The 57,214-nt window shown below is 71.6% G+C and carries 51 protein-coding genes (2 of these 51 running past the window's edge); 40 read left to right on the top strand and 11 right to left on the bottom strand.

The features are described from left to right. A protein-coding gene (locus tag C8K30_RS25420; protein ID WP_108495683.1) for a long-chain fatty acid--CoA ligase crosses the window boundary here: on the top strand, window positions 1-695 show its 3' portion. It extends 1,138 nt beyond the left edge of the window; only the last 695 of its 1,833 coding nucleotides appear in the window; its start codon lies beyond the left edge, outside the window; its stop codon occupies window positions 693-695. A gap of 204 nt (window positions 696-899) precedes the next feature. Here C8K30_RS25420 and C8K30_RS25415 read toward each other — a convergent pair whose 3' ends face one another. Continuing rightward, the gene (locus tag C8K30_RS25415; protein ID WP_108495682.1) at window positions 900-1,436 is read right to left on the bottom strand and encodes a GNAT family N-acetyltransferase; all 537 of its coding nucleotides are present in this window, start codon (window positions 1,434-1,436) and stop codon (window positions 900-902) included. Between the two features lie 202 nt (window positions 1,437-1,638). On the opposite strand from C8K30_RS25415, the gene C8K30_RS25410 reads away from it, so the two are divergent. After that, window positions 1,639-2,865 (top strand): pyrophosphate--fructose-6-phosphate 1-phosphotransferase, encoded by a 1,227-nt coding sequence (locus C8K30_RS25410; protein ID WP_108495681.1) that lies wholly within the window; start codon window positions 1,639-1,641, stop codon window positions 2,863-2,865. A gap of 58 nt (window positions 2,866-2,923) precedes the next feature. Next, the gene (locus C8K30_RS25405; RefSeq protein ID WP_108495680.1) at window positions 2,924-4,285 is read left to right on the top strand and encodes a class II 3-deoxy-7-phosphoheptulonate synthase; all 1,362 of its coding nucleotides are present in this window, start codon (window positions 2,924-2,926) and stop codon (window positions 4,283-4,285) included. 9 nt (window positions 4,286-4,294) lie between these two features. Here C8K30_RS25405 and C8K30_RS25400 read toward each other — a convergent pair whose 3' ends face one another. Continuing rightward, on the bottom strand, window positions 4,295-4,660 hold the full coding sequence (locus C8K30_RS25400; RefSeq protein ID WP_233257442.1) for an Rv2175c family DNA-binding protein: 366 nt from the start codon (window positions 4,658-4,660) through the stop codon (window positions 4,295-4,297). 118 nt (window positions 4,661-4,778) lie between these two features. Between C8K30_RS25400 and pknB the strand changes: the two genes are divergently transcribed. Then, a complete protein-coding gene (gene pknB / locus C8K30_RS25395; protein ID WP_158281126.1) occupies window positions 4,779-6,674 on the top strand; it encodes a Stk1 family PASTA domain-containing Ser/Thr kinase in 1,896 nt (631 codons plus the stop codon). A gap of 70 nt (window positions 6,675-6,744) precedes the next feature. On the opposite strand, the gene C8K30_RS25390 is transcribed toward pknB, so the two are convergent. Together C8K30_RS25390 and C8K30_RS25385 are read right to left on the bottom strand one after the other, a co-directional pair. Next, window positions 6,745-7,893 carry a polyprenyl synthetase family protein gene (locus tag C8K30_RS25390; RefSeq protein WP_108495677.1) on the bottom strand — a complete coding sequence of 383 codons (1,149 nt, stop codon included), beginning with the start codon at window positions 7,891-7,893 and terminating at the stop codon, window positions 6,745-6,747. Between the two features lie 9 nt (window positions 7,894-7,902). After that, complete coding sequence (locus C8K30_RS25385) at window positions 7,903-8,472, bottom strand: hypothetical protein (RefSeq protein ID WP_108495676.1); 570 nt, start codon at window positions 8,470-8,472, stop codon at window positions 7,903-7,905. Between the two features lie 130 nt (window positions 8,473-8,602). Here C8K30_RS25385 and C8K30_RS25380 point away from each other — a divergent pair, with 130 nt between their 5' ends. The 5 genes from C8K30_RS25380 to C8K30_RS25360 all read left to right on the top strand — a co-directional run bounded on the left by C8K30_RS25380 (window position 8,603) and on the right by C8K30_RS25360 (window position 15,625). Further along, entirely contained in the window at window positions 8,603-9,985 is a 1,383-nt protein-coding gene (locus C8K30_RS25380) for a DUF4192 domain-containing protein (RefSeq protein WP_146197596.1), read from the top strand. A 40-nt stretch (window positions 9,986-10,025) separates the two neighbouring features. Then, on the top strand, window positions 10,026-10,391 hold the full coding sequence (locus tag C8K30_RS25375; RefSeq protein ID WP_108495674.1) for a universal stress protein: 366 nt from the start codon (window positions 10,026-10,028) through the stop codon (window positions 10,389-10,391). Window positions 10,392-10,699: 308 nt separating this feature from the next. Beyond that, on the top strand, window positions 10,700-12,373 hold the full coding sequence (locus C8K30_RS25370; protein WP_369941197.1) for an RNA polymerase sigma factor: 1,674 nt from the start codon (window positions 10,700-10,702) through the stop codon (window positions 12,371-12,373). Between the two features lie 170 nt (window positions 12,374-12,543). Next, window positions 12,544-14,079, top strand: a complete 1,536-nt coding sequence (locus tag C8K30_RS25365) for a SpoIID/LytB domain-containing protein (protein WP_108495672.1) — start codon at window positions 12,544-12,546, stop codon at window positions 14,077-14,079. 16 nt (window positions 14,080-14,095) lie between these two features. Further along, on the top strand, window positions 14,096-15,625 hold the full coding sequence (locus C8K30_RS25360; protein ID WP_233257441.1) for a LamG domain-containing protein: 1,530 nt from the start codon (window positions 14,096-14,098) through the stop codon (window positions 15,623-15,625). A gap of 119 nt (window positions 15,626-15,744) precedes the next feature. Here C8K30_RS25360 and C8K30_RS25355 read toward each other — a convergent pair whose 3' ends face one another. Further along, window positions 15,745-15,951 (bottom strand): hypothetical protein, encoded by a 207-nt coding sequence (locus C8K30_RS25355; protein ID WP_020014335.1) that lies wholly within the window; start codon window positions 15,949-15,951, stop codon window positions 15,745-15,747. A 223-nt stretch (window positions 15,952-16,174) separates the two neighbouring features. Between C8K30_RS25355 and C8K30_RS25350 the strand changes: the two genes are divergently transcribed. The 18 genes from C8K30_RS25350 (at window position 16,175) to C8K30_RS25265 (ending at window position 38,304) form a co-directional block, all read left to right on the top strand. Beyond that, on the top strand, window positions 16,175-18,298 hold the full coding sequence (locus C8K30_RS25350; protein WP_108495671.1) for a type IIA DNA topoisomerase subunit B: 2,124 nt from the start codon (window positions 16,175-16,177) through the stop codon (window positions 18,296-18,298). A gap of 242 nt (window positions 18,299-18,540) precedes the next feature. Continuing rightward, on the top strand, window positions 18,541-18,981 hold the full coding sequence (locus C8K30_RS25345) for a DUF4430 domain-containing protein (RefSeq protein WP_108495670.1): 441 nt from the start codon (window positions 18,541-18,543) through the stop codon (window positions 18,979-18,981). After that, on the top strand, window positions 18,960-19,574 hold the full coding sequence (locus tag C8K30_RS25340) for a DUF6580 family putative transport protein (RefSeq protein ID WP_233257440.1): 615 nt from the start codon (window positions 18,960-18,962) through the stop codon (window positions 19,572-19,574). Before C8K30_RS25345 ends, C8K30_RS25340 begins: the two co-directional genes overlap by 22 nt. 352 nt (window positions 19,575-19,926) lie before the next feature. Continuing rightward, the gene (locus C8K30_RS25335; protein ID WP_199230694.1) at window positions 19,927-21,363 is read left to right on the top strand and encodes a lipase family protein; all 1,437 of its coding nucleotides are present in this window, start codon (window positions 19,927-19,929) and stop codon (window positions 21,361-21,363) included. Between the two features lie 254 nt (window positions 21,364-21,617). Beyond that, the gene (locus tag C8K30_RS25330; protein WP_108495666.1) at window positions 21,618-21,914 is read left to right on the top strand and encodes a WXG100 family type VII secretion target; all 297 of its coding nucleotides are present in this window, start codon (window positions 21,618-21,620) and stop codon (window positions 21,912-21,914) included. 5 nt (window positions 21,915-21,919) lie between these two features. Continuing rightward, window positions 21,920-22,201, top strand: a complete 282-nt coding sequence (locus C8K30_RS25325; protein ID WP_108495669.1) for a hypothetical protein — start codon at window positions 21,920-21,922, stop codon at window positions 22,199-22,201. Between the two features lie 62 nt (window positions 22,202-22,263). Beyond that, on the top strand, window positions 22,264-23,667 hold the full coding sequence (locus tag C8K30_RS25320) for a hypothetical protein (protein ID WP_108495668.1): 1,404 nt from the start codon (window positions 22,264-22,266) through the stop codon (window positions 23,665-23,667). Further along, complete coding sequence (locus C8K30_RS25315) at window positions 23,667-24,311, top strand: hypothetical protein (RefSeq protein ID WP_108495667.1); 645 nt, start codon at window positions 23,667-23,669, stop codon at window positions 24,309-24,311. The genes C8K30_RS25320 and C8K30_RS25315 overlap by 1 nt, the downstream gene beginning before the upstream one ends. Continuing rightward, window positions 24,308-25,081 carry a hypothetical protein gene (locus C8K30_RS25310; protein WP_233257439.1) on the top strand — a complete coding sequence of 258 codons (774 nt, stop codon included), beginning with the start codon at window positions 24,308-24,310 and terminating at the stop codon, window positions 25,079-25,081. The genes C8K30_RS25315 and C8K30_RS25310 overlap by 4 nt, the downstream gene beginning before the upstream one ends. A 249-nt stretch (window positions 25,082-25,330) precedes the next feature. Beyond that, the gene (locus tag C8K30_RS25305) at window positions 25,331-25,627 is read left to right on the top strand and encodes a WXG100 family type VII secretion target (RefSeq protein ID WP_108495666.1); all 297 of its coding nucleotides are present in this window, start codon (window positions 25,331-25,333) and stop codon (window positions 25,625-25,627) included. 4 nt (window positions 25,628-25,631) lie between these two features. Beyond that, window positions 25,632-25,913, top strand: a complete 282-nt coding sequence (locus tag C8K30_RS25300) for a hypothetical protein (RefSeq protein WP_108495665.1) — start codon at window positions 25,632-25,634, stop codon at window positions 25,911-25,913. A gap of 80 nt (window positions 25,914-25,993) precedes the next feature. After that, window positions 25,994-27,409, top strand: a complete 1,416-nt coding sequence (locus C8K30_RS25295; protein ID WP_108495664.1) for a hypothetical protein — start codon at window positions 25,994-25,996, stop codon at window positions 27,407-27,409. Next, a complete protein-coding gene (locus C8K30_RS25290; RefSeq protein ID WP_108495663.1) occupies window positions 27,406-28,059 on the top strand; it encodes a hypothetical protein in 654 nt (217 codons plus the stop codon). The genes C8K30_RS25295 and C8K30_RS25290 overlap by 4 nt, the downstream gene beginning before the upstream one ends. Then, on the top strand, window positions 28,056-28,766 hold the full coding sequence (locus tag C8K30_RS25285; protein WP_108495662.1) for a hypothetical protein: 711 nt from the start codon (window positions 28,056-28,058) through the stop codon (window positions 28,764-28,766). The genes C8K30_RS25290 and C8K30_RS25285 overlap by 4 nt, the downstream gene beginning before the upstream one ends. Before the next feature lie 59 nt (window positions 28,767-28,825). Next, window positions 28,826-30,487: a LysM peptidoglycan-binding domain-containing protein gene (locus C8K30_RS25280; protein WP_108495661.1), complete on the top strand. Its 1,662-nt coding sequence runs from the start codon at window positions 28,826-28,828 to the stop codon at window positions 30,485-30,487. After that, complete coding sequence (locus C8K30_RS25275; RefSeq protein WP_233257438.1) at window positions 30,480-32,315, top strand: discoidin domain-containing protein; 1,836 nt, start codon at window positions 30,480-30,482, stop codon at window positions 32,313-32,315. Before C8K30_RS25280 ends, C8K30_RS25275 begins: the two co-directional genes overlap by 8 nt. Before the next feature lies 1 nt (window position 32,316). Beyond that, complete coding sequence (locus tag C8K30_RS25270; RefSeq protein WP_108495659.1) at window positions 32,317-36,783, top strand: FtsK/SpoIIIE domain-containing protein; 4,467 nt, start codon at window positions 32,317-32,319, stop codon at window positions 36,781-36,783. 396 nt (window positions 36,784-37,179) lie between these two features. After that, window positions 37,180-38,304 (top strand): LacI family DNA-binding transcriptional regulator, encoded by a 1,125-nt coding sequence (locus C8K30_RS25265; protein ID WP_108495658.1) that lies wholly within the window; start codon window positions 37,180-37,182, stop codon window positions 38,302-38,304. Window positions 38,305-38,370: 66 nt separating this feature from the next. Here the strand turns inward: C8K30_RS25265 and C8K30_RS25260 are convergent, their stop codons facing one another. Next, entirely contained in the window at window positions 38,371-39,843 is a 1,473-nt protein-coding gene (locus C8K30_RS25260) for a lipase maturation factor family protein (RefSeq protein WP_108495657.1), read from the bottom strand. Between the two features lie 63 nt (window positions 39,844-39,906). Continuing rightward, complete coding sequence (locus C8K30_RS25255; protein WP_108495656.1) at window positions 39,907-40,923, bottom strand: YafY family protein; 1,017 nt, start codon at window positions 40,921-40,923, stop codon at window positions 39,907-39,909. A gap of 105 nt (window positions 40,924-41,028) precedes the next feature. On the opposite strand from C8K30_RS25255, the gene C8K30_RS25250 reads away from it, so the two are divergent. The 6 genes from C8K30_RS25250 to C8K30_RS25225 all read left to right on the top strand — a co-directional run bounded on the left by C8K30_RS25250 (window position 41,029) and on the right by C8K30_RS25225 (window position 47,675). After that, entirely contained in the window at window positions 41,029-41,454 is a 426-nt protein-coding gene (locus tag C8K30_RS25250; protein WP_108495655.1) for a VOC family protein, read from the top strand. A 111-nt stretch (window positions 41,455-41,565) separates the two neighbouring features. After that, window positions 41,566-42,216, top strand: a complete 651-nt coding sequence (locus C8K30_RS25245) for a cytochrome b (RefSeq protein WP_108495654.1) — start codon at window positions 41,566-41,568, stop codon at window positions 42,214-42,216. 392 nt (window positions 42,217-42,608) lie between these two features. After that, window positions 42,609-43,085: a hypothetical protein gene (locus C8K30_RS25240; protein WP_146197595.1), complete on the top strand. Its 477-nt coding sequence runs from the start codon at window positions 42,609-42,611 to the stop codon at window positions 43,083-43,085. A 135-nt stretch (window positions 43,086-43,220) separates the two neighbouring features. After that, a complete protein-coding gene (locus tag C8K30_RS25235; RefSeq protein WP_108495652.1) occupies window positions 43,221-45,500 on the top strand; it encodes an ice-binding family protein in 2,280 nt (759 codons plus the stop codon). After that, complete coding sequence (locus tag C8K30_RS25230; protein WP_108495651.1) at window positions 45,497-46,069, top strand: LPXTG cell wall anchor domain-containing protein; 573 nt, start codon at window positions 45,497-45,499, stop codon at window positions 46,067-46,069. Before C8K30_RS25235 ends, C8K30_RS25230 begins: the two co-directional genes overlap by 4 nt. Before the next feature lie 64 nt (window positions 46,070-46,133). Further along, the gene (locus C8K30_RS25225) at window positions 46,134-47,675 is read left to right on the top strand and encodes a peptide MFS transporter (protein WP_108495650.1); all 1,542 of its coding nucleotides are present in this window, start codon (window positions 46,134-46,136) and stop codon (window positions 47,673-47,675) included. A 1-nt stretch (window position 47,676) separates the two neighbouring features. Here the strand turns inward: C8K30_RS25225 and C8K30_RS25220 are convergent, their stop codons facing one another. The 3 genes from C8K30_RS25220 to C8K30_RS25210 all read right to left on the bottom strand — a co-directional run bounded on the left by C8K30_RS25220 (window position 47,677) and on the right by C8K30_RS25210 (window position 50,463). Next, window positions 47,677-48,147 (bottom strand): hypothetical protein, encoded by a 471-nt coding sequence (locus C8K30_RS25220; protein WP_146197594.1) that lies wholly within the window; start codon window positions 48,145-48,147, stop codon window positions 47,677-47,679. Between the two features lie 363 nt (window positions 48,148-48,510). Next, window positions 48,511-49,713, bottom strand: a complete 1,203-nt coding sequence (locus tag C8K30_RS25215) for an MFS transporter (protein WP_108495648.1) — start codon at window positions 49,711-49,713, stop codon at window positions 48,511-48,513. 123 nt (window positions 49,714-49,836) lie between these two features. Beyond that, window positions 49,837-50,463 carry a hypothetical protein gene (locus tag C8K30_RS25210; protein WP_108495647.1) on the bottom strand — a complete coding sequence of 209 codons (627 nt, stop codon included), beginning with the start codon at window positions 50,461-50,463 and terminating at the stop codon, window positions 49,837-49,839. Window positions 50,464-50,611: 148 nt separating this feature from the next. Between C8K30_RS25210 and C8K30_RS25205 the strand changes: the two genes are divergently transcribed. After that, window positions 50,612-51,280: a response regulator transcription factor gene (locus C8K30_RS25205; protein WP_233257437.1), complete on the top strand. Its 669-nt coding sequence runs from the start codon at window positions 50,612-50,614 to the stop codon at window positions 51,278-51,280. Then, entirely contained in the window at window positions 51,277-52,557 is a 1,281-nt protein-coding gene (locus C8K30_RS25200) for a HAMP domain-containing sensor histidine kinase (protein ID WP_108495645.1), read from the top strand. Before C8K30_RS25205 ends, C8K30_RS25200 begins: the two co-directional genes overlap by 4 nt. Here the strand turns inward: C8K30_RS25200 and C8K30_RS25195 are convergent. Next, window positions 52,520-53,047, bottom strand: a complete 528-nt coding sequence (locus C8K30_RS25195) for an SgcJ/EcaC family oxidoreductase (protein WP_108495644.1) — start codon at window positions 53,045-53,047, stop codon at window positions 52,520-52,522. The genes C8K30_RS25200 and C8K30_RS25195 overlap by 38 nt on opposite strands. 293 nt (window positions 53,048-53,340) lie before the next feature. Between C8K30_RS25195 and C8K30_RS25190 the strand changes: the two genes are divergently transcribed. The 5 genes in view from C8K30_RS25190 to C8K30_RS25170 are tightly spaced (at most 36 nt apart) and all read left to right on the top strand, a layout consistent with a single transcriptional unit that may run on beyond the window. Continuing rightward, entirely contained in the window at window positions 53,341-54,261 is a 921-nt protein-coding gene (locus C8K30_RS25190; RefSeq protein ID WP_233257436.1) for an amidohydrolase, read from the top strand. Next, complete coding sequence (locus C8K30_RS25185) at window positions 54,258-55,121, top strand: SDR family NAD(P)-dependent oxidoreductase (protein ID WP_108495642.1); 864 nt, start codon at window positions 54,258-54,260, stop codon at window positions 55,119-55,121. Before C8K30_RS25190 ends, C8K30_RS25185 begins: the two co-directional genes overlap by 4 nt. A gap of 25 nt (window positions 55,122-55,146) precedes the next feature. Then, window positions 55,147-56,238, top strand: coding sequence for an aldo/keto reductase (locus C8K30_RS25180; protein ID WP_108495641.1), 1,092 nt, complete (start codon window positions 55,147-55,149; stop codon window positions 56,236-56,238). Further along, window positions 56,238-57,086, top strand: a complete 849-nt coding sequence (locus C8K30_RS25175; protein ID WP_108495640.1) for a fumarylacetoacetate hydrolase family protein — start codon at window positions 56,238-56,240, stop codon at window positions 57,084-57,086. Before C8K30_RS25180 ends, C8K30_RS25175 begins: the two co-directional genes overlap by 1 nt. Before the next feature lie 36 nt (window positions 57,087-57,122). Next, window positions 57,123-57,214: the start of an RbsD/FucU domain-containing protein gene (locus C8K30_RS25170; RefSeq protein WP_108495639.1), read on the top strand. The gene runs 364 nt beyond the window's last position; only the first 92 of its 456 coding nucleotides appear in the window; the start codon lies at window positions 57,123-57,125; its stop codon lies beyond the right edge, outside the window.

Raw genomic sequence — 57,214 nt, 5'->3', positions numbered from 1 at the left:
AGTCCACGGCCCCGACCAGCGTGAACCGCCCGACGGCGACGAAGATCGGCTCGGTCGGCCTGCAGCTTCCGGGCTGCGCCGCCAAGATCGCGGAGGACGGCGAGATCCTGCTCAAGGGTCACCACATCTTCCGGGCGTACCACAAGAACGAGGCCGCCACGGCGGAGTCGTTCACCGAGGACGGCTGGTTCCGCACCGGCGACCTGGGCGTGCTGGACGGCGACGGGTTCCTCACGATCACCGGCCGCAAGAAGGAGATCATCGTCACGGCGGGCGGCAAGAACGTGGCGCCGTCGAACCTCGAGGACCGCATCCGGGCGCACGCGCTGGTCAGCCAGTGCGTCGTCGTCGGCGACAACAAGCCGTTCATCGGGGCGCTCATCACGCTCGACGCCGAGGGCCTGCCCGGCTGGCTGAAGATGCACGGCAAGCCCGCGCTGTCCGTGGACGAGGCCAGGAAGGACCCGGACGTCCTGGCGGCCCTGGACGGCGCGGTGCAGCGCGCCAACAAGGCGGTCTCGAAGGCCGAGTCGATCCGCAAGTACACCGTGCTGGCGGGCGACCTGACGATCGAGAACGGGTACCTCACGCCGAAGCAGAGCGTGAAGCGGGCGGTGTTCCTGAAGGACTTCGACGCCGACGTCGAGCGCCTGTACGCGGACAAGAACAAGGAGAGCCTGCACCTCATCGGCTGAGCCGTCGGCCGGCGGGGCTCCAGGTTCGGTCGGTTGGCGGGGCTCCGACTTCGGTCGGTTGCTGGGTGAGGTGGTGTGACATCGGTCGGTTGCCTTGAGATCGGTCCAACGGCGGACCGATCTCAAGGCAACCGACCGATCTCATGTCCGGACCGGGTGCACCTGACCGATCTCGTTCGGCTGAGCGGTCGCGCCTTGCCCCTGTTACTCAGTCGTGAGCGTGATCCAGGTGTCCGGCGGCACGTCCGGCAGCCCCGGCACGGCGCGGTGCTCCTCGGTCCACGCCTGCCCGACGGCGTCCGTGGCCACCGCCCGCCAGAAGCGCACCGCCGGCGGGTTGGCGTCCTGGAACGCGACCTCCCACCGGCCGGGGAAGCTCGCCAGCACGTGCGCCGCGAGCTCGCGCCCGACGCCGGTCCGCCGGGCCCCGCGCACCACGAAGAACGAGCTGAGCACGCGGGTCGGGCCGTCGAGCCCGCGCACCAGCGCGAACCCGACGGGCGACGGCGGGGCGCCGTCGGCGGGCTCCAGGTGCGCGAGGACACCACGCCAGGCCGGGTCGGTGAACGCCGCGTCCAGCCGTTCGCGCCGGAACTGTCCGCTCGGGTCGGGGAGCGCGCCCGAGACCTCGGACATGTCGTGCCGGAACAGGAGCCAGAGCCGCTCCAGGACGGGGCGGTCGGCGGGTGTCGTGGGCCGGATCGTCAGCCGTGCGGTGGGGAAACCGTGAGAGTTCGTCATAACAGAAAGCCTCCCGGGCCACTAGGCGCCGGGAGGCTCGCCGACATTCTCGCACGAGTCGGGCACGGTCCGACAGGGTGCTCATTCACCGGACGTGCCGGGCAGTGTCGCCGGCCGTCAGTAGGATGACGACGAAGGGTGCCACGCGGGCGATCGCCGGCCGTGGCGCCGCGAAATTTCCCTGATGAGAGGTGCTCCTCCGATGGCTGTTCGTCGTGTGGCCCTGCTGACCGCCGGCGGCTTCGCGCCCTGCCTGTCGTCGTCGGTCGGCGGTCTGATCGAGCGTTACACCGAGCTCGACCCCGAGATCGAGATCATTGCCTACCTGCACGGCTACCACGGCCTGCTGACGGGCAACAAGATCGAGATCGACGACGAGGCTCGCAAGCAGGCTCACGTCCTGCACAAGTTCGGCGGCTCGCCGATCGGCAACTCGCGCGTGAAGCTGACCAACGTCAAGGACGCGGTCAAGCGCGGCCTCGTGCAGGAGGGTCAGGACCCGCTGCACGTCGCCGCGGAGCAGCTCAAGGCCGACGGCGTGGACGTGCTGCACACCATCGGTGGTGACGACACCAACACGACGGCCGCCGACCTCGCCGCCTACCTGCACGAGAACGGCTACGAGCTGACCGTCGTGGGCCTGCCCAAGACGATCGACAACGACGTGGTGCCGATCAAGCAGTCGCTGGGCGCGTGGACCGCCGCCGAGGAGGGTGCGAAGTTCGCGGCCAACGTCATCGGCGAGAACCGCGTGGGCCCGCGCATGCTGATCGTGCACGAGGTCATGGGCCGCCACTGCGGCTGGCTGACCGCGGCCACGGCGCAGTCCTACCGCGGCTGGCTCGACGAGCAGGAGTGGGCACCGGCCCTGGGCCTGTCGCGCGAGCGCTGGGACGTGCACGCGGTGTTCCTGCCCGAGCTCGAGATCGACCTGGAGGGCGAGGCCAAGCGCCTGCGCGGCGTCATGGACGAGATCGGCAACGTCAACATCTTCCTGTCGGAGGGTGCGGGCATGCACGAGATCGTGGCCCAGCTCGAGGCGGCGGGCGAGACCGTGGAGCGCGACCCGTTCGGGCACGTGAAGCTCGACACGATCAACCCTGGTCAGTGGTTCGCCAAGCAGTTCGCGGAGAAGCTGGGCGCCGAGAAGGTCATGGTCCAGAAGTCGGGCTACTTCTCGCGCGCCGCGGCCGCCAACTCCGAGGACCTGCGCCTCATCAAGTCGATGACCGACTACGCGGTCGAGTGCGCGCTGCGCGGCGAGTCCGGCGTCATCGGCCACGACGAGGAGGACGGTGACCGGCTCAAGGCCATCGCGTTCCCGCGCATCGCCGGCGGCAAGGCGTTCGACGTCTCGCAGGAGTGGTTCGGCCAGATCCTCGCCGAGATCGGCCAGCCGCTCGTGCCGGCCGCTCCCGCGGAGCACTGAGCACCGTGCGGGCACCACTGGCATCGCTGGTAGCACCGGCACCGCGGACGGTGGGGCGATGAGCACCGTCGCCGACCCGGCCGAACGCGCCGCCGGTCCGGCGGGGCTGGACCACTACCGCACGCTGGAGGCGCGCCAGCAGCCCACGTGGCCGGACCCGGCCGCGCTGGCGGCCGCCACCGGCCGCCTGGCCCAGGCCGCGCCCATCGTGGTGCCCGCACAGGCCGACACCCTGACCGAGCGGCTCGCCGCCGCCGGCCGGGGCGAGGCGTTCCTGCTCCAGGGCGGGGACTGCGCGGAGACGTTCGCCGAGGCGAACGCCGACCGCATCCGCAACAAGATCCGCACCATCCTCCAGATGGCGGTGGTGCTCACCCACGGCGCGAGCACGCCCGTGGTGAAGATGGGCCGCATGGCCGGCCAGTACGCCAAGCCGCGCTCCAGCGACACCGAGACGCGCGACGGCGAGACGCTGCCCGCCTACCGCGGCGACATGATCAACGGCTTCCCGTTCACGCCGCAGGCCCGGATCCCCGACCCGGAGCGGCTGGAGCATGCCTACCGCATCTCGTCGGCGACGGCCAACGTCGTGCGGGCCTTCACGCAGGGCGGTTTCGCCGACCTGCGGCAGGTGCACGAGTGGAACCGCGGCTTCATGAGCAACCCCGCCTACGCGCGGTACGAGAAGACGGCGGACGAGATCGACCGGGCCATCCGGTTCATGCACGCGTGCGGCGCCGACTTCGACGCGCTGCGCTCCGTCGAGTTCTTCCTGAGCCACGAGGCCCTGGTGCTCGACTACGAGAGGGCGCTGACCCGCACCGACCAGCGGACCGGCAACGCCTACGACACCAGCGCGCACTTCCTGTGGATCGGCGAGCGCACACGTCAGCTCGACGGCGCCCACGTCGACTTCATGTCCCGGATCGCCAACCCCATCGGGGTGAAGCTGGGCCCGACGACGACGCCGCACGACGCGCTGGCGCTCACCGAGCGGCTCAACCCGGACAACGTGCCCGGCCGCCTCACGTTCATCACGCGCATGGGCGCCGGCCGGGTCCGGGACGTGCTGCCGTCCATCGTCGAGTCCGTGACCTGGTCCGGCGCGAACGTCACGTGGGTGACGGACCCGATGCACGGCAACACGATCACCTCGGACAGCGGCTACAAGACCCGCCGGCTGACGGACGTGCTCGACGAGGTGGCCGGGTTCTTCGAGGTGCACAGGTCGCTGGGCACCGTCCCGGGCGGGCTGCACATGGAGCTCACGGGCGACGACGTCACCGAGGTGCTGGGCGGAGCCGAGGAGATCTCCGACGCCGGCCTCGCGCTGCGCTACGAGACCCTCGTCGACCCCCGCCTGAACCACCAGCAGTCGCTGGAGCTGGCCTTCCAGGTGGCGGAGATGCTCCGCCGGTGACCCGCCTGGTCAGAGCAGCGTCTGTGCCACTCGGCGGACGGCGGCGCGCTTGCCGTTGACCAGGGCGTCCACCGGCCGCTCGCCGAGCTCGTCGTTCGGCGTGAACAGCCACTCGAGGATCTCCTCCTCGGTGAACTGGGCGTCGGACAGCACCATGACGGTGCCGCGCAGGGTGGGGATGATGCCGGGGCGGCCCTCGACGTCGGGCAGCACGAACCTGGCGGGAACCTGGAAGACCTTGGGGTTGCCGCGCTTGATGCCCACGATCTGCCGGTCGCGGACCATGCCGCGGGCCTTGCCGACCTCGATGTCGAGGATCTCGGCAAGGTCGACCAGGTTCAGCCATTCGCCCACGAGGGTGTCAAGATCAGTCACGGGAGAAGCGTAGGCGACCGGGCACGGAACCGGGACACGGCAACGATCCGGCAACAGCCCGTCGTCCGCTATGCACCTTTCACCCAGCGCGTCGGTGGTCACCCGTACACTCCCACCCGTGGCTCAGGTGACGGCAGACCCCCTCATCGGCCGCCTGGTCGACGGGCGGTACGAGATAGTCGCGCGCGTGGCGCGCGGAGGCATGGCCACGGTGTACCGGGCGCACGACAGGCGCCTGAACCGTGAGATCGCCCTCAAGGTGATGCACCCGCACCTCGCGGAGGGGGAGCAGGCGGCGAGCTTCCGCGAGCGCTTCGAGCGCGAGGCGCGCTCGGCGGCCGGCCTGCAGCACCACGGCGTCGTCGCGGTCTACGACCAGGGCACCGACGGCGACATGCGCTACCTGACCATGGAGTACGTGCCGGGCACCAACCTGCGCCAGCTCATCCGCGACGGCGACCTCACGCTGCGCCGGTCGTTCGCGATCCTTGATGTCGTGCTGTCGGCGCTCGCCGCCGCGCACGCCAAGGCGATCGTGCACCGCGACATCAAGCCGGAGAACGTGCTGCTGGAGGAGGGCACGGGTCGCCCCAAGGTGGCGGACTTCGGCCTGGCCCGCGCCATCTCCGAGGTGTCGAACACGACGACGGGCACCGTGCTGGGCACGGTGGCCTACCTCGCGCCCGAGACCATCTCCACCGGGCACGTCGACAAGCGCGCGGACGTGTACGCGGTGGGGATCCTCGCGTTCGAGATGTTCACCGGCCGCCTGCCGCACGAGGGGGAGGGGCCCATCCAGGTCGCGTTCGCGCACGTCAACACCGACGTGCCGCCCGTGAGCGCGTTCGCCGGCCACCTGGGTCGCCCGCTGGACCTCCTGGTCCGGGCCCTCACCGCACGTGATCCGGACCAGCGCCCGCGCGATGCCGCGGTCGCGCTCGACGTGCTGCGGAGCACGTTCCGGCAGATCCCGAACGAGGTGCTGGACATTCCCGCCAAGGCGGCGCCGCCGCCGTCGTCGGCCGCTGTGAAGGCGGCGCGGACCGCCGTGGTGGAGCGGCCGCCGGCCGGTGGTTGGGTGGCCCAGCCGCTGCCGCCGCAGCCCCCGCCGCCGCCGCCCGCACGGCAGCCCCGGCGCGGCGGCAAGGTCCTGCTGGTCGTCGCGCTGGTCGCGGTCCTGTTCAGCGCGTGGTGGTACACGGAGCGCGGCCCGGGCGCCTACGCCGTCGTGCCCAACGGCGTCGTGGGCGTCGCCGCGGAGCAGGCCGAGGAGGCGCTGACCGGGGCCGGGTTGACCGCGTCGAGGGACCAGGAGTACAGCTCGACGGTGCCGGAGGGCGAGGTGATCTCGGCGCAGCCGGACGAGGGCCGGCGCGCGCTCCGCGACCAGCGCGTGCAGCTGGTGGTCTCGCTCGGGCCGAAGCTGGCGGAGGTACCGGCGGGGCTGGTCGGCATGCGCGAGCGGGCGGCGCGGCTGGCCCTGCGGGGTGTTGGCCTGACCGAGATCGAGGTCTCGCGGGAGTACTCCGCGGACGTCGCGCGCGGGGAGGTCATCTGGGCCTCCGTCCGGGAGGGCACCAGGGTCCCGACCGACGAGACCGTCCGGCTCACCGTCTCGGACGGGCCGCCGCCAGTGACCGTGCCGGAGGTGGCGGGCCTGGCGATCGGCGACGCCACCGACGCGCTGGCCGCCGAGGGGTTTGACGTGGCGCGGGAGGACCGGTTCGACGAGAAGGCGCCGGTCGGGACGGTGATCGGGACCGACCCGGGTGGCGGCGAGGGCGCCGAGCAGGGCGGCACGATCACGGTGGTCGTGAGCATGGGCAAGGAGGGCACGGTGCCCGACGTCACGGGGATGTCCGTCGAGGATGCCACCGACCTGCTCGAGAAGGCCGGCTACACGGTGGTGGTGCGCGGGTTCGGGGGGCTGTTCGGCGACGGCGTCATGGAGACCGAGCCGACCGCGGGGAAGAAGCTGAAGCAGGGCGGCGAGGTCACGATCTGGACCTGGTGACCTGGACCTGGTGACGGCCCGGCCCGCGCCGTAGCGGCCGGCCCGGCGGCGAGGATGAGCCGAGCCGCGGTCAGGCCGTCCGGTCGACGGCGGCGTGCGCCAGGTCGGTCAGCAGGCCCCGGCCCGGTTGGGTCAGGTCCGCCATGTCCAGCAGCGCGTGCCCGCGGACCGCGAGGTCGTCGATGAGCTGCTCGACGGCGTCCAGCGCGCCCGAGCCGATGATGACCTCGCGCACCCGCGCCACGTCGTCGTCGGACAGGTCCGGGTTGCCCAGCGCGGCGATCAGGGCCGCTGCGTCGGGGCCCTCGGCGTCCGGCAGCAGCGCCAGGGTGCGCGCGACGACCACCGTGCGCTTGCCTTCGCGCAGGTCGTCGCCCGCGGGCTTGCCCGTGACCGCCGGGTCGCCGAAGACGCCGAGCACGTCGTCGCGAAGCTGGAACGCCTCGCCGAGGGGCAGGCCCGCCGCCTCGATCCCGGCCGCCGCCTGCGCGCCCGCGCCCGCCAGCAGCGCGCCCAGCGCGAGCGGCGCGGCCACCGAGTAGCTCGCCGACTTCGCGCGCAGCACCTTCCGGGCGCGCTCCTCGTCGGAGGCGGGGTCGTGGCCCCAGGGCTCCGCCTGGACCAGCACGTCGAGGTACTGGCCCACCACCACCTCGCTCTGCATCGCGTCGAAGCGGGCACGGGCCGCCCCGGCGACGGCCGCGGGCACCAGCGCGAGTGCCGCCGACAGCTCGCGCTGGGCGGCCAGGAGCACGAGGTCGCCGAGCAGGATCGCGGCGGAGTCGCCGAACCGCACCGGCTCGCCGGCCCAGCCCGCTGCCGCATGCTTGGTGGCGAACGCGCGGTGCGCGGTGGGGCGGCCGCGGCGGGTGTCGGAGTTGTCCATCACGTCGTCGTGCAGCAGGGCCGCCGCCTGGAAGAGCTCGAGCGCGGCGCCCACCCGGACGGTGGCGGTGCGGGCGGGATCCGCGGCGTCCGCGGAGCCGCCGTGCGCACGGAAGGACCAGTAGCAGAACGCGGCCCGCAGCCGCTTGCCACCCAGGAGCAGCCCGGCCGCCTCCTCGACCATGGCCTCGGCGCTCGGGCTGATCGCGCCGGCCTCGGCCGCCAGCTCGTCGAGATGGGCGGTCACCGCGGCGTCGACGTCGGCGCGGAGGTGCTCGGCGTCGACGAGGGCTGCGGGGCTCCGGGCGCTGGTACGGGTGGGTGAGACGGACACGGCACCAGCCTATGGGGTGCGGACGGTGCCGCTGATCGAGCAGAGGCGCCGCTCGCCGTCGTCGAGCACGCCGACCAGGAGCGACTCCTGCACCTCGCCGGACTTCTCCTTGGTGATGCGCAGGAACGCGGTCTGCGCGGTGAGGCCGCTCGACTCCGGCGCGGGGATCTGCTTGAAGCCCTTGCTGGTCAGAATGTGCTCGGCCTGCGCGATCACCTGGTCCGTCGGGCGGCTCGAGGACAGGTTGAGCGTGACCTGGGTCATCGGGGTGGCCTCGGTCGTCGCGTCCTCGGGGACGGGCACGGGCTGCGCCGACGACGCGAGCAGGGTGGCGTCCTTCGGCACGGGGAAGAGGTCGGTGGGGAACCCCTGCGCGTACGTGCCCACGGCGGACGACGGGTCGAAGGTAGGCAGGTCGGCGGGCCCGCCCGCCGCCGCCCCGCTCGGCTCCCCGGTGCTCTCCGTGGTGGCGGCCGTGGCCGCCTGCTCGGACCCGCTGCCGCACCCCGCGGTCGCGAGCACCAGCCCGACGGCGGCGGCGAGCGCGGCCGCGCGGCGGGCGCTGGCGAAGTGGGGCACGTCGCACACGGTATCCGTACAGACCCTCGTGACGACAGTTCGGGGCGTTGAGCGCGACCACAGGAGATCCGTTGTCCACACGGTCCTCCTGGGCGCGCCGCCGCCCCGCCGGGGGGCTGGGATCGTCGGCATGAACCCGAAGAACAGCACCCCGAAGAACCTCGGCCGGGGGTCCGTGGTCCCGAACGCCACGGTGGTCCGCGTGGCCGGCCCCGAGGACCTCCTGGCCTACATCCCTTACCGGCTCGGCTTCGTGCCGGCCGAGTCCGTCGTCGCGGTCAGCCTGACCGGCCCGCGCCAGCGGGTAGGGCTCGTGGCCCGGGTCGACCTGGCCGACCTCCGCCTGCGGCAGCCGGGCGACCCGGACGGGCCCGACGGCGCGGCCACGGCCCGCTGGCTCACCGACCACGTGGTGGCCGACGGCGCCGACCGCGCGGTGGTGGTGCTGTACACCGCCACCGACCCGAACGCGCAGTCGGGCGCCGCGCGCCGCGCCGTGGCCCTGCTGCGGGCCCGGCTCGAACGCAAGCTCCCGGGGACCGAGGTGTGGCTCGTGTCGCCGACGGGCTTCCGCGCGCTCGACTGCGCCGACCCGATGTGCTGCCCCGCCGAGGGCAGGCCGCTGACCGCGCTCAAGGGCAGCCGGGTGGCCGCCCACATGGTGCTGGAGGGCCGCACCGTGGCCGGCACCCGCGAGGAGCGCTACGCCCTGCGGCCCGCGCCGGAAGCGGCACGGACCCAGGCGCGCCGGGCGGCCGCGCGCTGGACCGACACCTACCGGCGGCTCCTGAACCAAACCAGGTTCCCCGACGGCGGCCCGATCGACGGCGCGGTGCCGATTGGTGGCGCGGTGCCGACCGACCGCACGACGCAGCGCCGTGGTGCGGCGTTCGGCCCGCGGGCGGCCGAGGCAGCGGCCGAGCGTGCCGAGCAGGCACTGGCGGAATGGGGAGCCGAGAGCCTGGGCCTGTGGCGCTCCGCGGTGCGCGTCGCGGCCGCCGTCCGGCCCGGGCAGCCCGTGGTGCTGTCCCCGGTGGACCTCGGGAAGATCGGCGCGGCGCTCGCGGACACGCCCGTGCGGGACGCCGTGCTGCTCAGCCTGGCGCCGGGCACCGAGGAGACGGCGCTGCGCACCGCGCGGCGTGCGGCGGACGGTGACACGGACAAGGCCACCGGAGCCGTCATGGCCCGGATCGTCGACCCGGAGCAGGGCGTCCCGCCCGACGAGGACATCACGCGTGCGGCCCGTCACGTCCTGGAGGCGGTCGTCACGCACGTGCCGCGGAACCGGCGGGCTCCGGCCTACCTGCTGCTGGCGCTGGTCGCGTGGTGGCACGGCGACGGCGGGCTGGCGGCCGAGCGGGTGTCGGACGCGCTCGGGGTGGACAACGACTACCGGCTCGCGCTGCTGCTGCGCGGAGCGATAGTCGGGGGAGTCCCGCCCGGCTGGGTGCGGCGGGAGCGGGGCCTGTCCCACGGTGAGCCGGAACCGGAGGAGGCCGCCGCCGTGTGAGGCACGGCCTGGGGCGTGGTGTGGGGTAGCGTCAGTTGACATGACGATCGTCGTCGGCCACCTCGCCACACCCGAGGGCCAAGAGGCACTCAGTACCGCTGTCACCGAGGCCCGGGAGCGCAAGGCTCCGCTGGTCGTCGTCACGAGCGGAAAGCGTCCCGTCGACGAGTGCCGGGCCGAGATCGACGAGCTGGTCGGCGGCCTGGCGGCCGAGGTCGACGTGCGGGTGGAGCAGGGCACCGGCGACCTTGCCGAGGACCTGATTCGCACCGCCACGAGCACCGGCGCCGAGCTGATAGTGATCGGCCTGCGCAAGCGCAGCCCCGTCGGCAAGCTGATCCTCGGTGCAGGTGCGCAGCGGATTCTCGTCGAGGCGCCCTGCCCGGTGCTGGCCGTCAAGGTCTGATCCGGGCGGTTCCGAGCTGTTCCGAAGCTGTTCCGAGCAGATCTGAGCGGTCTCCGGCGCGGTCCGAGGCCTGGTCCAGGGCAGATTCGCGAAACCGGGAATGGTGTGGCCGTCCGGTTCGTTGACTCTTGGCACGTGAAATCAGAAAGCCCGCGGGGCAGCCTCGCCCGACGTGACTTCGCACTGACTTTGCCCATATCACCGCGTTCGTCGCGGTGTACAGGTAGGCCGACGGTACAATATATATGTTCGCCGGCGGAAGAAGAAGGTCCAGTGACGGCCCCGCCGGTGGTACACCGCCCCCTCGAATGCCGAAAGGTCGGTTTGTGGCGCCCACTCCGCTGAAAGCCCCCCAGGACATTGCTCCTGTCCCTGCACGCGACAACCTGCCCCGTGAGTTCGAGCATCCTGCCTTGCAGGAGCTCCTCGCCCGAGGCGCCGCCGACGGCTCGGTGGACGCCGAGAACTTCCGGCGTGCATGTGAGACCGCGGAGGTCGGTGACGCCAAGCGGCTCAAGGCGGTGCTGCGCGCACTGGCCAACGCCGGTGTGCAGGTCGGACTACCCACTGTGACGAAGGTGGCCGCCGCCGCGGCCACCCGCTCCACCGCGGTCGCTGCCAAGGCGCCCGCGGGCGACGCGGCCGAGAAGCCCGCTCGGCGCACCCGGTCGACGGCCGCGAAGGCCCCGGCCGCGAAGAAGCCTGCCGCTACGCGCTCCACCGCGAAGCCAAAGGACGTCGACCTGCCCGATGACGTCGACCTGGACGAGATCGACGACTTGGACGAGGAAGACACGGGCGCGCGGAAGAAGCCGGCGGCGAAGACCGCCGCCAAGAAGCCCGCCGCTCGGGGCAAGTCGAAGTACGACAACATCGAGCCCGACGGCGTCGCCGTCGAGGACCCCGAGGAAGAGACCGACTCCGGTCCCGAGATCGTCACGAAGGCGACCCGTGGCCGAGGCAGCAAGGCGGCCAAGGAGGAGAACGAGAGCTCCGGTTTTGTCGTCTCCGACACGGACGACGACGACCAGCCCGCACAGCAGGTCGTCACCGCCGGCGCCACGGCCGACCCGGTCAAGGACTACCTGAAGCAGATCGGCAAGGTCGCGCTGCTGAACGCGGAGCAGGAGGTCGAGCTCGCGAAGCGCATCGAGGCCGGCCTGTTCGCGGAGGAGCGTCTCGCCACCACGGAGTTCGACCGGGACGACAAGGACCAGCGCCGGTTCGAGCGCGACCTGAAGTGGATCGCGCACGACGGCAAGCGCGCCAAGAACCACCTGCTGGAGGCCAACCTCCGCCTCGTGGTCTCGCTGGCCAAGCGGTACACGGGCCGCGGCATGCTGTTCCTGGACCTGATCCAGGAGGGCAACCTCGGTCTGATCCGTGCGGTCGAGAAGTTCGACTACACCAAGGGCTACAAGTTCTCGACCTACGCCACCTGGTGGATCCGGCAGGCGATCACGCGTGCCATGGCCGACCAGGCCCGCACCATCCGCATCCCGGTGCACATGGTCGAGGTCATCAACAAGCTGGCCCGCGTGCAGCGCCAGATGCTCCAGGACCTGGGCCGCGAGCCCACGCCGGAGGAGCTGGCCAAGGAGCTGGACATGACCCCCGAAAAGGTGGTCGAGGTCCAGAAGTACGGCCGCGAGCCCATCTCGCTGAGCACCCCGCTCGGCGAGGACGGCGACAGCGAGTTCGGTGACCTCATCGAGGACTCCGAGGCAGTTGTGCCGGCTGACGCCGTGTCGTTCACGCTCCTGCAGGAGCAGCTGCACCAGGTCCTCGACACCCTCTCCGAGCGTGAGGCCGGCGTGGTCTCCATGCGGTTCGGCCTGCAGGACGGCCAGCCCAAGACGCTCGACGAGATCGGCAAGGTCTACGGCGTGACGCGTGAGCGCATCCGTCAGATCGAGTCCAAGACGATGTCGAAGCTGCGCCACCCCTCGCGGTCGCAGGTGCTGCGCGACTACCTCGACTAGACGCTCGACCGAGCCGCGGGCTCGGACGCCGACCTGAACGCCGGGCGGGTGAACTTCTCCGGAAGCTCACCCGCCCGGCGTCGCCATGTGGAAATGTGCCCGATGTGTCCACATTGATCAGTGTCGCTCCCGGAGCACGTCCCGCCCGAGCGGTCGCTTCCGTCCTCGCCATGATCCTTGCCATGATTCTTGCCGCGGCCCTTGCGGTCGGTTTGTCCGCGGTGCCCGCCGCCGCGGCCGGCTACACGCTGACCGCGTCCGGCACGTCGACCACCACGGCGGCCACACCGAAGACCCTCTCGGTGGTCTACGAGTACAACGGCGCCCCCAGGGTGAACGCGTCGGTCGCCCTGCAGCGGTACAGCGACGGCGAGTGGGTCCGGATCAGGACGGTGACCACGGGCTCCACCGGCAAGGCGACCGCGTCGGTCAACCCGTCCGTCACCACTACCTACCGGTTCAAGACGACCCGGGCCACGAGCGCGCACCTGAAGATCACAGTGGTGCCGGGCTCCTGGAGCATCGCCGGCTCGGGCAGCGGGCACGGCGTGGGCATGTCGCAGTACGGCGCCTACCAGATGGCGCGCGAGGGCAGCACGACGGCCGAGATCCTGAGCCACTACTACCCGGGCGCGACGGTGAGCACCGCCCCCAACCCGTGGACGACCATCGACGTGCAGGTGCTCGGCAAGGTGGCCGACCCGGCCACCACCACCCTGAGCCTGTCCGCCGGCTCGTGGCGTCTGCTCGACGGCGCCCTGGCGCAGCTCGCCACCGGCACGTCGGCGCGCAAGATCTCGATCGCCCGGACGACGGCGGGCGTCACCGCCAAGGTCACCGAGAACGGCACGGTGGTGCAGACGATCGGCGCCCGCCAGACGCTCTATCTGGAGTGGACGGGCACCGACTACTGGGACGGCGACGCGGGCACCGTGACGGTGTCCGGCGCGCAGGGCAGCTACCGCCACGGCCGGCTGCGGATCACCAGCCCCAACCCGCGGCCCAACGTCGTCAACCAGGTGGTCATCAACGACGAGTACCTCTACGGGCTCGAGGAGATGCCGTCGCTGTGGGGCACGGCCAGCTACGGCGGGGCCGCGGCGCTTCAGGCGCAGGCGATCGTCGCCCGCAACTACGCCATCCTGGACAAGACCGAGGGCCTCAAGGCCTCGTGCGACTGCCACCTCTACGACGACACCAGCAGCCAGAACTACACCGGCTGGAAGAAGGAGGACGGCGAGGCCGGCGACACGTGGCGCGCGGCCGTGGACGCCACCCGGCAGGACGACGCCTCGACCGTCACGGTAGTGCGCAACACGTCCGGCGGTATCGCCGAGACGCCGTACTTCGCGTCGTCGGGCCACGGCGGCGTCTTCTCGGGAACCACCAACAACCAGGACGCGTTCGGCACCACCGCGCAGTCCCACCTCCAGCACGTGGACGACCCGTACTCGGCCGACGCGCCGGGCAACCCGAACAACTCCTGGACGGGGACGCTCACGCAGACGGAGGCGAAGAGCATCTTCGACCTGGCCTGGGCCAAGTCGGTCAAGGTGACCGCGCGCTACTCCAGCGGGCAGATCAAGACCATGGAGGCGGTGTCGGTCCAGGGCACCACGCGCACCCTGACGAAGACTGCCGAGGGCTGGCGCACCACGCTCGGCTTCCGGGGCTCCTGGGCGGACACGGTGACCCCGCAGAAATAATCTCAATTACTTCGGGATGCGCGAGATCGGGATCGCGCAGGGCGAGGACGGCCGCAACCACGTCACCCTCAACGGCGAGATCCTGTTCCTGCTGTCCACGCTCGACCAGGGCTACTGGCCGGACGGCATCTACACCGCGCCGACGGACGATGCGCTCGCGTTCGACCTGGAGCAGCACAAGGAGCTCGGCTTCAACACCGTGCGCAAGCACATCAAGGTGGAGCCGGACCGCTGGTTCTACCACGCCGACCGCCTCGGGCTGCTGGTGTGGCAGGACATGCCGTCGATGAAGCCCGGCCGCCCGCCGGTCGAGGCGCAGGAGCGGTTCGAGCGCGAGCTGCACGAGATGGTCGACCAGAACTCGAGCTGGACCTCGGTGATCGGCTGGGTGCCCTTCAACGAGGGCTGGGGCGAGTGGTTCCAGGAGGCGACCGGGCGGATCGCCCGGGAGGTCAAGGTGCAGGACCCGTCGCGGCTGGTGAACGCGCACTCGGGCGTCAACTGCTGCGACTCGCTGGGGGACAGCGGTGCGGGCGACATCATCGACTGGCACAAGTACGTGGGCCCGGTCCAGCCGGTGCCGGACGCCACGCGCGCCTCGATCGACGGCGAGCACGGCGGGTTCGGCCTCGAGGTGGACGGCCACATGTGGTTCGAGGACGGCCACGCGTACGAGATGACGCCCGACGCCGCCACGCTCACCCGCCGCTACGTCGAGAACCAGGAGGACGTGCTCACCGCGGCCCAGCAGTGCGGCATCAGCGGGTCGATCTACACGCAGATCACGGACGTGGAGCACGAGGTCAACGGCTTCTTCACCTACGACCGGCAGGTCGAGAAGATGGACTTCGGCCAGGTCCGGGACGTGAACGAGTCGATCATCGAGGGCGCGGACGGCACGGGCGGCGAGCCGCCCGTGGTCGACCCGGGCACGCCCGGCCTGGCCGGGGTGCACTCCTGGGGCTTCTCCGAGGGCGCGGGCACCGTGGCGGCGGACGGCGTCGGCGACGCCGACGCGACCCTGACCGGCACCACCTGGGCCGACGGCGTGGCGGGCGGCGGCCTGTCGTTCGACGGCGCCGGCGAGGCCGACACGGGGCGGACCCTGGTGCGCACCGACGGCTCCTACAGCGTCTCGGCGTGGGCGAGGCTGGACGTGGCCGACGGCGGCTTCCAGACCGTGGTCAGCCAGGACACCGGCAGCAACAGCGCGTTCTTCCTGCAGTACTCGGGGCAGGACCAGCGCTGGGCGATGAGCTTCGTGGGCACGCGGGCGCTGTCGCCCACCAAGCCCGTCCCGGGCCAGTGGTACCACCTGACGGGCGTGCGTGACGCGGAGACGGGTGAGCTGTCGCTCTACGTGGACGGAGAGCTCGTGGCCACCAAGGACGTCTGCACGGCGCCCGAGACCGAGGGGTCCCTGGTGATCGGTCGCGGCCAGTACGGCGGCAACGAGGTCGACCACATGCGGGGCGACGTCGACGACGTCCGGGTCTTCGACCGGGCGCTGTCCGCCGCGGAGGTCGCGGAGCTCGCCGCCGGCTGACCCCGCCCGAGCGGCGCCGGGGACGACGACGGCGGTGGGTCACCTCGCAAGGTGACCCACCGCCGTCGGTGATCTCTGCCTGGTCTAAGTCATGGGTCCGGTGGGTTTCCGGCCTGGGTTCAGGCCTGGCCGTGCTCCGCGTGGAGCCGGTCGGTCTCGTCCTGGACATGGGTGGCGACGTCCGCGTAAGCGGACGCGTGTGCGCGTGCGTGGTGGCCGCAGAAGAGCAGCTCGCCCACGGGCAGAACGACGCGCACGTAGGCCTGCGCGCCGCAGCGGTCGCAGCGGTCGAGGGCGGTGAGCGGTTCGGTCGTCAAGGTCGTCACATCTCCATCCAACCATTCGCTCGCGCGGTTCATGCCAGCCCATGTGGCCGGTTCGCTGCGAGCATAGCGGCGTGCCTCACAGTCTTGGACCCCATCCGCCCCCAATTGCGCTGAAAGGGTAATTTCCGTCATGGGGTGAATTCTGTTGTCACACGACCCGTCGTGAGGCGCCTCACCGAGGCTCCTCACCAGCGTTGTCAGTGTCCTCGTCTACGCTGTCGCCGTGACCGCAACGTCCGAGTCGTACACCGCTCGCCATCTGTCCGTCCTCGAGGGTCTCGAGGCGGTCCGTAAGCGTCCCGGAATGTACATCGGGACCACCGACTCCCGTGGCCTGATGCACTGCCTCTGGGAAGTCATCGACAACTCCGTCGACGAGGCCCTGGGCGGCCACGCCACGAAGATCGGCGTCGTGCTGCACGCCGACACCTCGGTGACCGTCTCGGACGACGGGCGCGGCATCCCCGTCGACATCGAGCCCAAGACGGGCCTGACCGGCGTCGAGGTGGTCTACACCAAGCTGCACGCGGGCGGTAAGTTCGGCGGCGGCTCGTACCAGGCGTCCGGCGGCCTGCACGGCGTCGGCGCGTCCGTGGTGAACGCGCTGTCCGCGCGCCTCGACGTCGAGGTGGACCGCGGCGGCAAGACGTACCGCATGACCTTCCACCGTGGCGAGCCGGGGACGTTCTCCGACCCGGCCTCGGGCCCCAGCCCGGACGCGGCGTTCCAGCCCTTCGTGGACCACTCCGAGCTCGGCGTGGTCGGCAAGGTGCCGCGCGGCCGCACCGGCACGCGCGTGCGCTACTGGGCCGACCGGCAGATCTTCCCCAAGTCCGCGGTCTTCAGCTACGACGAGCTGGTCACGCGCGTCCGGCAGACCACGTTCCTGGTGCCGGGCCTCGAGATCGTGGTGCGGGACGAGCGCGGCCTGCCCGGCACGCCGGGCGAGAACGGCCCGCACGAGGAGTCCTTCAAGCACACCGGCGGCGCCGCCGACTTCGTCGAGTTCCTGGCCCCCGACACGCCCGTCACGGCGACGTGGGTGCTGCAGGGGTCGGGCAACTTCACCGAGACCGTCCCGGTGCTGGACGAGCGCGGTCACATGTCCCCGCGCGAGGTGCAGCGCGAGTGCGAGGTCGACATCGCGCTGCGCTGGGGCACGGGCTACGACACCGAGGTGCGCTCGTTCGTCAACATCATCTCGACGCCCAAGGGCGGCACGCACCTGACGGGCTTCGAGCAGGGCCTGCTCAAGGTGATCCGCAAGGGCGTGGAGACCAACGCGCGCAAGCTCAAGGTCTCCACGAAGGACGGCGCCGAGCGCATCGAGAAGGACGACGTGCTCGCGGGCCTCACCGCCGTGGTCACCGTGCGCCTCTCCGAGCCGCAGTTCGAGGGGCAGACCAAGGAGGTGCTGGGCACCGGCCCGGTGCGCCAGATCGTCTCCCGGGTGGTCGAGAAGGAGATCCAGGCGCGGCTGACCTCCCCCAAGCGCGACGAGAAGACGCAGGCCTCGCTGCTGCTCGACAAGATCGTCGCCGAGATGCGCGCGCGCATCACGGCCCGCAAGCAGAAGGAGATCTCGCGCCGCAAGAACGCGCTGGAGACCTCCTCGCTGCCGGCCAAGCTGGCGGACTGCCGCTCGAACGACGTGGACCGCTCCGAGCTGTTCATCGTCGAGGGCGACAGCGCGCTCGGCACCGCGAAGCTTGCGCGCTCCAGCGACTTCCAGGCGCTGCTGCCGATTCGCGGCAAGATCCTGAACGTCCAGAAGGCGTCGATCAGCGACATGCTCCGCAACGCGGAGTGCGCGGCGATCATCCAGGTGCTCGGCGCGGGCTCCGGCCGGTCCTTCGACATCGAGGCCGCGCGCTACGGCAAGATCATCATGATGACCGACGCCGACGTGGACGGCGCGCACATCCGCACCCTCCTGCTGACCCTCTTCTACCGCTACATGAAGCCGATGGTGGAGGCCGGGCGCGTGTTCGCGGCTGTCCCGCCGCTGCACCGCGTCGAGGTGATCGGCAACGGCCGGCGCAAGAACGAGTACATCTACACGTACTCGGAGGCCGAGCTGGGCACCACGCTCAAGAAGCTCGACAAGGCGGGGCGTCGCTACAAGCCGGACATCCAGCGGTACAAGGGCCTGGGCGAGATGGACGCCGACCAGCTTGCGGAGACCACCATGGACCCGAGGCACCGCACGCTCCGACGCGTCACGGCGGAGCATGCCGAGGCCGCCGAGCGGGCGTTCGAGCTGCTGATGGGCACCGACGTGGCTCCCCGCAAGGAGTTCCTCATCGCGGGCGCGGCGGAGCTGGACCGCTCCCGGATCGACGCCTGACCTGCGGGTGAGCCGAGACGGTCCGTCGGGGTTCCGTCTCGCCGTCCCCGATCGCGCGGGCGTGGGCCCGGAGCCAGGCGAAGCGCGCCTGCGACGCCGTCGGGGTGGCATGGCGTTCCCGCCGGGAGCGAACCGCCGGCTGAGGCGTTCAGGAGCCCGGCGTCCGAGCCGCTCGGCGTCCGGGCCGCCCGGCGCCTGAGACGGCGGCGCCCCGCGGCGCGCGCCAACCTAGACTCGCGAGCGTGAACACGACTTCTCGCCGCCCGTTCCGGACCCTCGGCTCGGCGGCCACCGCCCTCTTCGTCGCCGGGCTGCTCGCGGCCTGCGGTGGCCCGGCCGCCGACCCGGAGCCGATGGTCTCGGCGACCCTGAGCCAGCAGTCGGACGCCGCCAGCCCATCGCCGTCCGACGGCGATGCGCAGAAGCCGGGGGCGGACACCTTCAGCTACGCCGGGCGGACCGGCTCGACCGCCCTGGAGCTGCTGCTCGAGGCGGACCCGTCCGCCGAGGTCACGGGTGAGGGCGAGAACGCATTCGTGACGGCGATCGGTGGCCGCGCGGCGGACGACTCGAAGAAGGAGTTCTGGTCGCTGTCCGTGGACGGCGAGCCCGCGCAGGTCGGTGCTGGGACACTGGAGACCGAGGACGGTCAGGAGATCACGTGGACGATCGAGACGTACTGACGCCGTCGGGCGACCGGCGCGACCTCACGGTCCGGGAGCTGGCCCACCGCTGGTGGCGGCCGGCGACAGTGGTGCTGGTGCTGACCGCCGCGGTGCTGTGGCGGCTGGTCGCGCCCGGGCTGGGCGCGCCCCCGAACCTCGAGATCGCCACCGCGGCGACATTCCTCGCAGTGCTCCTGCTGCGCAACCGGTGGGCGGCAGTGGTGCCGTTCGCCGTGGTCGCCGTGAGCGACGCGGTGCTCGGCAACACGCAGATCATGTGGTTCACCTGGTCGGCGTGGGCGGTGGTGGGCGCGGGCGCGATCCTCGCGCGGCACCTCAGGGGGCCAAGCCGGTACGCGGCCGCGCTCGGTGTGGGCGTGGCCGGCTCGCTGTGGTTCTTCGCCTGGACCAACTTCGGCGTGTGGCTGATGGACGGGCTGTACCCGTCGACCCTGGACGGGCTGCTCGCGAGCTACGTGGCGGGACTGCCGTTCCTGCGCACCATGCTGCTGGGCAACCTGGTGCTGGTGCCGCTCGCCGCCGTCGTCGCCGGCCTGGTGGAGCGCGCGGAGGCGAGCGCGTTGACGGCCCCCGCCCCCGCCAAGGGCTGAGCAGGCCCACGGATCGCTGAGTTCGGTCGGTTGCACCGAGATCGGCCCATCGATGGACCGATCTCGGTGCAACCGACCGATCTCGACGCAGTCTGCTGACAGCGGACCGATCTCGACGCAGTCCGGTGACAGCGGACCGAACTGGACGATGTCCGGTGACAACGGACCGAGCTCAGCGACGCCTGGTGACAGCGGACCGTGCTCGGCGGTGCCGACGGACCTGACCGGTCATCGCGCGGAACAGGGCCGGACCCTATTGTCCGGATGCTATTGCGGTTAGAGTCAGTAGTGGCCCGCTCGCGGGCCCGGGCACTCAACGCCGAGTGCCCGGGGACCTCACCGAGGAGATCCGATGCCGCTCGACACCGATTCGCACGCCCAGTCCGCGTCCCGCATCCCCGCTTCCGGCCGACGTCGGACACCCGGACGCCGCGCTCGGCTCCACTGGACCGCCGTCGCCGCGGCCCTGACGACGCTGGCGCTACCCGCCGTGGCCGCCGTCCCGGCCGCCACGGCGTCCGATCTCTCCGCCCTGTCCGGGCATGCCGCTGCGGCGCCCGGGCTCTCCGCCGCGTCCGGACTCTCCGCTGCGTCCGGGCAGGCTTCCGCCGCGTCCGGGCAGGCCTCTGCCGCGTCGGGGCAGGCCGCTGCCGCGTCCGGACTTTCCGCCGCGGCGTCCGACATGCTCGACGTGCCCGTGGTGCCCGGCCAGGCCGTGGCGGTCGACGACTTCTACACCCCGCCCGACCCGCTGCCGGACGGAGCGGACGGCGAGGTGGTCCGGTGGCGCGAGGAGCCGCGGCAGCTCAGCGCCCGCAACTACCTGGTGATGTACCACTCGACGAACGCGACCGGGCGGGACATCCCCGTGACCGGGCGGGTGCTGGTGCCCACCACGCCGTGGCGGGGCGAGGGCCCGCGGCCGATCGTGTCCGTGGCGAGCGGGACGCGCGGCGTCGGCGACACGTGCGCGCCGTCGCGCTGGCTGGACTACGAGCGGCCCTTCATCGAGCCGATGCTGCTGGCCGGCTGGGCCGTCGTGGTGACCGATTACGAGGGGCTCGGCACGCCGGGCGGGCACACGTACGTCGTCGGGCAGTCGGAGGGGCGGGCCGTCATCGACGTGGTGCGCGCCGCCACGAACCTGCCCGCCACCGGGCTGCAGGCCGGTGGCAAGGTCGCCTTCTCGGGCTACTCGCAGGGCGGCGGGGGCGCTATGTGGGCGGGCGAGCTGCAGCCCACCTATGCGCCGGAGCTGGACCTGGTCGGCGTCGCGGCGGGTGGCGTGCCCGCCGACCTCAGCGAGGTCGCCGAGGGTCTCGACGGGCAGGTCGGGTTCGGGTTCCTCCTGTTCGCGGCCTACGGGCTCGACGCCGCCTACCCCGAGCTGGACCTCGAGTCGTACCTCAACGAGCGCGGGCGGGAGACGTTCGAGCGGGAGAAGGATGCCTGCGTGGACGCGACGCTCGCGCACGCGTTCCAGAACATCGGGATGTTCACGACGACCGACCCGCTGCAGTCGCCGCAGTGGCAGGCGCGGCTCGACGAGAACCGGCTCGGGGCCAACCCGCCGGACGTGCCGATCCGCCTCTTCCACGGGACGCTCGACGAGATCGTCGCGCCGGGCCAGGCCCGGACGCTGCGGGACGAGTACTGCGCCGCCGGCGCGGACGTCCAGTGGGAGTGGCACCTCGGGGAGCACGTCTCGACGATGGTGACCGGGGCGCCCGGTGTCGTCGCGTTCCTCGACCGGAGGTTCAAGGACCGTCCGTTCCTGGTCCACTGCTGAGCGGGACTGCACTGCTGAGCGCATGCACGGCTGAGGGCGTGGGAAGCCGCAGCACCACCGGGTGAAATACCTGGTGAGGGGCACTTTCTGTGCGAACGACGACGGGCCAGGCGCGACGCGCCGGGCCCGTCGTCGTCGCGTCGTGAGTCGTTCGTCAGCCGTTCACACCTAGGTCGCTGCCCGGTTAGTCCGATTGATGACGATTGCGGTGCACGAGCGAGACCGTCCGCGACGCACGAGCGAGAGGTTCAGTCATGGCAAACATCAGTGTGACCTTCGGGCAGATGGAAGATGCTGCCCAGCGTATGAAGCAGGAGTCGGACGACATGCAGGCGAAGCTGGACCAGCTGCGCACGATGGTGGACAACCTGGTCCAGGACGGTTACGTGACGGACAAGTCGTCCAAGCGGTTCGACGAGTCGTACAAGGAGCTCGACAAGGGTGGCAAGCAGATCATGGAGGGTCTCACGGGTATCGGTGAGTACCTGAAGCAGGCCGCCGACGCGCTCCGCAAGACCGACGAAGAACTCGCCAACGCGCTGAACAAGTAATCGCGATGGCTGATCTGGTAGTCACCAAGGAGGTTCTCGAGGACTCCGCCAGGGATCTCAAGGCGATCAACGACGAGTTCAAGAACATGTCGAAGCTCTGGGACGGCGGCGCGATCTGGGGCCACGAGGTCCTGAAGAGCGCCATGGACGACTTCATCGACGACTGGTGGGTCAAGCGGGAGAAGCTCCAGCAGCAGCTCGACAACCTCACCAAGAAGATGGACGAGGCGGCGAAGACCTGGACCGACACCGAGGACCAGCTGGCCTCGACCTTCGACCAGAAGTAGGACGCCCCGCCGCCACCCGGGCAGCAGCCACCGCTATGTGACAGCAGCAGAAGAGGAGACGGATGAGCGCCGCCCGCATGGGGGAATGGTCACTGGTCGACCACGACTCGGACCCGGTCCCGGCTGATCCCTCGGAGCTGGACGAGGTCATCGCCCACTACAAGAAGATCTCCGAGGCGATGACCGAGCAGGCGGCCCTGCTCAAGAGGATCGGCGACGGCGACGTCCGTCTCCTCAAGGGACAGTCCGCGGACGCCATGCGCAAGCGCGCCCGGGAGAGCGCAGGGGCCCTCGACAAGGCGGCCGGCCGGTACGCAGACGTGCACTCGGCGCTCGACACCTACGAGCCGTCGCTGACCACTGCCCGGACCGACACGTGGAACGCCCTGACCGATGCGGAGAAGGCCAACCGCGAGCTCCAGAGCGCGGAGGGCATGCCGGACCCGGTCAACGCGACCAGGCCGGACGACGCCCCGCCGCTGACCGACAAGGAGAAGACCGCGTCGTCGGACCGCGAGGCGGCGATCAACACCGCAGGCTCCGGCATCGCGGCGGCCAAGCAGAAGGTGGCCGGCGCCCTCGAGGCGCTCAGGCTCGCCGCCGAGACCGCCGCCGCCAAGATCCGGGAGAACTGGAAGGTCGACGGGCTGCACACCTCGGGCTGGGACGCCTTCGTGCACCGGCTCAACAAGTTCCTCAAGGCGCTGGTCGAGATCCTGACGTACATCGGGCTGGCGCTCGCCGTGCTTGCGATCCTGATCCCCGGGCTGAACGTCATCGCGCTCATCGGTATCGGGGTCGCCGTGGTCTCCGTGGTCGCGAGCTTCATCCTGGCCGCCCAGGGCGAGGGCAGCTGGCTCGGCGTCATCCTCGGTGTGCTGAGCCTCGTGGGGATCGGCATCGCGGCGAAGATCGCGAGCAAGCTCAAGGGCATCCAGGGGCTCGGCCTGACGAAGGCCGGGCCGGTGCAGCTGAACCTGGCGAAGGACAAGATCGGCACTCTCGCGTTCGCGCTTCGCAACCTGACCCCGGCCGCGCGTGATGGGGTCAGGGACGCGTTGTTCAAGGCCGTCGGCAACTTCCGGAGCATGGGGGACTTCCTGCTCAAGACACGAGTCAGTCCCGGTTGGTGGCACATCTTCAAGAATCCGAAGTGGGTCCTCAAGGAGGACTGGAGCCGCCTCACGAAGGCCTGGCCCAAGGGCGACTACCGCTGGGACCGCCTGATCGGTATCAGCGACATCAGGGACGTGAACAAGATCGCGAGCAATCTCGGGCTGCTCGGGAACATCTACCGGATCAAGCCGTGGATGTACGTCGGGCCGATCGCCTACACGATCGGCTGGTTCGGCCGCCCGTTCAGCATGATGAACCCGTCGATCCTGAACCCGAACGACCCGCGGAAGAACAACGACGGCTGGCACGACGCGAACTACTCCGGCCTCACCGGGGAGAACCCGGTCTGATGGCGGCGAACGGATGGACCTGGCTGGTCGACGAGCCCGAGGGCTGGCTGCTCGTCCCCACGACCGATGCACTGCCGTCCGAGCTGCTCGCGACGTGGGAGCGGGAGATCACCGAGGTGATCCGCGCTTCGTTCGACGACGCCCCCGAGGAACAGGCCGACGACGAGACCGGCGAGGCGCTGAACGCGCTGCGTGAGCGCGTCGCCGTGGCCTCCGTGGCCAACCTGCGCGCCTTCGCCGACGGCGTGATCGACGCCGGCGCCGTCGTCGCCGCCACCTTCCGAGTGCCCGACTCGGCGCCCGTGCCCGTGCTCGTCACGGTCGGCATCGAGCCGCCCGACGACCCCGGTGACCACCTCATGACCGCGCTCGGCGCCACCGGCGGCCACTCCGTCGCGCCGCCCAAGATCGAGCACGTCGACCTGCCGGACGGGGACGGGATGCGCGTGACCCGCCTGGACCTGGACCCGGAGACCGGCGGCGCGTGGGTGAGCGTGTGCCTCGGCCGGCGCACCGAGCACCCGGACGCCGTCGTCGACACCGTGCTGCAGTGGCGGTCCCAGGATCTGCTGCAGGGCCCGGCCATGACCGAGCTGCTCGACGAGCTGTTGCCGGCCGTTAGCATCACCAGGAGCGCACCGTGACCGATCCGACCGCGACCGATCCGACCGCGACCGATCAGACCGCGACCGATCCGACCGCGACCGATCCGACCGCGACCGATCCGACCGCGACCGATCCGACCGCGACCGATCAGACCACTGCCGACCCGGCCGTGGGCGGCCGGCCGACCGACGCCTGGGCTCTCCTGCTCCCACCCGGCTGGGTCCGCTTCCCGACCGGTGAGGAGCACCTTCGCGACCTGGACGAGGCCATCGAGGAGGTCGTCGCACGCGCCCTGCCCGACGACCTGCCGCGCGACTCGGCCGAACCGCACCGGCGCATGCTCGCCGACGGCCTGCGCTCGACGCTCGCCGACGCGCGCGCCGCCGGAGCCGGGGCGGTGTACCTGCCCACGGAGCCGATGAACGGCGTGATCATCCCCGGGTCGCTCACCGAGCTGGAGCTGGTCAGCGATCCGGGCAGCAACCCGCTCGAGGTGGTCTCGGAGGTCCTGGCCGACGGCTACGAGGAGAGCGAGCTCGTCGAGATCGACGGCCGGCCCGGCGTACGCGTCGTCGAGACCACCCTCGACGCGCACCCCGACGGCGATCTCCCCGAGGTGTCGACCCGCCAGGTCGTGTACGTCGTGTCCCGCGACCAGGCCGACGGCGAGTGGCTGATCCTCTCGTTCAGCACCGTCTGGAACAGCGCGGAGGGCGAGAAGCTCGCCGAGGCGCTGGTCTTCTTCTTCGACGCGGTGATGACCACCTTCCGGTGGGCCGGCCCCGGCGCGAACCCCCTGAACTTTTGAGTGAGTTCCGGGCTGCGGCGGCGCCGCCGTCGGCCACGGCGCGAGCTGCGGCCGGCGGCGTCGGCCAAAGATACGGGATATCACGTACGGCGCGCCCGCTACCTGCGGAATCGCGGCGCCTTGGCGCCGCGCGAGGCCGGACCGCGGGGGCGCGGAGGCGCGGTTCTCCGGCTGAGGAATTCATCCCGATGTGTCCGATTCGTGTACGGTCGTCACGTTCCGACGGACTACTGGAAGAGGACCGCGATCATGGCAAACATCAGTGTGACCTTCGGGCAGATGGAAGATGCTGCCCAGCGTATGAAGCAGGAGTCGGACGACATGCAGGCGAAGCTGGACCAGCTGCGCACCATGGTCGACAACCTGGTCCAGGACGGCTACGTGACGGACAAGTCGTCCAAGCGGTTCGACGAGTCGTACAAGGAGCTCGACAAGGGTGGCAAGCAGATCATGGAGGGCCTGACGGGTATCGGTGAGTACCTGAAGCAGGCCGCCGACGCGCTCCGCAAGACCGACGAAGAGCTTGCCAACGCACTGAACAAGTGACGCCATGTCTGACCTGATAGTCACCTCGGAGGTCATCGACGAGGGCGCCAAGCAGCTCAAGCTCGTCATCGACGAGCTCAAGAACATGGACGCCATGTGGGACGGCGGCGACATCTGGGGTCACAAGACGGTGGATGGCGCGATGGACGACTTCATCAGCAGCTGGTGGGTCAAGCGGGAGAAGCTCACGGGCAACCTCGAGGACCTCCAGGAAAAGATGGAGCAGTCCGCGGAGACCTGGAACAACACCGAGACCGAGCTGGACAACTCGCTCAAGCCCGAATAGGCCACCGAGGTCGAGCTGGACAGCTTGCTCGAGACCCGACGGGCTCCGAGGGCAGACCCGAGAACGTAGAAGGAGACTGGATGAGCGCCGCCCGCGTGGGTGAGTGGCATCTGCTGGATCACGACGACGACCCGGTGCCGGCCGAGGCGTCCGGCCTGGACGCGGTGATCCGGCACTACAAAGAGATCGCCGAGATGATGACCACGCAGGCGGCGCTCCTCAAGAAGGTCGGCGAAGGCGACGAGTCCTTGCTCAAGGGCGAGTCGGCCGACGCGATACGCGAGAAGGCGGGCGAGAGCCACGAGCGTCTGGCCGCCGTCGCGGGCCGGTACGAGGACGTGCACGCCGCGCTCAAGGAGTACCAGCCGGCCCTGGAGACGGCGCGCTCGGAGACCGGCACGGCGCTGAAGGACGCGGAGGCTGCCGCGGCCAAGCAGCGGGGCGCCGAGGGCATGCCCGACCCGGTGAACGCGGACCGGCCGGACGACGCCCCGCCCCTGACCGACAGCGAGAGGCGGGACTCGCAGGACCGGACGAACGCGATCGCGGGCGCGAAGGCCGATCTGGACGCGGCCAAGGCCAAGTGCGAGGCGGCACTGGAGACCCTGCAGGCGGCGGCCGACCGGGCAGCGACCAAGATCAAGGAGAACTGGGGCGAGGACGGCCTCGGGCACAGCGGCTGGGAAGCCTTCCTCCACAAGGCCCTCAAGTGGATCGTCGAGATCCTCGGCTGGATCGGGATGGCGCTCGCGATCCTGGCGATGCTGGTACCAGGGCTACAGTTCCTCGCCACCCTCGCGCTCGGCGTCGCCCTGGTCGGCCTGCTCGGCAGCACGGTCCTCGCCATCGCGGGGGAGTCCAGCTGGGTCAACGTCATCTTCGGCATACTCGGTGTGCTGACCCTCGGCCTGGGCAAGGTCGCGATGAACCTCGCCAAGGCCGGCAAGACGTTCATGGATCTGGCGAAGAACTTCGCCGCGCGCATTCCCACGTTCATCGCGGCGCTCAAGGGACTGCCCAACCTCTCCAAGCTGTTCGCCAGCCTCAATTTCGGCAAGCTGCTGACCTTCAAGCCGCCGCCCATCCTCCTCGGCGGAGCCGGCAGCATCGGCAACGTCACGACGAAGGTCGGGCCTTCCGGCTGGGGCGCGTTCTTCTCGAAGATCTGGGGAAAGTTCAAGATCAGCCCGGGGGACTGGGCGATCATCAAGAACCCGAGGGGGGCGTGGACGTTCAACGACATGGTCGGCCTCCCGGATCCGTCGATTCTCAAGAACCTGAGCATCTTCGGGCGGATGGGTCTCCCGGGGTTCGCCTCCATCACGCCGTTCGTCTGGACGATGGGGCCCCTTAACTTCTTCTGGGGCTTCGCGGCAGGTGCTATTCCCGCGATCATGGCGCCGTCGGACATCTTCGAGGACTCCGACTCACGCGGCGACTGGGCCTGGGCGGAGTGGGACGAGGAGCACAACTACACGCCGGCGCTCTACCCGTGAGCGCGCGCACCGCCGGTGTCGGCGAGCTGGACTGGACCATCGATCCGCCCGAGGGGTGGCTGGTGGTACCCGCAGCAGGCACGGAGACCCCCGATGCGATCAGGGTGTGGGAGCAAGAGGTCACCGAGGCCCTCCGGGCCTCGTTCGCGGAACAGGCTCCTGAGGGCTTCGACCTGTCGGACGACGACCGGGCAGCGGTTCTGGAGGCCGCGACGGCCGCGATAGCCAACCTCCGGGCCCAGGCGGACGGGGCTGCGGGCGACGGCCAACGGGTGGTGGCGGGCTTCGGCCTGCCGGACCGCGGTCCCGTGCCCGTGCTCGTGGCCGTCGGCAGCAGCGATCCGGGAGAGCCGGACGACGCGCTGCTCGAGGCACTGGGTGCCAAGGGAGGCGGAACCCCGCTCAACCCGCCGACGGTCGACTATCTGGAGCTGCCCGACGGCGACGGGGTGCGGGTCAGCCGGCTCGACATCGCCAACGACGGTGCCGCCTGGCTGAGCGTCGGCCTCGGGCGGCGGACCGAGTACCAAGACGCGGTGGTCGACACGGTGCTCCTCTGGCGCACCCAGGACCTCTTCGCGGTCCCGCTCATGATGGAAGCTCTCGACGAGCTGCTGGCGGCCATCACGATCACCAGGAGCGACTCATGAGCGACGTGCCGACCTCGTCCGCGGTGGCGGACGGCAAGCAGGCGAACGGCAAGCCCACCGACGGCTGGACCATGCTGCTGCCGCCGGGCTGGGCCCGGTTCCCGACGGGCGAGGGCCGGGCACGGGAGCTGGACGCGGCGATCGAGCAGGTGGTCGCGCGGGCGCTGCCGGACTCGATGCCTCGCGACAGGGCCGAGCCGTACCGCCACATGCTGCGCGACGAGCTGCACCAGACCCTCAGCGAGGCGCGGGAGGCAGGTACCGGCGCGGTCTATCTGCCGACCGAGCCGATGGACGGCGTGCTCGTCCCGGCGACCCTCGCCGAGGTGGAGGTCGTCAGCGATGCGGGTCAGGACCCGCTGCGGGTGGTGACGAGCATCCTGTCCGGCGGGTACGAGCAGAGCGACCCGGCCGAGCTCGACGGCCGTCCAGCGGTGCGGGTCGTGCAGACCAAGCACAACGTGCGGCGCGGTCCCGACTGGCCCGAGGTGTCGACCCGCCAGGTCCTGTACGTGGTCTCGCGCGACGAGGCGGCGGGGGAGTGGCTCGTCCTCTCCTTCAGCACGCTCTGGAACAGCGAGAAGACCGAGCTGCTCGCCGAGGCACTGGTCCTCTTCTTCGACGCGATCATGACCACCTTCCGCTGGTCCGGCCCCGGCGCGAACCCCCTGAACCTGCCCGAACGAACCGTCCCCGGCTCCGCGTGAGCCGGGTTCGGGGCAAGAACAACCCTGACTGACGCGACACATCTGAAGACGGAGCAACCGTGCACCACGCCCACCGCGCCGCCGCCGCACTCGCGGCGGCCGCCCTGTTCACGACCGCCGTCGCGGTCCCTCTCGCGACAGCCGCACCGGCGGTCGCAGGCTCGGTTCTCGGGGGCACCGCCCCCGCCATCGTTCGCACCGCCATCGCCGCGGACGAGGGCAAGGGCGAGAAGGTCAAGTACTACGTGATGCAGACCAAGCCGAACGGCGAGCAGGAGTTCCTGTTCGAGATCGCGCAGCGATTCCTCGGCGACGGCAACCGGTACACCGAGATCTTCGAGCTCAACAAGGGTCGCACCCAGCCCGACGGCAACGTCCTGACAGACCCGGCCGCCGTCCTGCCGGGCTGGGTGATGCAGATGCCCGACGACGCGGAGGGCGAAGGCATCGAGTTCGGGGTGCTGCCCACGGCGCCCGCGGACGCCGGGAGCGGCACGGAGGAGAGCGCGCCGGCGGACGGGGCGTCGCCGAAGGCCTCCGCCAAACCGTCGGTGCCGTACTACGTGATCGCCACGACGCCGGAGGGCGAGCCCGAGTTCCTCTACGCGATCGCCGAGCGTTTCCTGGGCGACGGCGAGCGGTACCGGGAGATCTTCAAGATGAACAAGGGCCGCATCCAGCCCGACGGCGGCAAGCTCACCGACCCGGAGTCCGTCACGGTGGGCTGGGTGCTGAAGCTCCCGAAGGATGCGAAGGGTGAGGGCCTGCAGCACGGTCCGCTCCCGGGTCCGAGCTCGTCCCCCGAGGCGAGCGCCACGGACGAGGCGGTCGCGGCGGACGACGCCGGGGGGAGCCCCTCCTGGCTGGTCCCGGTGCTGATCGCGATCGGTGCCGTGGTGCTGCTGGGCGCCGCCGCCTTCGGCGGGGTGCTCCTGGTGCGCAGGCTGCGTGCCGGGCGCGAGGAGCCGTTCGACGACAGCCTGCTGCGCACCGACAGCTCGGCCTCCTGGATGGTGGACCGGGCCCTGCGGGTGCTGGTCGCCGCGTGCGAGCACGACGGCCAGGACCTGCCAGGGGTTACCGGGGTGTTCATCGAGGGCGCGTCGATGCGGCTCCGGCTGGCGAGCCCGGCCTCCCCGGCGCCGGCGCCGTGGGTGGCGAACGAGGACGGGCAGAGCTGGTCGGCCCCGCTCGCGAAGCTGCAGTCGGCCGCGGCGTCGGAGGAGTCGACGGCACGGTTCGCGCGCCTGGTGACCATCGGCGTGGCCGAGACGGGCCGGGTGCTCGTCGACTTCGCCACCGCGCGCGGCCTGATCAGCCTGGACGGCCCCACCAGAGCGCGGCACGAGGTGCTGCGCCGGTGGCTGGGCGAGCTGACCGGCAACCCCTGGTCGAACGACCCGCGGGTGGTGATGGTCGGCAACGGCCTGCCCCAGCCCGAGCTCGCCGAGCACCTGTCGGCGATCGAGCAGGTGATCCCCGAGCTGGAGGCGGCGGAGGGCGGCGTGCTGGTGCTGTCGCAGGCGCCGTCGGCCGCGCAGCAGGAGATGCTCGCCGCGAAGTTCGCCTCCCCGAGCTTCGGCTGGGTGGTCATCGTGCTGGGCGAGTCGGCGTCGGCGAAGTGGCGGATCACCGCCGGCGACGACGGCTGGCTGCGGAGCGGGTTCCTGCCCGACGTCCGCTACACCGAGCAGATGGCGGTGCGACGGGCCGGTGAGTGACCATTCGACACGCGCCACACTGGTAGCACTGGCGACGGCGCTGCTGATGCTGGTCGCCGGGTTCACCCCGGCCCAGGCACAGGACGAGCAGGTGGTGCTGCTCTCGCAGGACAAGCCGGCGGTGGCCTCGGGGCTCGAGCGCCCGGAGCTGGCCGCGCGTTTCGCGGTGGACGGTGACGGGCTGACCCGCTGGTCCAGCGCCTACGCCGACCCGCAGTGGATCTGGGTCGACCTCCAGCAGACCGCGACCGTCAAACGAGTCGAGATCGACTGGGAGAACTTCTACGCGCGGGTCTACTCGATCGAGGTGTCGGACGACGCCGAGAACTGGCGCGTGCTGTGGTCCACGGACGCGAGCGACGGCGGCTCGGACGTGATCCCGGTCGACGGCGCCGGCCGCTACGTGCGGATGTACTCCACGCAACGGAACGACACGGCGGCGGGCAACTCGATCTGGGAGATGCGCGTCTTCGGCGTGCCCGAGCCGGAGCCGGTCCAGCCGTCGCCGAAGGCGTCACCGAAGCCGAAGCCGACGCCGAACCTGGAGCAGGAGCAGCCAGCTCCTTCGCCGACACCGTCGAAGGAACCTGATCCCGTGCCGAGCCGCAGCGGGCCGCCGGGTTCGGTCCTGTACTACGTGGTGAAGGCGACGCCGGACGGGAATGTCGAGAAGCTGAACGACATCGCCGAGCGGTTCCTGGGTGACCGGGAGCGGTGGCCGGAGATCTCGGAGCTGACCGAGGGGCACCGGCAGCCCGACGGCGAGTACCTGACCGACCCCAGGACGCTGAAGCCGGGCTGGGTGATGAGGATGCCTGCTGACGCGACGGGGCGGGGGCTGAAGTTCGGGAAGCTCCCCGGGTACGACCCGTCGTCGGCCTCGCCGTCGGCGTCCTCGTCGCTCCAGGCGTCCCCCTCGTCCTCGCCGGAGGCGGGCGAGGTGCAGGGCGCGGAGGAGACCGCGGCGGTCGGCCCGATCGCCCCGATCCTGTACGGGGCCGGCGGGGCACTGGTGCTCGCCGGGCTGGTCTTCCTGGGGATCTGGCTGGTGCGGCGCCGGAAGCGGACCGAGCCGTTCGACGACAGCCTGCTGCGGACGGACACGTCGGCGGCGTGGACGGTGGACCGGGCGCTGCGGGTGCTGATCGCTTCGTGCGAGCGGGACGGGCTGGAGATCCCGGCGACGACCGGCGTGTTCATCGAGGGCAGCTCGCTGCGGCTGCGGCTGACGAACCCGGCTTCGCCCGCCCCGGAGCCGTGGCTGGTGAGCGAGGACGGGCAGAGCTGGTCGGCGCCGCTGGCGAAGCTGCAGTCGGGCGCGGCGTCGGAGGGCTCGACGGCGCAGTTCTCCCGGCTGGTCAACCTGGGCATGGGCGAGACGGGCCGGGTGCTCGTCGACTTCTCCGTGGCCAGGGGCGTGATCAGCCTGGACGGGCCCACCCGGGTCCGGCACGAGGTGCTGCGCCGGTGGCTCGGTGAGCTGACCGGCAACCCGTGGTCGAACGACCCGCGCGTCGTGATGGTCGGCAACGGCCTGCCCCAGCCCGAGCAGGTGGAGCACCTGGCTGGGATCGAGCAGGTGGTTCCCGAGCTGGAGGTCGGCGACGGCGGGGTGCTGGTGCTGTCGCAGGCGCCGACCAACGCCCAGCAGGACATGCTCGCGGCCCGGTTCGCGAGCCCGGAGTTCACCTGGGTGGTGATCGTCCTCGGCCAGTCCGGGTCGGCGAAGTGGCGGTTCACCGCGGGCGACGACGGCTGGCTGCGCAGCGGGTTCCTGCCCGACGTGCGCTTCGACGAACAGACCGCCGTGCGGCGGGGAGGCGAATGACATGCACGCTCTGATCACCGCGCGCCACGGGGCGCGGGAGACGCTCCTGTCCCTTGACCTGGACGAGCGCACGAAGACTGCCGACCTGTCCGAACGGCTGGCGGCCGAGGTGGGCGCGCCCAAGGGCAGCACGATGTATGTCGACGGCCGTGCGGTCCAGGATCGCTCGGTCCAGAACCGCGGAGTGCAGGACCGCGGAGTGCAGGACCGCGGAGTGCAGGACCGCGCGGTCCGCGACGGGAACGCCACGGGCGTCGAGGCGCTCGCCGCAGAATCGGGGATCCGGGACGGCGCCGTCGTCACGTTCGCCGACCCCGGTATGGGGTCCGGCGCCTCGGGCGGTCCCGTCGACCTGTGCGTCACGGGCGGCACGGGCACCGGCGCCGTGGTCCGGCTCGGCGTCGGGGAGTCCATCCTGCAGGTGGGCCCCGACGGCCGCGTCCGGGTGGACGAGCCGCGCGAGGGCGGGCTGGCCGCCATCGGCGTCGTCGTAGCGCTCGACGGCGCGGTGCGGGTGCGGCGTGTGCCGGACCCCCGGTCCGCCGGTCAGCCGGTCCAGCTGGACCGGCTCGAGGAGCCGCTGGGCGAGGACGAGGCCCCGTGGGCGGCGGGCACGCAGCTGCGCATCGGCCCGAGCGTCCTGACGGTCCAGTCGGCCACGCGGCCCGACGCCGACCTGCGGCCGGCCGCCGAGCCCGGGCACCTGGACTACAACCGGCCGCCGCGCCTGCTGCCGCCGATGCCCGCCACGCACTTCCGCCTGCCCGCCGAGCCGCAGGCGCCCAGCCGGAACCCGCTGCCCTGGCTCGGCATGGCCATGCCCGCGGTGCTGGGCATCGTGATGGCGATGGTGTTCCAGCAGCCGTACTACCTGATGTTCGCCCTGGCCTCGCCCCTGATGGGCTGGGGCAACTGGTGGATGCAGAAGCGCAACGGCGTGGTCACGCACAAGGAGCGGCTCAAGCAGCACGCCGAGGAGCGGGCCGCGCTGGAGGAGGAGGTGCTGGACGCGGTGCGGCGCGAGCAGCACCGGCGCCGGGTCTCCAGCCCGGGCGCCGCCGAGCTGCGGCTCATCGCGACCACGCCGACGCGCCGCCTCTGGGAGCGCCGCAGCACCGACGGCGACCACCTCACGGTGCGGCTGGGGCTCGCGGACGCGACCAGCCGCGTCGAGGTCGAGGACAGCGCCGAGCCCGAGCACCGCCGCAAGACCCGCGCGACCGTGCGGTCCGTGCCGGTCACGGTGCCGCTGAAGGAGGCAGGCGTGGTCGGCCTGGCCGGCCCGGGGGACTGGCCGCGCCGTCGGGCCCGGTGGATGGTGGGCCAGCTCGGCGTGCTGCAGAGCCCGCGCGACGTCCAGGTCTACGTGCTGACCAGCTCCGAGCACGTGCAGGACTGGGCGTGGGCGGCCTGGCTGCCGCACGTGCGCCCGTCGTTCGGGCAGGAGGCCGTAGCCCTGATCGGGACGACCACTGACACCCTCTCCGCCCGCGTCGCCGAGCTGAACTCGGTGATCACCCAGCGCCGCGCCGCGATGGAGGGGAACAGCAACAAGATCATGGCCGGCCCGCAGGTGGTGGTGGTGCTCGACGGCGCCCGCCGCCTGCGCGCGCTGCCCGGCGTCGTGTCCATCCTGCGCGACGGCCCTGGTGTCGGCGTGAGCGTCGTCTGTCTGGACGGCGACGAGCAGCTGCTGCCCGAGGAGTGCACGGTGGTGGCGCTCGCCCGTGTCGACGGCGGCATGACGCTGCGCAGGCAGGACACCGACGACCTGCGGGCCGTGCTGGTGGACGAGGTGCTGGACGACTGGTACGAGCCGGTGGCGCGCGCCGTCGCCGCCGTGCACGACGTGACGGCCACCGAGGGCGAGGGACTGATCCCGGACTCGGCGCGCCTCGTCGAGGTGCTCGGCATCGAGGAGGTCGACGCCGACGAGATGGTGGCCCGGTGGCGCATGATCTCCAACGGGGGCAAGGGCAGCACCGCGGCAGTGGTCGGCGTCTCGCTGGACGGGCCGTTCACGCTCGACATGGTGCGCGACGGGCCGCACGCCCTCGTGGGTGGCACCACCGGGTCCGGCAAGTCGGAGTTCCTGCAGACCATCGTCGCGTCGCTCGCGGTGGTGAACACGCCCGAGACCATGAACTTCGTGCTCGTCGACTACAAGGGCGGCGCGGCGTTCAGCCAGTGCGAGCAGCTGCCGCACACCGTCGGCATGGTCACGGACCTGGACTCGCACCTCGTGGAGCGCGCGCTCGACTCGCTCCGCGCCGAGCTGACCTACCGGGAGCACATCCTGGCGGCGGCCGGCGCGAAGGACCTGGAGGACTACCTCGACGCGCAGGGCCGCGGGCACATCGGCCCCACGCTGCCGCGCCTGATGATCGTCATCGACGAGTTCGCCTCGATGGCGCGCGAGCTGCCCGACTTCGTCACCGGGCTGGTCAACATCGCCCAGCGTGGCCGCTCGCTCGGTATCCACCTCATCCTCGCGACGCAGCGCCCGTCCGGCGTCATCTCCCCGGAGATCCGCGCCAACACGAACCTGCGCGTCGCCCTGCGGATGACGGACAAGAGCGAGTCCAAGGACGTCATCGACGCGAACGACGCGGCGGACATCGCCAAGTCGCAGCCCGGCCGGGCCTACGCCCGGCTCGGGGCGTCCTCGGTGGTCCCGTTCCAGTCCGCCCGCGTGGGCGGACGGCGCCTTTCCCTGTCCGACGTCGGGCAGGTCGAGTCGCCGTTCGTCGCGCGCGTGCCGCTGGCCGAGCTCGGTGCGCCGCCGCCCAGCCGGCCCCGGGTCAAGCGCCACGAGAACGTGGAGACCGACCTCGCCGCGCTGGTCGAGACCCTGCGCGAGACCGCACGGATGGGTGGCTGGCCGGTCCCGCGGCGGCCGTGGCTACCCGCGCTGCAGGACCTGCTCCCGCTCGACGAGCTGGCCCAGCCGAGTGCGGGGTCCCAGTTCGCGTGGGCCATGGAGGACTCGCCGTCGGACCAGCGCCAGGGTCCCGCCGTCATCGACCTGGACGACTTCGGGCACCGGTACGTGGTCGGCGCGCCGGGCAGCGGCCGTTCGACGACGCTGCGCACCACGGCGTTCGCGGCCGCCGACGCCATGCCCGTGGCCGACCTGCACCTGTACGCGATCGACTGCGGCAACGGCGCGCTGACGGTGCTGAACGAGCTGCCGCACACGGGCGCCGTCGTGCAGCGTGGGCAGGCCGAGCGGGCCAAGCGGCTCCTCACGCGCCTGCAGACCGAGCTCGGCCGGCGCCAGCAGGTCCTCGCGGCCGGGAACTTCGCCAGCGTCACGGAACAGCGCGAGCTCGGTGACCCGGGGACCCGCCTCCCGCGCGTGCTCGTGCTGATCGACCGCTGGGAGAGCTTCATGAGCACCTACGGCGAGGTCGACAGCGGCAAGCTCGTCGAGATCGTCCAGGAGCTGCTGCGCGACGGCGCGAGCGCCGGCATCCACCTGGTGCTGTCCGGCGACCGCAGCCTGCTGTCGAGCCGGATGAGCGTGCTGACGGACGACGCCGTCGTGCTGCGCCTCACCGACCGGTTCGACTACGGGATGGTCGGCATCGACCACAAGAAGCTGCCCGAGGAGATCCAGCCCGGGCGGGCCTTCCGGTCCGGCAGCGGGCTCGAGGTGCAGGTGGCGATCCTCGGGAACGACCCTGCGGGTCGGGCCCAGACCGGCGCCGCACGCGAGATGGCCGCCCGGATCAGGGAGCGGGAGGACGTGGTGCCCGGGACCGGACCGTTCCGCGTGGACGACCTGCCGTCCACGATCACCGTGGACGCGGCCTACCAGTACGTCGGCCCGGAGGCCGCCAAGCCGATGTGGGCGCTGCTCGGCGTCGGCGGTGACGACCTGACCGCGTTCGGCATGGACCTCGCCGGGGACGCGCCGGCCTTCCTGGTGGCCGGCCCGTCGAAGTCGGGGCGGTCCACGATGCTGGCCGTGATGACGGAGTCGCTGCTGCGCGGTGGTACCCAGGTGGTGGTCATGGCGCCGCGCCCGAGCATCCTGCGCGACTTCGAGGGCCGGGACGGCGTGCGCGCCGTCTTCACCGGCACGGAGGTCACCGAGGAGGAGCTGGCGCCGCACCTCGACCCGGACGACGCCGCGGTCGTGCTGGTCGTCGACGACGCCGAGCTCGTGGCCGACATTCCGGCGAAGACCTGGCTGCGCGCGTACCTGCGCACGGCCGCCGACAACCGGCGCGGGCTGATCATCGGCGGCGAGGCCTCCGAGGTGGCCGGCGGGTTCTCCGGCTGGCAGGTGGACGTCAAGAAGAGCCGGCGGGGTGCGCTGCTCAGCCCGCAGGACCGGTTCCACGGCGACCTGGTCGGGGTGAGCATGCCGCGATCGGCGGTGTCGACCCAGGTCAACCCGGGCAAGGCGATGGTGCACCTGGGCTCGGGCGAGCTGATGACGGTGCTGGTGCCGACGCTGTAGGGCTGCGCTGCTCGGACGGGCCGGGGGGCGGGGCCCTGCGGGGTGACCACAGGAATTCGGGGTCTGTTGCTCTGCGTAGACGTTGTCTACGCAGAGCAACAGACCCCGCGCGCGTGGGTTCGCCCTCCCTCTCCGATTCGTGGGTCGGGTTGGCTCGTCGGCTGGGCTGGGCCGGTCAGGCGCTGCCACTGACCAACCTCCGGGCGGTCAGCTCGCGCGGGCGGCCAGGGCCTCCTCGTACTCGTCGCGGATCTTGTCGCCGCCGCCACCGTGCCGGTTGCCGTAGGAGGTGATCGATCACTTCGCAAGGGTCGCCCCGACGGGGACGATCGGCAAAGGCATGCCAGGATGATCGCGCGTCACCCGACGCCGCGTGCTGACCAGCGAGGACAGGCCATGACGAAGCAGAGCGCGACGCGCGACCAGACCGCAGCGCGCGACCAGAGCGCGACGCGCGACCTGAGTGCAGCGCGCGACCAGCGGGCGGCGCCGGAGCGGCGCGCGACGATCTGGGAGGTCGCGAAGGCAGCCGGCGTCTCCCATCAGACGGTCTCGCGCTACCTGCGCAAGGACGAGAAGATGCGGCCCGAGACGGTCGAGCGCATCACCCGGGCCGTGCGAGAGCTCGACTACCGGCCGAACCTGGCTGCCCGCTCCATGCGCACCCGCCGTAGCGGTCGCGTAGCGGTCCTGCTGCCCGCCGTGGCGACGTACGGCCCGCCCCAGATCCTGAGCGGCGTCATGGACGTCGCGCACGAGCACGGCTACACGATCGAGGCGTTCAGCGTGGAGGGCACGACCGCCGACCGCTTCGACCGGGTGCTGCACCTCGCCGACTCGGGGCAGGTCGAGGGCGTCCTCGCCCTCGCGCCGCTGCCGCCCGAGTCGGAGCACCGCTTCCCCGACCGGGCGGCGATAGTGGTGTCGGCGGACTACGACGACGAGTTCCGCGGCGTGGGCGAGCTCGCCGACGGCTCGCCCGTCGCGGAGCTCGTCGAGCGCCTCGCCGAGCTCGGCCACCGCCGGTTCCTCCACGTGACCGGCGCCCTGGACTTCGCGTCCGCCCGGAGCCGCCGCGACGTCTTCGTCGACACGGTCGAGCGGCTCGGCCTGGGCCCCGCGCTCGTCCACGAGAGCGACTGGTCCGCCGAGGGGGCGCGCGCGGCCGTCCTCGCGCTCCCCGAGAAGGACCACCCGACCGCCATCATCGCGGCGAGCGACGTCGCCGCCGCCGGCGTGGTCCTGGCCGCCCGCGAGCGCGGCTGGTCGATCCCGGGGGACCTCAGTGTGACGGGCTGGGACAACAACCAGCTCGGCGCGTACCTCGAGCCGACCCTCACCACGGTGCACGTCGACCACCGCAAGCTCGGCCGGGCGGCGATGGCCCGGCTGGTCGCGACCCTCCGGGCCGAGTCGGGGTCGGAGTCGGGGCCGACGTCGAAGGCGGAGCCGGGGACGCCGTCGTCCGAAGGCCCGCTGAACACGATCATCTGGCGGGAGTCGACGGGGCCGGCCGCGTAGTCCTTGCCGACGTGCAGGGAGGGCAGGTGGGCGCCGTGCCGGCCAGGGCGCGACCCCCCCCGTGAGCTATCCGCCCGGGAGCCGCACCGGATCGACCGCCACCCGGAGCCGCTCCCGCACCCACCAGTCGCCGGTGCGGCGTCGCTCCTCGCGTGTCGTGTACCGGTAGCGGTGCAGGACCGCCCGGACGGCGCTCGGCGGCTGCCCGCCGAACGGGTCCCGGCGCAGCAGCCGCAGGGTCGGGGGATCGGCCTCGAGCAGCCGGCGCAGGAACACCCTGAACCACGTGGCGTCGTGGCCCAGGGGGAGGAACCACATCAGCCAGTCCAGCCGCAGGTGGTAGGGCGCCACCTGGGGCGGACGCCGGCCGGTGGGACCGGGCTTGCCCCGGAACTCGTACTCGACCCAGTCGTCGGGCCCTGGGCGCCGGGCGAGGGTGCCCTCCACGGTGACCTCGTCGCGGCGCCGCGTGACCGAGCCGAACGCACCGTAGGCGTTGACCAGCCGGAACGGCTCGAAGCTCGCGTTCATCTTCTGGCGTCGCGACGCGAGGTTCAGCGCGGGCCGCACCGACAGCACGAGCAGCAGCAGCGCCACCGCGGTCACCACTATCACGAACGGGATCGGCGCTGCAGGCGACCCGGCAGCGGAAGCCGCCGCGGCGCCGTCGGGCAGCCCGAGCAGGCTGCCCAGCCAGGCCCAGGTGCTGTCGCTGATCACGCCCAGAGCCAGGATGATCGCCGCCCAGTTGAGCCACGCGAAGTTGCCGGTCACCACCAGCCACGCCTGGGTGAGGACGAACACCAGGCCCGCGACGGACGGGAAGGGCTGCGGGAGGAGGAGCAGCCACGGGACGAGCAGCTGACTGACGTGGGTGCCGACGACCTCGAACCGGTGCCACCAGCGCGGCAGATGGTGCGCGTGCCAGGAGAACGGGCCGGGCAGGGGCTGCGTCTCGTGGTGGTAGTAGAGGGCGGTGAGGTCACGCCAGGCGGCGTCGCCGCGCCACTTGATCAGGCCGGCGCCGTGCTCGATGCGGAACAGCAGCCAGCGCACCGCGAGGACCATCAGGAGGGGCACGCCCACGGCGTCGGACCCGAGGAACGCGACGAGGAACCCTGCCTCGCACAGCAGGGTCTCCCAGCCGAAGGCGTAGAAGGTCTGCCCGACGGCGACCACGGACAGGTAGAGCCACCACATCACCAGGAACACGAGGGCGGGCACCCACCAGGGCCCGGCCTGCGGCAGCCCGACGACGACGCTCACCGCCAGCACGACGCCGGTCCACGCGCACGCCGCGAGCAGGCGGTCCGAGTAGCGCCACCGGAACAGCGACGGCCCCTGCCGCCAGCGTGTGCGCGCGACGTACGCCGGGACCGGCAACATGCCATGCTCCCCGAGCAGCGGGTGGAACTGGCGCAGCACGCACCAGAATCCGAGCGCGTACAGCGCGCCGAAGCCGCGCTGGAGGATCGCGCGCGCGACGTCGTAGTCGGCGCTCGACCACCAGCCGAGCCAGTCGGGTAGGGCCCCCACCATGCAGCCACGCTATCGGGTCACGGCGTCGCACCTACCCCGGGCGGTGTTGTCCGGGCCGGCGCCCTACCGCGCAACGCTCCCACGACCGGCTGACGACGCGGTCGCGGCATAGCGCGTGGCCAGCCGGCCGAACGCCGCCGTCAGCTCGGGTGGGCCGACGACCTCGATGGCGGCGTCGAACCGGCCGAGCGAGGCGGCCAGTGACAGCCACGACCACGATCCGGCCTCGAGGCCGCACCGGTCCGAGCCGAGATCCTCGACCATTCCGTCGCCGGCGAACGGGAGGACGGCGTCGGCCGGCAGGTCGATGATGACCTTGCCGATGCACGGCCAGGCGTTGATCTGGTCCGATCCCTTGAAGCGCGCCGACACGAATTCGCGCACGCTGCCGCCCGGGACCTCTCGCGGGGTGAAGCGGGGACCGGTCGGCGTGCGGGGACTGATCCGGTCGGCGCGGAAGATGCGCCAGTCGTCGTGCTCGAGGTCCCAGGCGACCAGGTACCAGCGCCCGTGCGAGGTGACGACGTGGTGCGGCTCGACGCGGCGTGGGGGCGGCGGTTCGACGTCGGCCACGCGTGGCTGCCGGCTCGAGTAGTCGAACCGCAGCACCTCGCGGGCGCGGACGGCGGCAGAGAGCTCGACGAGCACCTCCGGTGCCACCGGTCCTGCGGATGCGTGCGCACCGCTGGGAACGGCGGTGAACCGCAGGGCGTCGAGCCGATGGCGCAGGCGCGACGGCAGCACCTGGCGCACCGTCGTCAAGGCACGTACGGCGGCTTCTTCGACACCCGCACCGGCCTCGGCGGCTGCTTGCAGCCCGACAGCGAGGGCGACCACCTGATCGTCGTCGAACAGCAGCGGGGGCAGCTCGGAGCCGGCCTCGAGGTGGTATCCGCCGTCCGGCCCTTTCGCGGCCTGGATGCGATACCCCATCTCGCGCAGCCGATCGACGTCGCGCCGGACGGTGCGATGGCTGATGCCCAGGCGGTCGGCAAGGAGCTGGCCGGGCCAGTCTCGTCGCGTCTGCAGGAGAGACAGCAGCGCGAGCAGTCGCGATGTCGTGGTGGTCGTCGGGGTCATGGTTCGAGGTTACGGAGAGTGGAGGACCTTCGCTGTCCTCTACTGCCGAGAGTGTGGGGGTTGCCGGGGAAAGCCCGGCGGAGGCAACAGCTGCAAGGAGCAGGCATGTCCATCAACACCACCACCCACCTCAACTTCCGTGGCGACGCTCGCGCGGCGCTGGAGCTCTACCAGACCGTGTTCGGTGGTCAGCTGGTCACCGTCACCTATGCGGACGCGCACAACGTCACCGAGCCGGCCGAGGCCGAGCAGGTCATGTGGGGCCAGGTCGCGTCCGTGTCGGGATTCCGGGTGATGGCGTACGACGTCCCCTCGCACACCGCGTACGAGCCGGGCGTGATCCCCGTGTTCGTCTCCGTCCGCAGCACTGACGCGGCGGAGATCGCCGGCTATTGGGAGCGGCTCGTCGAGGGGTCGACAGTCGTCGTCCCCCTCGCCGAGGCGGCGTGGGCTCCGCTCTACGGGATGCTCAAGGACCGCTTCGGCGTGACGTGGGTGCTCGATGTGGAGGTGCCCTGGAGCGCTTCCTGATCTGTCGACTGATCTGACGACTGATCTGACGACGCCGGTGGGGCGGGGCACCCCTCGCCCCACCGCGGCGGTGCTGGACGGGGAGGCGTTGTGTGCTGTGAGGTTGCGGGCATGAGGTGGCGCAACGGCGAGCACGGGTACGGCATCGTCACGAAGGTCCTGCACTGGTCGACCGTCGCCCTGCTGGTTACCCAGCTCACGGTCGGCTACATGATGGAGACCGACGGCGACGTGCCCGACGTCGACTGCGACCCGCCGGGGGAGGACCGCAGCGGCGGTGACACCTCCGATGCCGAGGAGGAGCAGTACGACCGGTTGGAGGACCGGTGCGAGGCCGCGCAGTACCTCCGCGAGGAGCGCGCCGATGACGCCGTCGGCGCAGCGTGGTCCGACCTGTGGTCGGGTGACCTGGCCGACGGCGAGCTGTCGCTCGCGGGGTGGCACGTCCTGCTCGGGCTGGCGATCGTCGCCGTCGGCGTCCTGCGGGTCGTGTGGCGCCGCACGACGCCGCTGCCGCCCTGGGACGTGCGGCTCACCGCGACCGACCGGACGGTGCTGCACCGGGTCGAACGGGTCCTGCTCGCGCTGCTCTTCGTGGTCCCGGCGACCGGTATCGCGCTGGTGGTCGGCAGCGACGACCTCGTCCCGCTCCACATCGCCGCGCACCTGTGCTTCTACGCCGCGCTGGCCGTGCATCTGTTCGTGGTCCTACGACGCCGGGTGGTCGGCCGGATGCTCTGGGGACGGCCGGCGGGGCGCTAGCCGGTTACGTTCGGCAGCGCCGCCATGGCCTCGTCGAGGCGCTCCTGGGTGCGGCGCGGCTACCGAGGTGCTCCACGCGCGGGACGCAGGTCCGGCGGCTCAGTCGTGCGCAGTTGCCACATCTGGGGGCGTCATGGGCCCGACGCATTCGCCATCTGAAATCAAGGGAAAAGTCAGGATCTTGCTGTGCCCGAGTTGCCCAGGGCATAGTGCCTTCTTTGGAACATTTGTTCATGAGAGCCCGGTTTCCGGGTGCTATCTTCCAGATATGTGGCCTCTGCTCTGAGGGCGGGGCCACCAGCACGGTAGCCCCCGTCCTGGGGGTCGGTCCCTTCGGTGACAAGCGTCGAGGCTGCATACCAAAGCGCACGCCAAGCCTGAAGGAGTCCGTCATGGAACGAGCCCTGAATCGTGGCAAGAAGCGTCTCGCTGTCATTCTCGCTGCGGTACTCGTGATGACGGGGGTCGGGGTCGCGTTTGCGTACTGGACTTCCACCGGTACTGGCGACGGGTCGGCGCTGACCGGCAACAGCGTTGTGTTCACGGTCACGAGCGACCCACCCGAGGGCACGCTCGCACCGGGCAGCGCCGGGCAGACCGTCGACTTCACCGTCACCAACCCAGGTGAGGGAACGCAGAACCTGACCGGCGTGACGGTTGCACTGGCAAACGACGACGGAACCGCATGGGTGCCGACCGGCGATTGCCTGGCCACCGACTACACGGCCACCGTCACCGATTCCCCGTCCGGGGAGATTGCGGCCGGCGGGTCCCTGAGCGGCACAGCAACTGTGACGCTGGCGAACACCGCTGCCAACCAGGACGACTGCCAGGGCCAGGACGTCCCGCTCTACTTCACCGCCTCCTGACCCATCCGACGCCCGGGGGGTGCCGCATGCGGGGCACCCGCCGGGCGTCCGGCGTCCGGCAGGCCATCACCCGCCTGACCGCTGCGACATCCGTCGCTGGAGCCGTGTACGGCCAACAGAACGCAGTCGTCGAAGATGAGCACTCCCACCGGACGGTCCCGCGCCCACCGCGGCCAGAACAGCGCTCGCCCGTTCGGTCGCGCGACCGTTCCGATCGGGCTGCTCGCCCTGGTCATGGCCGTCCTGTCCGGGACTGCGCCCGCATCGGCGTACTGGAGCGCGACGGGCTCGGCGTCGGCGACGACGGCGACCGCGACACTCACCGCACCGGTCGACGTGACCGTCCCGCAAGCCGCCGACGCGGACGTCACGGTCAGCTGGACCACAGGGTCCGGGGGTGTTCAGCCGGAGGGCTACTACGTCACGCGGCACACCGGCGAGACGAGCGCTCCGGCGTGTGCGAGCAGCCCTGGCTCGCTGGTCGAGGGAGACGACTGCCTCGACGCCGCCGTCCCCGCCGGAGAGCACAGCTACGTCGTGACCGCCGTCTACCGGTCATGGACGGCCCGTAGCGTTGCCAGCGCGACGGTCACCGTGACGGCTCCCACCTTGTTGGGAGCGGCGCAGGGCTATTCCGTCCTCGCCGCCACCGCGGTGGTCGACACGGGCACGTCGACGATCAGCGGCGACCTCGGCGTGAGCCCGGGCACGACTGTCACCGGGATCGATCCGGACGCCGTCGGCGGTGACATCCATGCGGGCGACGGGCACGCCGCCGCCGCACAGGCTGCCCTGGCCACCGCGTACGAGAGCCTGGCCGCGCGACCGGCGGACGCCGAGCTCGCCGGCCAGATCGGCGGACTGACCCTGACGCCGGGCGTGTACCACAGCACAGCTGCGCTGGCCGTGACCGGAACCCTCACGCTCGACGCGCAGGGCGACGCCGACGCGGTCTTCGTCCTCCAGGCGTCCGCGGCGTTCGACACCGCCGCCGCCAGCAGGGTCGACCTCGTCAACGGCGCACGGGCGTCGAACGTGTTCTGGGTGGTCGCCGCCGCCGCAGGAACGGGAGCGAACTCGTTCCTCTCGGGCACGATCCTCGCCCAGGGCGCCATCACCCTCGGCGCGAGCACCGAGCTCATCGGTCGAGCGCTCTCCCGCGACGCCGTCACCCTCGCGTCCAACACCATCCGATTCGCTGCTGCCCTCCCGCCCACTCTCGGTATCGACGGCGGAGCCGCAGCGACCACCAAGGACCGCACGCCCACGATCACCGGCGTGAGCAGCGCCGCGGCGTCCAGCACGGTCAGCGTCACCATCGACGGCCAGAGCCTGTCCACAACCGTCACCGCGGGCGGCACCTGGGCGGTCACCGCAGCCGAGCTCTCCGCGGGTCGATTCGACGTCGTCGCCAAGGTGCGGGACGCCGACGGAGACGGCGCCGCTGCCTCCCAGGACCTCACCGTCGAGGTGAACCCGCCGCCGATCGACGTCGGAGCCGCCGGGACGTACTCCGTCCTCGCGGCAACCGGCGTCGTCAACATCGGCGCCACGACGATGAGCGGCGACGTCGGTGTCAGCCCCGCGACCTCGGTCACCGGTTTCCCGCCGGGCACCTATGACGGGAGCCTCCACGCCGGAGACCCTGCCGCCGCAGTCGCACAGGAGGATCTTCTCGCGGCACTGGACGAGGCATCGTTGCGTGCGCCGCACACGGAGATCGCCGGCGACCTGGGCGGACAGGTCTTCCACGCTGGGGTCCACCACATGACCGCCGCGCTGGCCCTGACCGGAACCGTCACTCTCGACGGCGAAGGCGACTCCGGCGCCGTGTTCATCTTCGTGGGCGACGCGGCCTTCGACTCCGCCGCCGCCAGCACCGTCTCGCTCGTCGACGGAGCTCAGCCTGCAAACGTGTTCTGGGTCGTCGCCGGGGCCGCGGGAACCGGTGCGAACTCCTCGATGTCCGGCGCTCTCCTCGCGCGAGGCGCGATCACCCTTGGCGCCGGCACGGCGCTGACCGGGCAGGCACTCTCGCGTGACACCGTCACCGTGGCCGACGGTTCGCTCACCGGCGTCACCCCTGCTCCGATGGCTCTCCCGGCCTCGTTCGAGGAATCCCGGGACGAGTCTGCCGGGCCGTCCGAGCCAAGCTCTCCTGCGCTCCCGGAGACACCTGACGCTCCCGAGCTCTCCGAGGCGTCCGTGCCGCCGAAGGAGACGATCGTGCCGGGGGAGACGGATGAGACAGTCCCGCCGGACGAGCCGGACGAGCCGGACGAGCCGGACGAGCCGGACGAGCCGGACGAGCCGGACGAGCCGGACGAGGCGGACAAGCCCGCCCCGCCGGACGAGCAGGCCGCACCGACCCCGACCACCGACGAGACCCACGACGACACGACGGTGGCGCCATGAACTGCGACCTGCCGCGCACCGGCCCTGATGTCGATCTCGGTCTTCTCCTGATCCTCGCGATCGCCTGCCTCGTCGTCGGAGCCGTGTTCCTGCTCGTGGCCCGCAGGCGGCACCGGGTGTCGGCCGCACTGGTCCTGATCCTCGCCGTCGGTGCTGCCCTGGCGCCCAGCTCCGGAACCTCCGCGGCGGCGGCCGCCGCGGAGTGCGCCACCCCCGACAACTCCTTGACCGTCACCGTCACCTCCACCATGGAAGGACTCGCGCCGGGCATCGCGCCGGTGCCCATCACCGGACTCGTCGTGAACAACGGAACCGACAGCACCCACATCACCGCGGTCACTGTCGAGATCACCTTCGTCACCACTGACCCCGGAGCGCCGTCCGGAGCCTGCGGCGTCGGCGACTACCTTCTCCTCGACACCACGATGGCCGTCGGCAAGCGCCTCGGCCCTGGCGGCTCGGCACCCTTCGACGGTGCCTCGATCGGCTTTGCCGACAAGGCCACCAACCAGGACGCCTGCAAGCACGCCACCGTGCACCTCTTGTTCACCGCCAACCCCGGCGGGTAGTGACTAACGTCGGATGACTTCCCTCCGACGTGCGCGTCGCACGCACCGCGCCGACGATCGAGAGATGAGCACAGGCACGACACCGCCCCCGGAACCACTACCGGACTCGTCCCCTGCAGCTGCACTGGCGGGCGACCGCCGGTTCTTCGGGCATCCGCTCGGCCTGATGACCCTGTTCACGACGGAGCTGTGGGAGCGCTTCAGCTACTACGGCATGCGGGCCATCCTGGTCTACTACCTGACCGACACCATCGCCAACGGCGGCCTCGGCCTCGACCAGACGCTGGGCGAGGCCGTCGTCTCGATCTACGGCACCGGCGTCTACCTGCTGTCCGTGGTCGGGGGGTGGCTCGCGGACCGGGTGATTGGCGCGCGGCGCTCAACGCTCTACGGCGGCATCATCATCGCCGCGGGGCACGTGTTCCTCGCGATCCCCGCGGCCGGGTTCTCCTACCTGGGGATCGTGCTCGTCGCGCTCGGCACGGGCCTGCTCAAGCCGAACGTGTCCTCCATGGTGGGCGCCCTGTACGACCGGGAGGACCCCAGGCGCGAGGCCGCGTTCTCGATCTTCTACATGGGGATCAACATCGGCTCGCTCTTCGCACCGATCATCGTCGGCGCCGTCCGCGCCGCATGGGGCTACCACGCCGGGTTCTCCGTGGCCGCGGTCGGCATGGGTGCCGCACTCGTGTTCTTCGTGCTGGGCCGTAAGTACCTGCACGGCGCGGGCGACAACGTGCCCAACCCGATCCTGCCCGGCGAGCGGCCGGCGATCACGCGGATGTTCGCCATCATCCTCGGCGCCGTCGTGCTGGTGTACCTCGTGGCCCGGCTCGTGTCGGGCGAGTGGGGCGTGCACGCACTCATCGACACCCTCAGCTACATCGCGTTCCTCGCGCCGGTCGCGTTCTTCATCGCCATGTACCGCTCACCCCGTGTGACGGACGCCGAACGCCCCCGCCTGGTCGCCTACATCCCGCTGTTCGTGGCGGCCATGCTCTTCTTCATGATCTTCGAGCAGGCGGCGACCACGCTCGCCACCTTCGCCGCCGACAGCACCTCCCGCGAGGTGCTCGGGTTCACGGTCAGCCCGGAGTTCTTCCAGTCCGTGAACCCGGCCTCGATCATCATCCTCGCCCCGGTGTTCGCCTGGCTGTGGGTCAGGACCAAGGACCGCCCGCCCACGCCGTACAAGTTCGCGATCGGCCTGGCGCTCGCGGCCCTCTCGTTCCTGGTGCTGTCCGCGGCGTCGGCCATCGCGGGCGACGACCTCACGCCGGGCTGGGTGCTGGTGCTCGTGTACGTGATCCAGACGCTCGGTGAGCTGTGCCTCTCGCCGGTGGGCCTGGCCGCCACCACCCTGCTCGCGCCGCGTGCCTACCAGGGACAGGCGATGGCCCTGTGGTTCCTCGCGCCCGCGGCCGGACAGGCGATCACTGCGCAGCTCGTCCAGGCCACCGCCGACGTGTCGGACACCGTGTACTTCGGCGGCATCGGCGTCGTCGCGCTCGCCTTCGCCGCGATCCTGGCGCTGCTCGGCCCGTGGGTCACCCGCCAGGTGCGCAGGGCCGACCAGCTGGAGGGCGTGCACACCGCGGGGGAGTGACTCATGCCCAGATGGCCTGCGCCAAGGAGGCGGCCACCGCACCGAACGCGCCCAGAGCGACTAGCGCCAGAACCGCGCATCCGGACCCTGAGCCAGCTCCCGCGAAAGCTCCAGGACCAGTTGTGGAGTTTGTCCTGGTATTCAGCAGGCGCTCGTCCAGCTCATTCATATGGTCCTGGAGGAAGAAGACGCCCGCCTGATCGACGGACTGTCCCTGCGGGACCGGAAAGACGGCCCAGGCCAACTTTGGCGGGCACGCGACCAACAGCTCTTGGCCCCTCCATCCCGCCGTTGGCAGCAGCGCTGCGGCAAGCGCCTTGGTGGAGTGCTCGGGGTACCCGTCCAGGAATCTCTGGAGGTCGGCTCGTGCCGCCTCCTTTGTCTCGAAGGGTGTCTGCTCGCTGTAGATCTTGAGGCTGCCCGGCCCCTCCTCGCCCGCAGCAATCTCGCCCCAGGTCCACTTCACTGGCATGTCGGTCCCCCCGCCTTGAGCCTTATGTCCGGTCTGAGCCTAGTGTCAGCGACCTGAGGTGGGCGGGCAGCCGCGCGCCGGCGTCCGACGATGGGGACTGTGACGGCGAAGGTCGGCGCTCCGCACCGCCGAGCACGTCGAACCGCAGGTTAGCCGTCCAGGTCGTCGGTGGCCCGGGCCGAGCCGCAAGTTGTGAGTTACTTCGGATGCCGAGCCGAACGTTGCTGGTCCAAAGCGGTGCTGATTGACTCGGTAGCTGCGGTTGGACGACGACGGTGACGATCAAGTTGCGGTTCGGCGCCCGTGGCGGGGCGGGTGGACGGCGAACTCGCGACTCGGGACGTCGGCCTACCCGGCGTCGTCCTACCCGCCCAGGCGGTTGCGGTCGGCCTTCCCGGTCCAGTAGCCGACCCAGATCGCGCCGGCCAGCGCCAGCAGCCCGATCAGTACCGGCGCGGCGGCCAGCGGCGCGACGGCGGCCACCGCGGAGACCAGCAGCGGCCCGCCGGTGTTGCCGATGTCCCCGCACAGCCGCCAGCCGCCGAGGAACTGCGAGCGGCCCTCCTCGGGCGCCGCATCGGCGCCGAGGGTCATCACGATCCCCGCGCCGAGCCCGTTGCCGAGCGCGATGAGTGCCATCACCGCGCCGACGGTGAGCGCGGAGTCCGCCAGCGGGAGCAGCAGGCAGCCGACGCCGACGGCGAGGACCACCGGCACCGCCACCACCTGGCGGCCGCGGGTGTCCAGCAACCAGCCGCCGGGAACGGTGAGCAGGATGTCGATGGTCGCCGCGACCGCGAAGAGCAGGGAGACGACCGCGGCGGAGATGTGGACGTGGTCGGCCCACAGCGGCAGCAGGCCGGTGCGCACCGACCGGGAGGCGCCGATGATGATGACGGCCACCCCGAGGGTGAGCAGCGTGCGCCGGTGCTCCCACAGCACCGTGCGCACCGGCAGCGGGGTGATGCCACGCCGCACCCGGCCGAAGTCCGGCATCCGGGTCACGATCAGCGCGGAGGCCAACGACGCGCACGCCGCGAGCACGAAGACCGAGCGGATCCCGATCAGGTGGATCAGCAGCGCCCCCAGCAGCGGGCCGATCAGGATCCCCAGGCGCATCGACCCGCCGAGCAGCGCCATCGCCCGCGCCCGGTGGCTGATCGGCACCGCGTCGATCAGGAATCCCTGCCGGGCCAGCAGGAACGCCGTCCAGCTCATCCCGCTGACGAAGACGCAGACGCACAGCAGCCAGACCGAGGGCACCAGGAAGGCGAGCACCATCGCCACGGCGTCGACCAGCCCGGCGATCATGAGGGTGCGGCGCTCGCCGAGCCGCGCCACGAGCGCACCCGAGGGCAGCGAGTTGGCGAGCTGCCCGATCCCCAGGAGCGCGACCACCAGCGCCGCCAGGGCTGTACCCGCGCCCAGGTTCCCGGCGTGGATCGCCAGGACGGGCATCACCGCGCCGTGGCCGACCGAGCTGACGACGGACGGCAGGTAGGCGACGACGGCGATGTCACGGAATCGGAACGGCGGTTCGGCTGCCGCGTCGCCCGTTCCCGTCACATCGTCATACTGTCAGATAGTTAGCCGCGGCAACGACTATGTGTCGCAGAGCGAGATGCGCCGGCTCCTGGTCGACGCCGGGACGGCGCTCGGAGACACCTTCCTTCTTTGCTCTGGCCGGCGTCAGACCATCTCGGGGAGGTGGAGGTGCGCGAACGCGATCTCCATCTCCTCCACCTTGTCGATCCTTGCGCCGAGCTCGCGGACAATGCCGGTGCGGATCCTGGCAGTGGCGTCACGGCTTGCCTCGACCGCTTCGCGGCTGTCGAAAGCGGCAGTGCCGACGACCCGGCCCGTCTCACGGTCGACCATCAGGCTGGCGCTGCAGAATCCGTCGAACTCCTGGACCTGCGGCAGGACGACCATCCGGTACGTGTCGATGGCGTTGTCGATCACGCTCTGGTCGCCGCTCAGCCAGGTGAGGCGGGCGAATGCGCCGTCGGGCGTTGCGTGGTCGCGGTGGACGACGGCAAGCTCCCACTGGTGGACGTACCTGCCGGAGGTGCTGCCAAGGGCCCGCTCGGAGCGGTCGCGCAGCGGTCGGACGGCGACGGCGCTCGCCCGCATCGCGTCCTCGGACGACCACGCCGTCGTGGTGAGGCAACGGCCGGTCGGCCGGTCGACCAGCATCGACATCCCGACGCAGCCGTCCATCGCGGAGACCGCCGGGAAGATCTCCTCACGAACGAGCCTCAGCCCGTCGTCGATGCTGGTGGGATCTCCTTGGACCTCGGTGGTGCGGATGTACATGACGGACTCCCTGTGCTCCGGGCGGCGTCCGTACGGCGCTGCCGTCCCTACCCACACTCCGCCGCCGCTTGACCCAGGTCAAGCGGAACGGCGTCCGGCCAGGAGACGGCGACCGCGGGAATCCTTGCGGGCCCCCTACTCTTCTCGCGTGCGAGTGCTGCTGGTGGACGACGACGAGCCGATCGCTATGTCGTTGAAGCGGGGGCTGGTCCGGTACGGGTACGAGGTCGAGTGGGTGGCAAGCGGCGCCGAGGCGCTGCGGGCAGGCCCCGTCGACGTCGTGCTGCTGGACCTGGGGCTGCCGGACACCGACGGGCTGGACGTGTGCCGGTCGTTGCGGGCGCGGAGCGACGTACCGATCATCGTGATCAGCGCGCGCAGCGACGAGGTCGACCGGGTGGCGGGCCTGGAGCTCGGGGCCGACGACTACGTCTCCAAGCCGTTCGGGGTGCGTGAGGTGATCGCCCGGATCAGGGCGGTGATGCGGCGCGTGCACCCTGAGCAGGGCTCGGCCGACGCCGGGCGCTACGGCAGGGTCACCGTCGACCGGAGGGCGGCGCGGGTGTTCCTCGACGGGGTCGAGGTGCCGCTGGCCCGGAAGGAGTACGAGCTCCTCTCCTTCCTGACCGAGCAGCCGGGCGCCCTCATGACCCGGGAACGGATCATGGCGGCGGTCTGGGACGCGAACTGGTTCGGTCCCACGAAGACGCTCGACGTGCACGTCTCCGCGCTGCGGCGGAAGTTCACGGGCGCGCTGACCATCGAGTCGGTGCGGGGCGTCGGCTTCCGTCTGGTCGTCGACGGGCCCGCGTCATGACCCGACGGCTGATCGTCAGCTATGTGGTCCTGGTCGCGCTGGCGCTCCTGGCCTTCAAGGTGCCGGTCTCGGTCACGGTCGGCGCGCACCTGCGCGAGGACACCGAGGCGACCGTCCAACGAGATGCCACGACGATGGCGCTGTTGCTGGCGGACGGGGACGAGGCTGCTCTCGGCTCCCTGGCCGAGACGATGCGGGCGTACGAGCTCGAGACACCTGCCAGCGTGGATGTGCTCCCGTCGTGGAGCGGGGATGCCACGGCCGACTGGAGCGACGCCGAGCTGGTCGTGACCGTCCCGGGCTCGCCGAACGGCGCAGTGCGGATCAGCTACCCGGCCGGCGCGCTGCACGAACGGGTCTGGGAGGTCTGGCGGCTGCGGGCCCTGCTCGCCGCCGGCATCCTCGCGGTTGCGGCGGTACTCGGAACGTTGGCGGTGCGCCGGCTGACCAGGCCGCTGGGCGACCTGCGGACGATGGCCGGCCGGCTCGGCGACGGCGACCTGGCGGCCCGCTGCGCCGTCACCGGCCCGCCGGAGACGCAGACCCTGGCCCGAGCGCTGAACTCCGGTGCCGAGCGCCTGGAGACCCTGATCGCGGCCCAGCGAGTGTTCGTCGCCGACGCCTCCCACCAGCTGCGGACGCCGCTGACGGCGCTCCGGCTGTCGCTGGACAACATTGCCGACGGCGTTGCTGACGCGGCGGTCCGGGAGGACGTCGAGCGGGCGACCCGGGAGGTGGTCCGGATGAGCGGTCTGGTCAACGGCCTTCTCGTGCTCGCCCGCGCCGAGGCCAGGACCGGCGGCACGGAGCCCGTGCGTCTGGCGGACGAGATCGAGCAGCGGATCGCTCTCTGGCACCTTGCGGGTGACGAACGCGATGTCCGCTTCCGGCGGACCGGAGCATGGAGCGCCGAGCCGGTGGTCCTGGCTGGCCCCGGGCAGGTCGAGCAGGTCCTCGACAACGTGCTCTCGAACGCGCTTGCCGTCTCGCCCGACGGAGCAACCGTCACGGTCGACGTGCAGGTCGGCCGCGACGCCGTCGTGCTCGAGGTGCGTGACGAGGGGCCGGGCATGACCGCTGAGGAGAAGGCACGAGCGTTCGACCGTTTCTGGCGCGGGTCGGGCCGCACCGGGCAGGCCGGCTCGGGACTCGGCCTGGCGATCGTCAGGCAGCTCGTCACCGACGCCGGTGGGGCCGTCGTGCTCGATGACGCCCCCACCGGCGGCCTGACCGTGCGGATCAGCTGGCGGCCGGCAGCAGCGAGGAGTGGTGGTTGATGATCAGCCACTCGCCGCCCCGCTTCTCGTACACGAAGGTGTAGCGGGCGTCCGCGTAGGTCTTCGTGCCGTCCGCGGCCGTGAAGGTGAAGGTGTACAGGCCGGTGTCGATCGCCGTGTTCTTGTCGAGCACGTCGATGACGGAGAGCGTCCGCTCGCCGCTGGGGTTCTTTGCGAGGAAGTCCTCGAAGTAGTCCACGATCCCGGCGCGGTCCGTCCGGACCTCGGGCGAGAGCGTGGGCAGCAGCACCGCGTCCGGGGCGTAGATGTCGGCCAGAGCCTCCGGGTCACCGGCCTCGACCAGGGTGTTCCAGCGGTCGAAGAGCGCACTGATCTCGGCCTCTGTCGGCAGGGCACCGTGGGCCGCCACCTGCACGTGGCGAGCGGTCCCGACATCTGCCGGTGCGGACGCCGCCGTGGCCACGGCCGGTGCGCCAAACGCGACGGCGGCTACGGCGGCTCCCGCGACGATGACCGAAAGCTTCTTCATGGACGTCTCCCTGGTCTGACGAATTGATCCGGGGCCTGATGAACGACCCGGAGCCATCACCCTCGCAACCAGCGGGTTAGCGGACTGCCAGCACCGGTCAAGCCGACGGACAAGGATGCGGGAGCTCATGGCAGGGGCGGTCGTGACCCGGATCCACACGGCACGTCACTCCGTCCGGGGCCGAGCCGTCCTGCACCGAGGATGACCACAATGGTGCGGTCGGTGTCGTCGTCGACAGCCGATGTGTTATACATCTGATGTTTCTGTGCGAACGTCCCCGGAGGGGAGCAACGGTGCTGCACGACGTCGTGGACGCGCACCATCATCTGTGGGTGCGCTTGCGCACGCCCCAGGACTGGATCGACCCCGTCACCATGGCCGCCATCGACGCCGACTTCACACCCGCCGACCTGCCGGCGGCCGCGCACGGGGTGACCGCGACCGTGGTCGTCCAGTCCGCGAGCCTGTGGTCCGAGAGCCGCGAGCTCCTGGCGATCACCGCGTCCGACGGCGGGCGCGCGGCCGGGATCGCGGGCGTCGTCGCCTGGGCGGACATCCTCGACCCCGACGTGGCCGACGGCGTCGCCGCGCTGCGGTCCGGACCCGGTGGCGGCGCGCTGGTCGGCATCCGCACGCAGGTGCAGGCCGAGCCCGATCCCGCGTACCTGGACCGGGACGACGTGCGCCGCGGCATCGCGGCGGCCTGCTCGGCCGGCCCCGACGGCTCGCGCGACACGACAGGCCCCGACGGCCTCGTGTTCGACCTGGTGGTGCGCGCGGACCAGCTCCCGGCGTGCGCGCGGCTCGCCGCGGCGCTGCCCGAGGTCACCTTCGTCCTGGACCACCTGGGCAAGCCCCGCCTCGACGCCTCCGCGGGCGCCGCAACGGATCTCGCCGCCTGGAGGCGGGATCTCGCCGATCTCGCCGCCCGGCCGAACGTGACGGCCAAGCTGTCCGGGCTCGTCACCGAGGCCCGCTGGGACGCCTGGCGGGCGGGCGACCTGCGGCCCGCCGTCGACCATGCGCTCGAGGTGTTCGGGCCGGAGCGGCTCATGTTCGGCTCCGACTGGCCCGTCTGCCTGCTCGCGAGCGACTACGGCGGGTGGCTGGCGACGCTCGGCGACCTGCTCGCCGGGCTGAGCCCGGACGAGGCCGCCGCCGTGTGGGCCGGGACCGCACGGCGGACATACAACCTGGAAGAGGACCACGGATGACATCCGAGACCGCAGCAACTAACGCAGCAACGAACGCAGCAGCGACCACACCGGCGAACGCAGCGACAAACACAGCAGCGAACACGGCGGGCGCCACGGCGGCAGCCGAGCTCGCCGGCGTCCGAGCGATAGTCACCGGCGGTGCGTCGGGCATCGGCGCCGCCATCGTGCGCGCCATGCTCGCGCGCGGCGCGCAGGTGACGTCCATCGACCGCGTGGCCGAGGGCGTCCCGCTGGGTGCCGGGGCCCAGGTGGCCGACGTGACCGACGACGCCGCCGTGCGCGCCGCCGTCGCCGCCGCGGCGCAGGCGATGGGCGGCATCGACGTCGTCGCCAACAACGCCGGGATCGGCGCGCAGGGCACCGTCGCCGACAACGACGACGCGGAGTGGCTGCGGGTCCTGGACGTGAACGTGCTCGGGATCGTCCGCGTGACCCGCGCCGCGCTGCCGTACCTGCGCGAGTCCCCGCACGCCGCCGTCGTGAACACCTGCTCGATCGCCGCGTGGACCGGCCTGCCGAACCGGGCGCTGTACTCGGCGTCCAAGGGCGCTGTCCAGGCGCTCACGCTCGCGATGGCCACCGACCACGTGCGCGAGGGCATCCGGGTCAACTGCGTCAACCCGGGGACGGCGGACACCCCGTGGGTGACTCGGCTGCTCGACGCCGCCGACGACCCCGCCGCCGAGCGGGCGGCGCTGGAGGCCCGCCAGCCCTCGGGCCGGCTCGTGAGCGCCGACGAGGTCGCGCACGCCGTCTGCTACCTCGCGAGCCCGCTCGCCGCGGCGACGACCGGCGCGATGCTCGCCGTGGACGGCGGCTCGCACGCGCTGCGCACCCGCGCCCCCGAGCAGGCCTGACGCCGGACCGAGGGGACACCACAGCATGGAGACGACGGCGGTGCGCGGCACCGGGGTCCGGCTGACCTCGCTCGGCCTCGGCGCCGCGCCCGCGGGCAACCTGTACCGGGCGACGACCGACGAGGAGGCGCACGCGACGTTCGAGGCCGCCTGGGACGCCGGGGTCCGGTACTTCGACACGGCTCCGCACTACGGCCTCGGGCTCTCCGAGCGGCGGCTCGGCGCCTTCCTGCGCACGCGGCCGCGTGACGAGGTAGTGGTGTCCACGAAGGTCGGACGTCTGCTCGTCCCGTCGCCGGAGACCGCGCACCGCACCGACCCGGACCTGTTCGAGGTGCCGGCCGCCGCGCGCCGGGTGTGGGACTTCTCCCGCGACGGCGTGCTGCGGTCGCTCGAGTCCAGCCTGGAGCGCACGGGCCTGGACCGGGTCGACGTCGTGTACCTGCACGACCCTGACGGCCACTGGGAGCAGGCGGCGCACGAGGCGCTGCCCGCGCTCGTCGACCTGCGGGACCAGGGCGTGATCGGCGCGGTCGGCGCCGGGATGAACCAGTCGGCGATGCTCACCCGGTTCGTGCGCGAGACCGACGTCGACGTCGTCATGTGCGCCGGGCGGTTCACGCTCCTGGAGCAGACCGCGCTGGCCGACCTGCTGCCCGCGGCGGCGGAGCGGGGCGTGGCCGTCGTGGCCGCGGCCGTCTACAACTCGGGCATCCTCGCGTACGACGCCCCGCCGCCGGACGCGACGTACGACTACGCGCCGGCCGCCGCGGAGCTGCTCGACCGCGCCCGCCGGATCGCCGCCGTGTGCGCCGACCACGGCGTGACGCTCCCGCAGGCGGCGCTCGCATACGTGCGCACGCACCCCGCGGTCGCGAGCGCCGTCGTCGGGCTCGGGACGCCCGAGCAGGCGCGGCAGGCCGCGGACCGCGCCGCGGCGCGGGTGCCCGCCGCCCTGTGGCGCGCGCTGGCCGACGCCGGCCTGCTCGCCGAGGCGGCGGTGCCCGCACCGGCCGGACCCGATAGCCCGTCCCACCAGCACGACCCCGAAAGCCCGCACCGCCCCGAGAACCCGCACCACCCCGAGAACCCGCACCACCCCGAGAGAAGGTACTGATGCGTCTGCTCCGCCTCGGCCAGGCCGGCCAGGAGATCCCCGCGGTCGAGGACGGCGGCGTCGTCCGCGACCTGCGGCCGCTCACCGCCGACATCGACGGCGCCTTCCTGGCGTCCGACGGGATCGCGCGCGCCCGGTCCGCGCTCGCCGCGGGGGAGCTGCCCGTGCTCGACGGCGCTGCGGCGCTGCGCCACGGGGCGCCGGTCGCCAGGCCGGCCGCGGTGATCTGCATCGGGCAGAACTACGCGGCGCACGCTGCGGAGTCGGGCGCCGAGCCGCCGTCGTCCCCGATCGTCTTCCTCAAGCACCCCAACACCGTGGTGGGGCCGGACGACGCCGTCGCCATCCCGCCCGGCGCGGACACCGTCGACTGGGAGGTCGAGCTCGGTGTGGTCATCGGCAGGCGGGCCTGGCGCCTGCCGTCGCCGGCCGCGGCGCGCGAGCACGTCGCCGGCTACACGATCGTCGACGACCTCAGCGAGCGCACCTGGCAGATCCAGGAGTCGGGCGGGCAGTGGTCCAAGGGCAAGTGCGGTCCCGGGTTCGCGCCGACCGGCCCGTACCTGGTGCCCGCCGCCGACGTCGACCCGTCCGGCCTGCGCCTGCGGTCCTGGGTGAACGGGGACCCGCGGCAGGACTCGGTGACCTCCGACATGATCTTCGGCGTCGACCACCTGGTGCACCACCTGTCGCAGTACATGGCGCTCGAGCCGGGCGACCTGATCTGCACGGGGACCCCGGAGGGCGTGGCGCTCTCGGGGCGCTTCCCCTACCTGCGCGACGGCGACGTCGTCGAGCTGGAGATCGAGGGGCTCGGCCGCCAGCGGCACGCGTTCGTGGCCGAGTGACAATCGAGAGCACGGTAGAGAGCTGAGGAGCCACCCATGCTGAGCTACGAGCTGCTGCACCCGGACCTCCTGCGAGCGCTGGCCGCCGCCGGCCACGGTTCGCGGATCCTGCTGGCGGACGCCAACTA

This window comes from Promicromonospora sp. AC04 (assembly GCF_003058225.1).
Taxonomy (GTDB): domain Bacteria; phylum Actinomycetota; class Actinomycetes; order Actinomycetales; family Cellulomonadaceae; genus Promicromonospora.
Note: the sequence above shows the minus strand (reverse complement) of the source record. Positions and strands in the feature narration are given on the sequence as shown.

What these genes read in the sequence shown, in the direction of transcription:
- C8K30_RS25360 (WP_233257441.1), top strand. Translation starts at nt 14,096, where the DNA reads ATGCGCGAGATCGGGATCGCGCAGGGCGAGGACGGCCGCAACCACGTC.
- C8K30_RS25265 (WP_108495658.1), top strand. Translation starts at nt 37,180, where the DNA reads ATGACGAAGCAGAGCGCGACGCGCGACCAGACCGCAGCGCGCGACCAG.
- C8K30_RS25185 (WP_108495642.1), top strand. Translation starts at nt 54,258, where the DNA reads ATGACATCCGAGACCGCAGCAACTAACGCAGCAACGAACGCAGCAGCG.
- C8K30_RS25230 (WP_108495651.1), top strand. Translation starts at nt 45,497, where the DNA reads ATGAACTGCGACCTGCCGCGCACCGGCCCTGATGTCGATCTCGGTCTT.
- C8K30_RS25415 (WP_108495682.1), bottom strand. Translation starts at nt 1,436, where the DNA reads ATGACGAACTCTCACGGTTTCCCCACCGCACGGCTGACGATCCGGCCC.
- C8K30_RS25220 (WP_146197594.1), bottom strand. Translation starts at nt 48,147, where the DNA reads ATGCCAGTGAAGTGGACCTGGGGCGAGATTGCTGCGGGCGAGGAGGGG.
- C8K30_RS25255 (WP_108495656.1), bottom strand. Translation starts at nt 40,923, where the DNA reads ATGACCCCGACGACCACCACGACATCGCGACTGCTCGCGCTGCTGTCT.
- C8K30_RS25285 (WP_108495662.1), top strand. Translation starts at nt 28,056, where the DNA reads ATGAGCGACGTGCCGACCTCGTCCGCGGTGGCGGACGGCAAGCAGGCG.
- C8K30_RS25235 (WP_108495652.1), top strand. Translation starts at nt 43,221, where the DNA reads ATGAGCACTCCCACCGGACGGTCCCGCGCCCACCGCGGCCAGAACAGC.
- C8K30_RS25330 (WP_108495666.1), top strand. Translation starts at nt 21,618, where the DNA reads ATGGCAAACATCAGTGTGACCTTCGGGCAGATGGAAGATGCTGCCCAG.
- C8K30_RS25225 (WP_108495650.1), top strand. Translation starts at nt 46,134, where the DNA reads ATGAGCACAGGCACGACACCGCCCCCGGAACCACTACCGGACTCGTCC.
- C8K30_RS25200 (WP_108495645.1), top strand. Translation starts at nt 51,277, where the DNA reads ATGACCCGACGGCTGATCGTCAGCTATGTGGTCCTGGTCGCGCTGGCG.
- C8K30_RS25380 (WP_146197596.1), top strand. Translation starts at nt 8,603, where the DNA reads ATGAACCCGAAGAACAGCACCCCGAAGAACCTCGGCCGGGGGTCCGTG.
- C8K30_RS25365 (WP_108495672.1), top strand. Translation starts at nt 12,544, where the DNA reads ATGATCCTTGCCATGATTCTTGCCGCGGCCCTTGCGGTCGGTTTGTCC.
- C8K30_RS25180 (WP_108495641.1), top strand. Translation starts at nt 55,147, where the DNA reads ATGGAGACGACGGCGGTGCGCGGCACCGGGGTCCGGCTGACCTCGCTC.
- C8K30_RS25335 (WP_199230694.1), top strand. Translation starts at nt 19,927, where the DNA reads ATGCCGCTCGACACCGATTCGCACGCCCAGTCCGCGTCCCGCATCCCC.
- C8K30_RS25270 (WP_108495659.1), top strand. Translation starts at nt 32,317, where the DNA reads ATGCACGCTCTGATCACCGCGCGCCACGGGGCGCGGGAGACGCTCCTG.
- C8K30_RS25300 (WP_108495665.1), top strand. Translation starts at nt 25,632, where the DNA reads ATGTCTGACCTGATAGTCACCTCGGAGGTCATCGACGAGGGCGCCAAG.
- C8K30_RS25240 (WP_146197595.1), top strand. Translation starts at nt 42,609, where the DNA reads ATGGAACGAGCCCTGAATCGTGGCAAGAAGCGTCTCGCTGTCATTCTC.
- C8K30_RS25195 (WP_108495644.1), bottom strand. Translation starts at nt 53,047, where the DNA reads ATGAAGAAGCTTTCGGTCATCGTCGCGGGAGCCGCCGTAGCCGCCGTC.
- C8K30_RS25175 (WP_108495640.1), top strand. Translation starts at nt 56,238, where the DNA reads ATGCGTCTGCTCCGCCTCGGCCAGGCCGGCCAGGAGATCCCCGCGGTC.
- C8K30_RS25245 (WP_108495654.1), top strand. Translation starts at nt 41,566, where the DNA reads ATGAGGTGGCGCAACGGCGAGCACGGGTACGGCATCGTCACGAAGGTC.
- C8K30_RS25325 (WP_108495669.1), top strand. Translation starts at nt 21,920, where the DNA reads ATGGCTGATCTGGTAGTCACCAAGGAGGTTCTCGAGGACTCCGCCAGG.
- C8K30_RS25250 (WP_108495655.1), top strand. Translation starts at nt 41,029, where the DNA reads ATGTCCATCAACACCACCACCCACCTCAACTTCCGTGGCGACGCTCGC.
- C8K30_RS25315 (WP_108495667.1), top strand. Translation starts at nt 23,667, where the DNA reads ATGGCGGCGAACGGATGGACCTGGCTGGTCGACGAGCCCGAGGGCTGG.
- C8K30_RS25210 (WP_108495647.1), bottom strand. Translation starts at nt 50,463, where the DNA reads ATGTACATCCGCACCACCGAGGTCCAAGGAGATCCCACCAGCATCGAC.
- C8K30_RS25320 (WP_108495668.1), top strand. Translation starts at nt 22,264, where the DNA reads ATGAGCGCCGCCCGCATGGGGGAATGGTCACTGGTCGACCACGACTCG.
- C8K30_RS25405 (WP_108495680.1), top strand. Translation starts at nt 2,924, where the DNA reads ATGAGCACCGTCGCCGACCCGGCCGAACGCGCCGCCGGTCCGGCGGGG.
- C8K30_RS25295 (WP_108495664.1), top strand. Translation starts at nt 25,994, where the DNA reads ATGAGCGCCGCCCGCGTGGGTGAGTGGCATCTGCTGGATCACGACGAC.
- C8K30_RS25375 (WP_108495674.1), top strand. Translation starts at nt 10,026, where the DNA reads ATGACGATCGTCGTCGGCCACCTCGCCACACCCGAGGGCCAAGAGGCA.
- C8K30_RS25410 (WP_108495681.1), top strand. Translation starts at nt 1,639, where the DNA reads ATGGCTGTTCGTCGTGTGGCCCTGCTGACCGCCGGCGGCTTCGCGCCC.
- C8K30_RS25260 (WP_108495657.1), bottom strand. Translation starts at nt 39,843, where the DNA reads ATGGTGGGGGCCCTACCCGACTGGCTCGGCTGGTGGTCGAGCGCCGAC.
- C8K30_RS25305 (WP_108495666.1), top strand. Translation starts at nt 25,331, where the DNA reads ATGGCAAACATCAGTGTGACCTTCGGGCAGATGGAAGATGCTGCCCAG.
- C8K30_RS25370 (WP_369941197.1), top strand. Translation starts at nt 10,700, where the DNA reads ATGCCGAAAGGTCGGTTTGTGGCGCCCACTCCGCTGAAAGCCCCCCAG.